Here is a 57,671-nt window from a genome sequence, read left to right on the forward strand (position 1 = left end):
CGCAGCCCAGCGGGGATAAATCCCCTCGCCACAGGGGGCTGTTGTTCTTGAGTGAGCAGTATGATCTCGAAGCCGGCTGTTATTCGACGGCTTGGGGTTGTGCCGCCCGTGCCCAAGGTGCAACCAGGCGTTCGGGTGTACGGCAGGCCTTGTGCTTGAAGACGAAACGACGGCACTTGTCGGCGAAGCCGTGGCGATCGTCCACCATGTCGCGGCGCATTTGTGCGAGTTCGTCATCGCGACAGGCCTGGATCGCCGTCAGGCTGCGTTCGGCCTTGCGCACCCGGATGCTTTCGTAGGCCGGATCGAGCAGTGCGCGGTTGGCCCGTTGCAGCAGCCACAGGCCGAACTCGTCGGGGCAACGCGGGCCGATCTCCTGGACCATGCCGTAGCGCAATGCCTCCAGGGCGCTGATGGGCAGGCAGTCCTGGGTGAGTTTCCAGGCCATGTCCGAACCCACCGCGCGGGGCAGGCTGTAGGTCCAGTATTCGGAGCCGTACAAGCCCATGGTCGCGTAGTGGGGATTGAGTACGATGTCGTGGCGCGCCAGCACGATATCGGCGGCCAGGGCCAGCATCACGCCACCGGCCCCGGCGTTTCCCGTCAGGCCGCTGACCACCAGTTGCCGGGCGCTGAACAACTCCAGGCAGACGTCGTCGATGGCGTGAATGTTGGCCCAGGCTTCCAGGCCGGGTTCGGCGGCGGCCTGGATCACGTTCAGGTGCACGCCGTTGGAAAAGCTGCCGCGTCCACCGCGAATCAACAGCACTTGGGTGTCCCGGGATTTGGCCCAGCGCAGTGCCGCCACCAGGCGCTGGCATTGCTCCGTGCTCATCGCCCCGTTGTAGAACTCGAACGTCAGCTCCCCCACATGGCCGCATTCGCGGAAGCGAATGGGTTGATAAGGCTCGTCGCTGAACGGTTGCCGGGCCAGGGAGCTGTCAAGCACCGGGACGCCTTCGAGGCGGTTCGACAGGACATGGCGCGCCGGGCGTTTGAACGTCTGTTCGCCGGGTTGCGGTTTGCGGCGCAGGGCGCCGATCCACAGGCTCGCGTCCCCTGTTGCCACCAGCACTGCATCGTCACGCACGGCCAACAGTTCGCCGGGCAGGCCATGGCGAACATCCAGATGGGCGTCGTACAGGTAGAATTGTTCGCCGGCCAGGCTGGCGAGCACACCGGGTTGACCGTCCGCGGCGTCGATGCAGCGCTGGATGAAAACGCTGCTGTCGTGCCAGCTGAAGCTGCGATCATCCTGGGTCATGTTCGGTTGCAAGCGCCCGATCACGTCAGGGCGGCCATAGTCCAGCGGCACCGGGGCGAAACCGTCGCGGTGTTTTTTCACCACCTCGCGGATGCAATGAATGGCCGCGTCGCTGACCGGGCCGTTATACAGCTCGGATTTGCGCAGGCCCTTGGGCAGGTCGAATTCGCGAGTGGCCCAGATGGGGCCTGCGTCCATTTCCTCCACCGCCTGCAAGGCGGTGACGCCCCAGCGATCGGGCTGCCGGGTGATCGCCCAGTCCAGGGCACTGGCACCGCGATCACCAACAATGCCCGGATGGATGATCACCACCGGGCGCCGTGGGTTGCGCCACAATTGCTTGGGTACACGGTCCTTGAGAAACGGGCAGATCACCAGGTCGGCGCCGCTTTCTTCGATTTGCCGGCAGACCGAGGCCGCATCGGTGAACAGCACCACGCTGGGGCGATAGCCAGCCTCGCGCAGGTCCAGCCAGGCGCGTTGGGTCAGGCCGTTGAAAGCGCTGGACAGCAGAACGATCTTCAGTGGAGGCATGAATCTCTCTTCCTTGAGATGTGCAGGCGCAGGCTCCCGATGAGCCGTCCCTGGCCTTGATGGAAGCGTTACGTTAGCGGTTGCAGGTGAAGCGGGAACTGACAGGGATCAAGGTTGTATGCGGTGGGAAATCAGGGAGGCAGAAACACGAATCCCGCCACGGGGGCGGGATTCGTTTGCAATCGAAAGGTTCGCGCAGAGGGAGAACTCAATCTCAGGCCGGGAACAGCTCGGACAGTTTCATGGCCAGCATCATGTCGCCTTCGGTGCGCAGCTTGCCGCCCATGAACGCTTGCATGCCGTCGGTGCTGCCGTCGACGATGCCTTCCAGGGTTTCGGCGTCCATCACCAGGGTCACCTGGGCGTCCGGGTTTTCACCTTCCAACAGTTCGCAGGTGCTGTCCTTGACGACCAGCGAGAAATGCTTGGTATCGTCGATGCGGAAACCGAATACCAAGTCCAGGCCGGCAGCGGCGGCTGGGTTGAACTTGGCTTTCATGGCTTGTACGGCGTCGGCTACGGAGGTCATGGTTTCGATCCTTATTTGGGTGGTACAGCAAGGGTCTACAGTAATCCGGACTCAGCGAAAGGTGATGAGGTCCGGGGCCTTCAACAGTTGCAGGTGGGCATGGCTGTTGAAGGAAGCCAGGGCCACCTCGCGGCCCCTGAATTTCAGGTGGTTGAGCGAGGTGTTGACGATTTGCCAGTTCAGTTCGAAGGCCTGTCGGGCCGGTATCCGGGTGATCAGGTGGAGCAGGGCGGTGATGGTGCCGCCGGAGGTGAACACGGCGATCTTGTGGGCGTTGTCGGCTTGCTCCAGGATACGCTGCAGGCCCGCCTGGACCCGTTCGACGAAACCCAGCCAGCTTTCCAGGCCTGGCGGGTCATACCGGCCGCTGAGCCAGCGTTCGACGATCAGCGCAAAGATGCGCTGGAACTCGGCGCGGTTCTGCGCAGCGTTGCGCAGGATATGCAGCGCCTCGGGCTCCTCGGGGAGCATGTCTGGCAACAGGGCACGAATGACCGCGTCGGCGTCGAACTCGTTGAACGCGGCGTCGATCTCCAGCTCGGGGACCGGCAGGCCGGCGGCAGAAATCTGGCCCAGCGCGCCGACGGCGGTATCCTGTTGGCGACGCAGGTCACCCGAGAGGCAGCGATCGAATACGACACCAAGCTCGGCGAGGTGGCCGCCGAGCACTTGCGCCTGGCGTACGCCATTGGGCGAGAGGACATCGTAGTCGTCCGCACCAAAGGAGGCCTGGCCATGTCGAATCAGATAGATACTGCCCACGTCCGCGTCATCCCGGTACGTTGAAGGTTTGGCGAGGTTATGGGGATGGCGGTGAGCTGTCAATGAAAAAACATACGCTTGTTTGAAATGCCTGTTGCAGCCTTGCCCTGTCGCGCTCGCGTCAAGGTAACCATAGGTTTCTTGGCTGGTCGCGACGCAGGCGCATGGGTATGCTGGGACCGTTACGCGCCTGCGTTCAGTGGCGCATTGCATCTAAGGAGTTGCTGTGGAGTTTTTCATCGAATACGCCGGTTTCCTGGCCAAGACCGTGACGCTGGTGATCGCCATCCTGGTGGTGCTGGCCAGTTTTGCTGCGCTGCGCAGCAAGGGGCGGCGCAAGTCGGCCGGCCAGTTGCAGGTGAGCAAACTCAACGATTTCTACAAGGGGCTGCGCGAGCGCCTGGAACAGACGCTGCTGGACAAGGATCAGCTCAAGACGCTGCGCAAGGCCGAAGGCAAGGCTGAAAAGGCCGGGAAGAAAAACAAGGACAAGCCGGCGACCAAGCCCCGAGTGTTCGTGCTGGACTTCGACGGTGACATCAAGGCCTCGGCCACCGAGAGCCTGCGTCACGAAATTACCGCATTGCTGACCCTGGCGACGCCGAAGGATGAAGTGGTATTGCGCCTGGAAAGTGGTGGCGGCATGGTCCACAGCTACGGCCTGGCTTCGTCGCAACTGGCGCGGATCCGTCAGGCCGGCGTGCCGCTGACCGTCTGCATCGACAAGGTCGCGGCCAGCGGCGGCTACATGATGGCGTGCATCGGCGAGAAGATCATCAGCGCGCCCTTCGCGATCCTGGGTTCCATCGGCGTCGTCGCGCAATTGCCCAACGTCAACCGTCTGCTGAAGAAACACGACATCGATTTCGAAGTGTTGACGGCAGGCGAATACAAACGCACGTTGACCGTGTTCGGCGAAAATACCGAGAAGGGCCGGGAGAAGTTCCAGGAAGACCTGGACATCACCCATGAGCTGTTCAAGAACTTCGTGTCCAACTATCGTCCGCAATTGGCCATCGATGAAGTGGCGACAGGTGAAGTCTGGCTGGGTGTCGCGGCGCTGGACAAGCGCTTGGTGGACGAGCTGAAAACCAGCGACGAGTACCTGGCCGAACGGGCCAAGGGTGCCGAGCTGTACCACCTGCACTACGCCGAACGCAAAAGCCTGCAGGAACGCATCGGCATGGCCGCCAGCGGTTCGGTGGATCGTGTGCTGCTCAGTTGGTGGAGCCGCCTGACCCAGCAACGGTTCTGGTAATTCGGGGGGGGCGCTGAGCATTCGACTCACCGCCATTCCCTTGTGGGAGCGGGCTTGCTCGCGAAGGCGGTGTGTCTGAATAGAGGGTGTTGAATGTGCCGCCGCTTTCGCGAGCAAGCCCGCTCCCACAGTGGTTCGGGGGGCTGGGCATCGATCATCCATCAACAAAAAAGCCCTGAACCGGCACACCCGGATCAGGGCTTTTTTGTGTATCAGGTTTCAGCGACGACGGAACAGCGGCAGCGGTTCGTCAGTGGCGGCCTGGTAGGTCACCGAGAAGTCCTTGAGGCTTTCGAGGGCTTCATAGGGGTCTTTGTCCGCGCGCAAGGCGAAGGCGTCGAAACCGCAACGGCGCATGTAGAACAACTGGTCGCGCAGTACGTCGCCAATGGCCCGCAGTTCACCCTTGAAACCATAGCGATCACGCAACAGGCGGGCGTTGGAGTAGCTGCGCCCGTCGGTGAAGGCCGGGAAGTTCAGGGCGATGACCTGCAACTGGTTGGCATCATCACCGATCTCCTCGGCTTCCTCGTCGGCATCCAGCCACACACCCAGGCCGCCGTCGCGAGCCTTGAGGGCGTGGGCATGATCGCGCCACAGGGCCAGGGGCACGATCAGGTCGTCACAGTTGGAGATGCCATCGAAACTCGCGTCCTTGGGCAGCAGGTGCCAGGTTTCGTCGATGACCTCGTTGTTCTTAATGATTCGCTGCATAGACGCGTTCCTTGAAGAGGTCGATGCCAATACGTTGGTAAGTGTCGATGAAGCGCTCGTCCGGGGTACGCTGTTCGATGTACACGTCGATCAGCTTCTCGATCACGTCAGGCATGTCGTCCTGGGCAAACGACGGGCCGAGGATCTTGCCCAGGCTGGCGTCGCGGCTACCGCTGCCGCCCAGGGAGACCTGGTAGAACTCTTCGCCTTTCTTGTCCACGCCCAGGATGCCGATGTGGCCGACGTGGTGGTGACCACAGGCGTTCATGCAACCGGAAATGTTCAGGTCCAGCTCGCCGATGTCGAACAGGTAGTCCAGGTCGTCGAAACGACGCTGGATCGATTCGGCGATAGGGATCGACTTGGCGTTGGCCAGGGAGCAGAAATCGCCGCCTGGGCAGCAGATCATGTCGGTCAGCAGGCCGATGTTCGGCGTGGCGAAACCTTGCTCACGCAGCTCGCCCCACAAGGTGAACAACTGGCTCTGTTCAACGTCTGCCAGGATGATGTTCTGCTCGTGGGAAGTGCGCAGTTGGCCGAAGCTGTAGCGCTCGGCCAGGTCGGCGACGGCGTCCAGTTGCTTGTCGGTGATGTCGCCCGGCGCGACGCCGGTCGGTTTCAGGGACAAGGTCACCGCGACATAACCCGGCTTCTTGTGGGCCAGGGTGTTGCGGGTGCGCCAGCGGGCGAAACCCGGGTGTTCCTTGTCGAGGGCAGCCAGTTCGGCGTCCTGATTGGCCAGCGCCTTGTACTGCGGGTCGACGAAGTGCTTGGCGACGCGATGCACTTCGGCTTCGGTCAGGGTGGTCTGGCCGCCACGCAGGTGAGCCATCTCGGCCTCGACCTTCTCGGCGAACACTTCCGGCGTCAGGGCCTTGACCAGGATCTTGATCCGCGCCTTGTACTTGTTGTCGCGACGGCCATAGCGGTTGTACACCCGCAGGATGGCGTCGAGGTAGCTCAGCAGGTCCTGCCACGGCAGGAACTCGTTAATGAACGCGCCGACCACCGGGGTACGTCCCAGGCCGCCGCCCACCAGCACACGGAAGCCCAGCTCGCCGGCGGCGTTGTAGACCGTCTCGAGGCCGATGTCATGGACTTCGATGGCCGCACGGTCCGAGGTCGAGCCGTTGATGGCGATCTTGAACTTGCGCGGCAGGTAGGCGAATTCCGGGTGGAACGTCGTCCACTGGCGGACGATTTCGCACCAAGGGCGCGGGTCGATCAACTCGTCGGCCGCGACACCGGCGAACTGGTCGGTGGTGACGTTGCGCAGGCAGTTGCCGCTGGTCTGGATCGCGTGCATCTGCACGGTGGCCAGTTCGGCCAGGATCTCAGGCACGTCTTCCAGGGCCGGCCAGTTGTACTGGACGTTCTGCCGGGTACTGATGTGGGCATAGCCCTTGTCGTAGTCGCGGGCAATCTGCGCCAGCTTGCGCACCTGGCGCGAGGTCAACTGGCCATAAGGCACAGCCACGCGCAGCATCGGGGCGAAGCGCTGGATATACAGGCCATTCTGCAGGCGCAGAGGGCGGAATTCTTCTTCGCTCAGCTCGCCTGCCAGATAGCGTCGGGTCTGATCACGGAACTGCTTGACGCGGTCCTCGATGATTCGCTGATCGTACTCGTCATATACGTACATATAAGTCTCGGTCTCAGGCTTGGGCCGATCAGAAACAGCTGCATGTTGGCTCGCTGGAATCGGGTTCTGCCTCGGCAATTCTGCGCGCACGGCCGCGCACTCCTAGAGGAGCCGGTGCAAGATACCTGTTTTGAGTTATGCGCAAAAGTGATGTTTGAGTATATGTAAAGAACCAAATCGACTAATGAGACCGATTATTGCCTAACCCACATTTGTCGTACGGGCAATCATCGTCTTAACTGTGGTCGAGTCCCTATGCAATCACCTACAAAACCGACAAGAGGCGATGCAATGAGCAATCCGACCAAAGCAAGGAAAAGCGACAGTACCGTTGATGCCTGGGCCATTTTGTTCCTGATTATCCTGGTGGTGGGCACGGCGGTGTTCTGGGTCAGTCATCAATAATTTGTCGTCAACGCAATAGCCAATGTGGGAGCGGGCTTGCTCGCGAAGACGGTGTGGCAGTCAACATCGACAGTGACTGAACCAACGCTTTCGCGAGCAAGCCCGCTCCCACAAGGTTGTGCGTCCCAGGTAAATAGCGCTACAACCCCGCCAGATGCACCACCAGCTTGACGATGCCAAACAACGTCAAGGCGAAGATCACCGTGAACGTGATCCCCAATATCACGAAGTGGCTCGGCTTGCCGTGGGTGAAATCCCGGGCGCGGTTCTTGCCGCTCTGCACGCCGAAAGCGGCGGCCAGCACGCTGTGCATCATCTGAAGCAGGGTTGGCGGTTTGTTGTCCACTGGATCGTCCATAAATCCCTCGTTGAAAGTCGCGTCGCTCCAAGCATAGTCAAGCCGCGCCTGTGTGGATGAATTCGATTGCTTTTGCCTTTCGTTACACAAGTTTCCAAGGGCCTATAACTATGTACCGCCAGTGCGGTTAGTCGAGCTGGTCTGCTGTCGCTTCATTCAAAGGAGCGATGTATGCCGACGGATCCCACACAGAACCCGGAAAAAGCACAGTCAAAACCGCAAGCCACGGAAAGTCTGCACGCGGACTTCCTGGCAGCTGCCATGCCTGCATGGCTGATAGAGGCTTCGACGCAACGCAGGCAGGCGATAAGGCAAGTCGCAACGCAGATGCCGGCCTGGTATGCGAACGCTTCGCCAGAGCAGCGCAAGGTCGTGGATGCCTGCTTCAAGCAAAGTGTCGTAGCGCAGAATCAACTGGACACAACCCTGTCGTCGTTCCTGGACATCGACACGTTCGCCAGGCCGCTGTTGATCCAGGCACTGAAAGATCAGTTCGAGACAGAGGTGGATGTCGACAAGACTTTGCTGCACCTGACACGGCCCTGGGAAACAACCGTGGTCAAGGTGGAGATTTCTTCGTTCACATTGTTCAGGTTGCCCATGCTGCAAGTTGCGCTGCACAACTTCGAAAGTTGGGAATGCGAGCACGGCGCCTATCATGAAACGTCAGGATTTGTCGTAGCGACGGACACGCCTGGCACTTTTGCGCCCGTGGCGTTGAACGTGTCGGTCGGTCAATTCCTCACCCTGTGCCGCACCCTGGATATTGGCGCGAAATACCAAGCCTACCTCAAGTCATTTTTCTACCCGGCTGACGCGGCGACCGAAACGGCGCTTCGCCAGCGCTTCATTGCCAGTCAGAAAGCTGCGATGAGGGCCGCAGCCGAGCAAGCAGTGTTGGCAGGGGATATCGAGCCAGGGGATCACGCGATGATCCTTTCGGTCATCGAGGGTGAAAATGACCCTTGGATCGGCGGGAAGCCGGTCTGGTTCGAAGACCTGTCCCTGATGAAACAGAGACTGGTGGGTTGTGTTGCGTTTTCGATTTGTGAACTTCATCGCTACAGCGATGAAGTGATCCTCTACGTGCCCCATGACCCTGAGCATCCGCTGAAGCGTTACGATGGCGACCAGCTTGAAACACGCTTCAAGCAATTGCTCACCACGCCCGATACCGGGCAATCGCAGAATATTGCCCCGACACCTTATCAGCGTTTTTTCAGTCGATTCGTGCCCTACGGCAAACAGCCTTATTACTTCAGCCAATTCATCCAGGAAGCGGACGGCCTGCCCAGCCTCCAATTGCCTGCGCCATGGATGGGTATTTTCGAACCCTTGATGCCCTCTTCGCTGATGATTCACCTCCCGGGTATCCCTCCCGATCCCTCAAAGGCAACGCGCGAGCCAGATCCCTACATCGCCCCTTCGACGTGGCCGCAGAAAGGCCGAACGTTGTGGGCCGATAACCTTGATCCGTGGCAGTACCTCTATGAGCAACACCGTGAAAAGGTGCTGGCCGATGCGCGCAGTCATGCGGTCCCCACGGAGGATGTCGACGCCAAGACCAGGCAAGAGAAACTGGCCAGCCTATTGCAAATAGGGCTCAGCACCGTGAACGTTTTGTCCATGTTCATTCCGGTGTTGGGCGAGGCCATGATGGTGGTCATGGCGGGACAGCTGTTATACGAAACTCTTGAAGGCGCAGTCGAGTGGGGTGAGGGCGACAAACGGGCAGCCAGGGCTCACTTGATCGATCTCGCGGAAAATCTGGCGTTGATGGGCGTAATGGCCGGTGTGGGCGCCGCGGTCGGCAAGCTCGCCGCAATCAAGCCCGAACCCGTGATCGAGCACCTTGAGTCCGTGACCTTGCCCAATGGCGAAACCCGCCTGTGGAAGCCGGACCTGAGGCGCTATGAAAGCCAAGTAACGCTCTCCGACACGAACGCTCCGAACGCTCAGGGACAATACGTAGTGGGTGGGATGACCTGCATCCGTCTGCAGGGAAAGGTCTACGAGCAGTTTTTCGATGAGTCGATCCACAAATGGCGCATCAAGCATCCGACGGACGCTGCGGCGTATCAACCCATCCTCGAGCATAACGGCACCGGAGCCTGGCGGCATTCATTGGAGCGGCCAATGACATGGGATCGCCTGACGTTGCTCAGGCGCATGGGCCATGAGACCGCCGCGTTTTCGGATGAGATGCTGCTCAGGCTCGCCGATGTCAGCGGCGTCAGCGACAACGCGCTGCGTAAAATGCACATGGACAATGCAATGCCACCTCCTGAGTTGAGGGATGCGATGCGCCTGTTCAAGGCGGACGCCGAGGCAGGTAAGGTGATTGCCCCGTCACAAGATCCAGCAGGATTGGGAACGTTCTCCCGGCAGCAGATTTTCGAAAGCCTCTACAAGGGCACGGAACCTGTCGACGGTCGCGTCAGGATTTTGCAGCGTGAGTGTCCCGGCCTCAGCGAGGCCGCCGCCCAGGAGGTTATCGCCCACGGTAGCGTTGCGGATCTTGCCCGTCTCGATGCAAGGCGACGTGCGCCGCTGAACATGCTGGAAGAGGCTCGCTGGTACGCACGGCAAGGACGCCAGGTTCGTGCGTATGCGGGATTGCACAGCGACAACATCGTTTCGGCTGACAGTCGACGCCTGGCATTGCACGCCCTGGAAAGACTACCAGGCTGGCCGAGTACGCTGCGTTTGGAAGTGCGCGAGGGAAGCGACACGGGTGCGTTGCTTGAAAGCATCGGCGACAAGAGTGCGCCTGAGAAAACGTACCTGATCAAAAACGGACCTCGCTACTACGCATTCAACGAGCTTGGGGAAGTCTTTGATAGTGTGTCCTGGCGGGGCGGCAGCTTCTACGACGCGATCCTGCATGCTTTGCCCGATGGCGCGAGTTCCGCACTGGGGCTTCCAGATGCTCAAGGCCCCGAGCTGCAACGCATGATCATCGATTACGCCTACTTGCATCGTGGGGATATGACACGGCTGCTTGAAACCCCCGCCAAGCGCTTCAAGCCACCGGTTCGCGTGAGCGCAACGCTCAAGGGGTATTACGCGAGCGGCCGGGGCAGGGGAATGCACCCTTCCATTGAAGCGCGGGTGGAGGCGCTTTATCCCAGCGAACAGCAAGCCGAGGCGTTTATCAGGCAACAACGGGGCAAGACAGAACGGCAGATCTATTTGGAACTGCAAACGCGCCAGCGCGAATGGGAGTTGCTCGATGGCACGCTTGAACGATGGCTGGACGAGACGGTGGGCAGCCCGGCCGAGGTTCACAGATATCGATTTGCCCAGGCGCTCAGGGACTGTTGGCGCAATCGCCCGTTAGCGGAAGAATCCCCCGAAGGCGCGCGGCTGGCGCTTTCCTGTGAGGTGCCGCTGCCCCCAATAGCCACCCATTTTGCGCATGTACGGGAATTGTCGGTGTTCGGCGGCGGCATGACAGACGCCAATGCGGATGCCTTCCTGGCACTTTTCCCAGGGATCACGAAATTGGAGATTGGCCTCAGGGAATCCGGATTCCTCGATCTGTCCTTCGGGCACCCACCGTTGACCACCCTGCCGCACGCGGTGAGCCAGATGCCAGGACTCACCCACTTGCGGTTCTCCAGCGCCGCTGTCTCGCTGGCCGAGAGTTTTCCACAAAGGCTCTCTTCCCTGACTTCGCTGGAGGTGCTGCACATCGATTACTCAGGTTTCGATCAGACCGCCATGCACAACCTTGACCTGACACCATTGAGCCGTTTGCGTACGTTGAAAATCGAGGCGCCTCAAACGTTATCGCAATGGCCTGAATACGTGCAGCGTCTTCCCCGGCTCGAACGTCTGGACTTGGCGCGCACATCGATACGTACGTTGCCGGATGCACTATTCGAAGGGCACGAAAAGTTGTGGGCCGGGCTATCGCTGAATTGGTCAGAGCTGACTCCGCAAGCGTTCTCGCGCGCCTACCGGTACGTCAGCGAATACTCGGGAGCATTCGGCCATTTGGTGGACGTGGATCAAATGGTGGACGGCTACTGTCGCGGGCAATTGCGCTCGCTGGTCGGGGAGGCCGAGTTTTTCGGGCGCCTGCCCGTGACGTTTGACAGTGCCTCCAATACTCCTCAGGAACGATTTGCTGCGGTAGAAGCACTCAGGGCGGAACACGATGGAATCTTTGCGCAGTTTTTTGAGCCGACGGGAGCGGAAGATTTGTCATACGCCATACTTTCCCCAGTGTGGTGGGAGAGCGGAGGTCTGTTGTTTCGAGCGTTGCGAGACAGCTGGCGCAGCGGTGTACGCCAACGCCTGGGTTTGCCGACCGCAGGCGGCTCTTTGTTTGAGCTGTCCATCTCCGGGTCTGCTCTTCCCAGCAAGAAGTTTGCGGCGCTTCCAGCGTTGCCGCCCGCAAGCTTTTCCCACGTAGAAACGCTGCGCTTGGGATCGCTGGATGTTTCCTCCCAGCAGGCGCGCAACTTTTTCAGGGCATTCAGCGGTACGCGAACATTGGAAATAAGCGGCAACGGCTTCACCGAGCTGCCTTTCGACGCCGAAGACTTGCCAGCCTTGACGCAACTCGATATGCGCAACAACAACCTGCTCGTCACTCCCACTGTTCAGGCGCAGTTCAATGGGTTGACGATGCTTGAGCAACTGAATCTGGAAAACAACCCGCTCGAGAGTCTTGATGTCAGTGCCTTGACCCGGCTCAAGGCAATGGGCCTCAAAGCCACCCGGTTGCGGGCTTGGCCAACCGGTGCCGAGAACCTGACGCAGCTTTCCTGGCTTGACTTGCGGGATAACCAACTGCAGTCATTCCCGCCAACCGTGCTGTCCAATGATGAAGTCCTGTTAAAGACCCATTTGGACGGTAACCTCTCCAGCCCTGATGGCGAGGCAGCCTTGAGTGCGGCACATCAGCGAGTCGAAGACGCAAGAGGGCTTCCCCATGGGGCATTGGCCCGATTTGCCAAGGAGTCTGTACCGGATCAATTCCCGCCGACGGAAACAAGCTGGTCGATCGCTCAACTTCTATTACCGCCGCCCGAGGCGTTGGCCGTGGTCGAGGGGGATGCGGGGCGCGAACTGCGCCTGCAGCGGCTGGATCCGATCCTGACCCGGGAACAGGCAGCCCTGAAGCTCGGGCAATGGCGTGAAAACGGGATGACCGAGACGCAGATCGACGACCAGGTCAGCCAGTGGCACCAATCGTGTGTCTCGCTGATTCTTCGGTTGAATGACTGGCTCTTCACCAGAGAAGTCCGAGTCGCAGGGGGCACCGTTTCCGCGCAAAGCCGCGCGCTGGCGGCCAAGAGCATCCGTGAGGTTTGGCAAGAGGGACTGATACGCCACAGTGGGGCAGGACAAACACTCAGTCTGCATGGCCTGCAACTGGGCGACTTGCCTGAACTGATTGAGCCATTTCCTGGCGTGACGACGCTGGACCTGTCAGGAGTCCTGTTGACTGAACAAGGTTCAAACGGTTTCCTGGGCGCTTTTCCCCATCTGAACCGATTGGACCTGGGCGGCAATGGACTGAGCGCCGTACCGAATGCTGTCTTGCAAATGGAGCAATTGGAGCACCTGGGGCTCGGTTATAACGACTTGCCCCCCGCAGCGGCTTACCCGTTATTGACTCACGGCCGCCTGCGTTCGCTTAACCTTTCCATGAATAGACTGGATACGTTCGATCCTCCCGATTTTGGCCAGATCGAAGCGCTGGATCTCAGCTATAACGAAATCGGAAACTGGCCCAGCCATCTATTGGATGCCCAGGCGCTGGAGAATCTGAACTTGAGCGGCAACGAGTTTACGGATCTTCCGGCGGGGCTGCTGGAGGTCACTCACCAGAGACTGCTGGACGGAATGGATCTCAACGATAACGAATACCTTTCCCCCGAAGTGTTCTATGAGCTCAGGGATTACCTTGAACGGAGCGACCGCGAGGAAGTCTTGGGTTTTTCCCGAGACGAAATCGATGGCCTGATTGCCCTGTCAGAGGCGCCGCAAGGCGACATGTCCGATTTTGATGACGACTCCGATGGCGGCGCAGGCGGCAATGTCCGTAACGATATCCATGCCGCAGTCGCTCCGGTCGAACCCCTTCTCGATCCTTCGGGCGATGCGTCGACCGAGGCGTTGGCACCCTGGCTGGTGGGGGCTGACGGTGAGCAGGTCACGGTTCGGCAAAGAATCTGGACGCAGTTGGCCGAAGAAAATGATCACGAGCGCTTCTTCCAATTGTTGGGTCTGTTGGCAGACACGTTCGATTTCAGATTTAACCGGGCAGAACTGACGCGACGGGTATGGAACGTCATGGAAGCTGCCAGCGAAAACAGCGAGCTGCGCCAGTTGCTGTTTCGGGAAGCCGAAACCCACGGGACCTGCATCGATGGCCGCATCTTGACGTTCAGCGAGCTGGAAGTCCGAGTGTTTGTCTTTCAATGCTTGCGTGATATTCCATTGGACCGCCCGATGCTCAGGGGCCAGGCATTGCTGCGCTTGTCGCGGCAGTTGTTCCGACTGGAGCGGGTCGAGACGTTGGCCGAAGCGGCTGGTCAAGGCAGGGATCGGGCGGAGATGCGCCTTCGCTATCGCATTGGCCTGACGAGCGGATGGGGCGACGGTATCGATTTGCCGGGGCAGCCTACGCACATGGCTTTTGGCGCACCGATCTCTGGAGAACTGGCGGCGCGCACGCGCAACTCGATTCTTGAGGCAGAGCGCAGCGATGCGCTATTGGTGAGCATGACGTCGCGTGACTACTGGACGAGCTACCTGCAGGAGCGGCATCCAGAACAAATGAGCGACATCGCTAATGCTGTCGACACCAGGCGCCACGAACTCCTGGACGCATTGGAGGATCGCCGGGCTGACGGCGGAATCGATACGCAGCAGTACAACTTGGAACTCAACGCGTTGGGAAGAACGATCGATGCCCTGCGCACGGACAAACTGGTTGAGCTGACGCGAAGAGAATTGAACGATTTGCGAAGCATCGTGCCTGGAGCGGATCAGTTCGGTACTCGATCACCCCAACCCGGACCGTCCCACCGCAACTGATGCGCTGCTGGGGATACAAAGGCCGATCTGTCGATGCCTGTGTCGTCGACAGACCGGTCCGCAGTCTTTCCGCTTAGTTGTCGTAACCCAAATTCGGCGCCAACCAGCGCTCCGTCACACTCAGATCCTGGCCCTTGCGCGCGGTATAGCTCTGGACCTGATCCTTATCGATCTTGCCCACCGCGAAGTACTGCGCCTGGGGATGGGCGAAATACCAGCCGCTGACCGCCGCCGCCGGGAACATGGCGTAGTGTTCGGTGAGGAACACGCCGCTGCGTCCGGCTTTCATTTCACTGGCCTCGGGATCGAGCAGGCGGAACAGCGTGGCCTTCTCGGTGTGGTCCGGGCAGGCCGGGTAGCCGGGGGCAGGGCGGATGCCGGTGTATTGCTCCTTGATCAGCGCCTCGTTGTCCAGGCTTTCGTCCTTGGCGTAACCCCAGTGTTCCTTGCGCACCTGCTGGTGCAGCCATTCGGCGCAGGCTTCGGCCAAACGGTCGGCCAGGGCCTTGACCATGATCGAGTTGTAGTCGTCGCCGGCCTCTTGATAAGCCTTGGCGACTTCTTCGGCGCCGATGCCGGCGGTGGTGATGAAGCCACCGACGTAGTCGGTGACGCCGCTGTCCTTCGGCGCGACGAAGTCGGCCAGGGAGAAGTTCGGCTTGCCGTCGGTCTTGATGATCTGCTGGCGCAGGTGATGCAGGCGCGCCAGTGGCTTGCCGTCGTCGCCATAGACCTCCAGATCGTCGTCATGCACCTGATTGGCCGGCCAGAAGCCGAACACGGCGCGGGCGCTGATGAGTTTTTCGTCGATCAGCTTGCGCAGCATCGCCCGGGCGTCGGCGTACAGCGCCGTGGCCGCTTCGCCGACCACTTCGTCGGTGAGGATGCGTGGGTACTTGCCGGCCAGGTCCCAGGAGATGAAGAACGGTGTCCAATCGATGTATTCGGCGAGGACGTTCAGGTCGATGTTGTCCAACACCTTGGCACCGGTGAAGGTCGGCTTGACCGGCTGGTAGCTGCTCCAGTCGAACTGCGGCTTCTTCGCCACGGCCGCCGGGTAGCTCAGGCGCTCGGTGCGGGCGCTGCGGTTGGAGGTGCGCTCGCGCACGTCGATGTAGTCCTGGCGGGTTTTCTCGACGAACGCCGGCTTGAGCTCCTTGGACAGCAACTGGGTCGCCACGCCCACGGCGCGGGAGGCGTCGGTGACATAGATCACCGCGTCGTTGCTGTACTTGGGCTCGATCTTCACTGCTGTGTGGGCCTTGGAGGTCGTAGCACCACCAATCATCAGCGGCAGGTGGAAGTCCTGGCGCTGCATCTCCCGCGCCACGTGCACCATCTCATCCAGGGACGGGGTGATCAGGCCGGACAGGCCGATGATGTCGCACTTCTGCTCCTTGGCCACCTGCAGGATCTTCTCCGCCGGCACCATCACGCCCAGGTCGACGATGTCATAGCCGTTGCACCCCAACACGACGCCGACGATGTTCTTGCCGATGTCATGCACGTCGCCCTTGACCGTCGCCATGAGGATCTTGCCCTTGGCCTCCGGCTTGTCGCCTTTTTCCGCTTCGATGAACGGGATCAGGTGCGCCACCGCCTGCTTCATGACGCGGGCGGACTTGACCACTTGGGGCAGGAACATTTTGCCGGCGCCAAACAGGTCGCCGACGATGTTCATGCCGGCCATCAGCGGGCCTTCGATCACCTCGATCGGCCGGGCGAACGACAGCCGCGACTCCTCGGTGTCTTCGACGATGTGGGTGGTGATGCCCTTGACCAGCGCGTGCTCCAGGCGCTTGTTCACTTCCCAGCCGCGCCATTCTTCGGTTTCCGCTTCCTTGACGCTGCCGTCGCCCTTGTACTTGTCGGCGATGGCGAGCAGGGCGTCGGTGCCCTCGGGGGTGCGGTTGAGGATCACGTCTTCCACGGCGTCGCGCAGCTCCACCGGGATCTGGTCGTAGATCTCCAGTTGGCCGGCGTTGACGATGCCCATGGTCAGGCCCGCGCGGATCGCATAGAGCAGGAACACCGAGTGAATCGCTTCGCGTACCGGGTTGTTGCCGCGGAACGAGAACGACACGTTGGACACGCCGCCGGAGGTCAGTGCGTAGGGCAGTTCGTCGCGGATGTAGGCGCAGGCGTTGATGAAGTCCACGGCATAGTTGTTGTGCTCTTCAATGCCGGTGGCAACGGCGAAGATGTTCGGGTCGAAGATGATGTCTTCCGGCGGGAAGCCGACTTCATTGACCAGAATGTCGTAGGAGCGCTTGCAGATTTCCTTCTTGCGCGCCTCGGTGTCGGCCTGGCCGGCTTCGTCGAAGGCCATCACCACCACCGCGGCGCCGTAGCGCTTGCACAGCTTGGCGTGGTGGATGAACTGCTCGACGCCTTCCTTCATGCTGATGGAATTGACGATGCCCTTGCCCTGGATGCACTTGAGGCCCGCTTCGATCACTTCCCACTTGGAGGAGTCGATCATGATCGGCACCCGGGAAATGTCCGGTTCGCCGGCAATCAGATTGAGGAAGGTCACCATGGCCTTCTTCGAATCGAGCATGCCCTCGTCCATGTTGATGTCGATCACCTGGGCGCCGGCCTCGACCTGTTGCAGGGCCACTTCCAGGGCTTCGGTGTAGTTGTCCTCGCGGATCAGCCGGGCGAACTTGGCGGAACCGGTGATGTTGGTCCGCTCGCCGACGTTGACGAACAGCGAGCTGCGGTCGATGGTGAACGGCTCCAGGCCCGACAGGCGGCAGGCCCGGGGAATCTCCGGAATCTGACGCGGCGCATAGCCGGCCACGGCCTTGGCGATGGCTTCGATGTGCGCCGGGGTGGTGCCGCAGCAGCCGCCGACGATATTCAGGAAACCGCTCTGGGCAAACTCCTCGATGACCTTGGCCGTCTCGGCCGGCAGTTCGTCGTATTCACCGAATTCGTTGGGCAGGCCGGCGTTGGGGTGGGCCGAGACGTGGGTGCTGGCCTTGTTCGACAGCTCTTCCAGGTACGGGCGCAGTTCGCTGGCGCCGAGGGCGCAGTTCAGGCCGACGGAAATGGGCTTGGCGTGGGCCACCGAGTTCCAGAAGGCTTCGGTGGTCTGGCCGGAGAGGGTGCGGCCAGAGGCGTCGGTGATGGTGCCGGAGATCATGATCGGCAGTTCGACGCCCAGTTCTTCGTAGACCCCTTGTACGGCAAAGATCGCCGCCTTGGCGTTCAGCGTGTCGAAGATCGTCTCGATGAGGATCAGGTCGGCGCCGCCTTCGATCAGGCCCTTGGTGGCCTCGGTGTAGTTTTCCACCAGTTCATCGAAGGTCACGTTGCGGTAGCCAGGGTTGTTCACGTCCGGCGACAGCGAGCAGGTGCGGCTGGTCGGGCCGAGCACGCCGGCGACGAAGCGCGGCTTGTCCGGGGTTTCCAGGGTCTTGGCATCGGCCACTTTACGCGCCAGGCGCGCGCCTTCCAGGTTCAGCTCGTAGGCCAGGCCTTGCATGCCGTAGTCGGCCTGGGACACCTGGGTGGCGTTGAATGTGTTGGTTTCCAGGATGTCGGCACCGGCATCCAGGTAGGCTTTTTCAATGGCGCCGATCACGTCGGGGCGGCTCAGCACGAGCAAATCGTTGTTGCCCTTGACGTCGCTCGGCCAGTCGGCAAAACGCTTGCCGCGGTAGTCCTGTTCTTCCAGCTTGTAGCTCTGGATCATCGTGCCCATGCCGCCGTCGAGGATCAGGATGCGTTCCTTGAGGGCTTGCTGGAGAAGATAAAGGCGAGCGCTGCGATCAGACATAGGACTACCTGGAAAAAAGACCATTACGAAGGCCGGGATAATAGCAAACCTGTGCAGGATTTGATCATGACGGCTTTTGCATGAATATCGCTCATGTTTGCAAGGCGATGCTGGCCCGGTAGAATCGCCGGATTATCTCTTAGGGACCCGAGACATGCCGTACCGCGTCTTATTCGGCAGTCTGTTGCTGCTGTTGTCTTTTACCGCAGCCGCCGGGAATCCCGCTTCCGCGATCTCCTACACCCGCGATATCCAGCCGATTTTCACGGAAAAATGCGTGGCCTGCCATGCCTGCTACGACTCCGCCTGCCAGTTGAACCTGGGCAGCGGCGAGGGCGCGGCGCGGGGGGCGAGCAAGCTGTCGGTGTATGACGGCGAGCGGCGCCAGGCGGCCGACCCGACCCGCTTGTTCTATGACGCCTCCGGCCCGCGCGCCTGGCAACGCAAGGGCTTCTATTCAGTGCTCGACGCCCAGGGCAGCCAGGCTGCGTTGATGGCGCGCATGCTGGAGTTGGGCCATCGCACGCCGTTGCAGCCTAACGCCAAGCTGCCGGAAGAGATCGTCCTGGGCCTTAACCGCGACAACAGTTGCGCGATGCCGGGTCAATTCGACGAATATGCCGGCGCCCATCCCAAGGAAGGCATGCCCCTGGCCGTCACCGGCCTGACTGACCAGCAATACCAGACCCTGCAGCGCTGGCTGGCGGCCGGTGCGCCCATCGATCAGCAGGCCCTGGCCCCAAGCGCCGCCGAAGCCTTGCAGGTGGTGCAATGGGAAAACCTGCTCAATGCCCCGGGCGCCCGGGAAAGCCTGGTGGGCCGCTGGTTGTTCGAACACTGGTTCCTGGCGCACATCTATTTCAAGGGCGGCGAGCCGGGGCATTTCTTCCAGTGGGTGCGTTCGCGCACACCCACGGGCCAGCCGATCGACCTGATCAACACCCGCCGTCCCAACGACGACCCTGGTACCCGCATTTATTATCGGCTCTGGCCGGTGCAGGGGGTGATCGTGCACAAGACCCACATCACCTACGGCTTGAGCGCGGCGAAAATGGCGCGCATCAAGAGCCTGTTCTACAGCGGCAACTGGCAGGTCAGCGCGCTGCCGGGTTATGGGCCGGAGCGCCGGGCCAATCCGTTTTCCACCTTCGAAGCGATCCCGGCCCAGGCCCGCTACCAGTTCATGCTCGATAACGCCGAATACTTCGTGCGCACGTTCATTCGCGGGCCGGTGTGCCGTGGCCAGATCGCCACGGATGTGATCCGCGACAATTTCTGGGCGCTGTTCCAGGCCCCCGAGCACGACCTGTACATCACCGATCCGAACTACCGCGGCCAGGCCACGCCGCTGTTGGCGATGCCGGGGCAGAACGATGACGTGGGCAGTGTCGTCAGCCTGTGGCTCGACTATCGGGACAAACGTAACGAATACGAAGCCTTGCGCCGCGACAACTATGCCGAGCTGCCGGCACCGAGCTGGTCGACGCTGTGGGCCGGCAACGACAACGCGCTGCTGAGCATTTTCCGGCATTTCGACAGTGCTTCGGTCACCAAGGGGCTGATCGGCGAGGTACCGCAGACAATGTGGCTGTTCGACTTCCCGTTGCTGGAGCGTACCTATTATCAGCTGGCGGTGAATTTCGACGTGTTCGGCAACGTGTCCCACCAGGCCCAGACCCGGTTGTATTTCGACTTGATCCGCAACGGCGCGGAACAGAACTTCCTGCGCTTGATGCCCGCTGACTCCCGCGAAGACTACTTGGACGACTGGTATCAGGACGGTGGCAAAGTCAAGATGTGGCTCGATTACGAGGCCATCGACAATGACAAGCCGACGGCCCTCAAGCTTGACGAGCACGACCCCAAGCGCGATTTCACCCAGCAATTGCTAGCCCGCTATGGCGAGCTGAACGCGCGCCCCGATCCGCTCAACCGCTGCGACGGAGCCTACTGCTCACGCCCGAACATCGACCCGACGCTGCAAAACGCCGAGCAGGCCCTCAGTCGGCTGGTGTCGCGCCCGGCGGCGGGGCTCAAGGTGATCGATCAACTGCCGGAAGCGACGATGCTGCGCGTCGAAACCGTTGGCGGTCGTCGTGAGGTCTACAGCCTGCTGCGCAACCGCGCCCACAGCAACGTGGCGTTCCTGCTGGGCGAGGAACGGCGCTACCAACCGGGGCTGGACACGCTGACGGTCTACCCGGGCGTGCTCAGCAGCTATCCGAACTTCCTGTTCAACATTCCGGCCGGGCAAGTGCCGGCTTTCGTCGAAGCCATGCAAGGCGCCCAGGACGCGCCGGCGTTCGAGCGGATTGTCGAGCGCTGGGGGATTCGCCGCAGCCACCCGCAGTTCTGGTACTACTTTCATGACCTGAGCCAGTACATCCAGGAGACGGAGCCCGTGGAAAGCGGTGTGCTGGACATGAATCGCTACCACAACCTCTGATCGACAGGTCCGGTGGCAAACCCCGTGCCGCCGGATGCTTTCCCGACAAAAATACTAGGACTTTGTCCGGCGCGATGATTGGCGTAAACTGCCGGCAAGCCTGCGAGGAGTTTCCATGACCGCCATAACCATTACCGATGCCGCCCACGATTACCTGGCCGACCTGCTGTCCAAGCAGAACACCCCAGGTATCGGGATCCGCATCTTCATCACCCAGCCCGGCACCCAGTACGCAGAGACGTGCATCGCCTACTGCAAGCCGGGGGAAGAAAAACCCGAAGACACCGCGTTGGGGCTCAAGAGCTTCACCGCGTACATCGACTCGTTCAGCGAAGCTTTCCTGGACGATGCGGTCGTCGACTACGCCACCGACCGCATGGGCGGACAGCTGACCATCAAGGCGCCGAACGCCAAGGTGCCGATGGTCAATGCCGACAGCCCGGTCAACGAGCGCATCAATTATTACCTGCAAACCGAAATCAACCCGGGGCTGGCCAGCCACGGCGGCCAGGTGTCGCTGATCGACGTGGTGGAGGACGGCATCGCCGTGCTCCAGTTCGGCGGCGGCTGCCAGGGCTGCGGCCAGGCCGACGTGACCTTGAAGGAAGGCATCGAGCGCACCTTGCTCGAGCGCATCCCGGAGCTCAAGGGCGTACGCGACGTGACCGACCATACGCAGAAAGAAAACGCCTACTACTGATAGGTGTTCGCTGCGCGCAAAACGCTGTGGCGAGGGAGCTTGCTCCCGCTCGATTGCGAAGCAATCGCCAGGTAATCGATGCATTCTCGTGATGATGCAGGGGTTGCCAGGGGACCGCTTCGCGGTCCAGCGGGAGCAAGCTCCCTCGCCACAAAAGCTTCGGTGATCGGCGCGTAAACCTGTGGGCACCTGCCGAACCCTGTGGGAGCTGCGGTGACCGTCACTTTTCTTGTCGCTGCAAATCCCTGTGGGAGCGAGCTTGCTCGCGAAGGCGTCGGCACATTCGACAGCGTCGTCAACTGACCCGCCGCTATCGCGAGCAAGCTCGCTCCCACAGGGGAATCTGGGTTAGCTCTTGCTGAGGGAGTCAGGGCCGGTAGAGATGCGCATGCCCGGCGCGGTACAGCGAGGACTCGCTGAACACATCGTTGCCCAACACCCGTCCCACCAGAATCAGCGCCGTGCGGCGAAAGCCCTTGGCTTGTACCTTTGTCGCGATATCGTCCAACGTCCCCATCACCCAATCCTGATCTGGCCAGGTCGCCCGGTGGATCACCGCGATCGGGCAATCGCCGCCATAGTGGGGCCGCAGTTCGTCGACGATCTTTTCCAGATGATTGACCCCCAGGTGAATCGCCATGGTCGCCCCGTGCTGCGCCAGGCTGCCCAGTTCTTCCCCAGCGGGCATCGGGGACTTGTCGGCGTAACGGGTGAGGATCAGGCTCTGGGAGATGTCCGGCAAGGTCAGTTCGGCGCCCAGCAGCGCGGCGCAGGCTGAGGTCGCGGTTACTCCCGGGATGATCTCGAACGGGATGCCCAGTTCCCGCAAGCGGCGAATCTGCTCGCCGATGGCGCCGTACAAACTCGGATCGCCAGAGTGTACCCGGGCCACATCCTGGCCCTTGAAATGGGCGCTCTTGATCAATTCGATGATTTGTTCCAGATGCAGCTCGGCGCTGTTGATCACCTGTTCGGCACAATGGCCTTCGAGGACGGCGGTCGGCACCAGCGAGCCGGCGTAGATGATCACCGCGCACTGGCGGATCAGTCGTTGGCCTTTGACCGTGATGAGGTCCGGGTCGCCGGGGCCGGCGCCGATGAAGTACACGGTCATTGACCGGCTCCTGAGAAAGGTGGGTGAGCGTCGCCCAGATGAATATCGCTCATGATCCTGGACGCCGATTATCGGGTTTTACACCACGACCGCCAATGCCAACGTGCATTGGGGGCCTTTCTGTCGGGGGATCAGCAGTGTTGACGGCGTGGTGCCCAACGGGTCGGCCAAGGCCAGGGCGGCGCTTTCGGCAATGCCGTAGCAACCGGTTCGCTCGAAAGCGATCTCGGAACGGTGACTGAGCCGCGGCTCGTACTCGGCCAATTGATCGGCACTGAAGCAGGTCAGCGGCAAGCCCAATTGCCCGGCCAGTTCCAACAACCCGGGCTCGTCACGCTTGAGGTCGATACTGGCCAGGGCCCGTACCTGGTGAAGCTCGATGCCGTGGGCCAGCAACGTCTGTTCGAGCAAGGCCCGCAGCATGCTGGCCGGGCAACCGCGCTGGCAGCCCAGGCCGACCACCAGGATCGGCGCGGCGCTCATGCGTCGTGGTGAGCTTGGTCGCCACGGCGAAACAGCCAGGCGCTGATCAGGCCCAGGGCCAGCCAGAACGCGACGTTGGTCACCTGCGAGGCGATTTTGAACTGGCTCTCAAGCGCTTCGGGTGCCAGCATCGAATGGACTTCCGGTTGCGGTGCGCCGATGACGTGGGGCACCAGCAACGTCGCCGCGCCCAGCACCTTGAGCAGCCAATGCTGGCCGAAGGCGATCAAGGCAATGCCCACCGCCGTGGACGCCGCGGTGCCAATCCACCACATTTGTCGCTGGGCCAGGTCGGCCGCCGCGGTGCCGGGCAACTCCGGGGGCAGGCCGAGGGTCGGCGCCAGGACGAACGTGGCATAACCGGCCAGGCCCCAGAGCAGGCCTTGGGACGTGCGAGTTGGTGCGCGCAAGGTGTACAGGCCCGCCAGCATCAGGGCAAACCCCACGGCGACCACCAGGTTGCCGCCCGTGGTGGACAATACCCGCTGCCAGCCGTCTTCCGGCTCCCAGGCTTCGGCGTCATGGGTATGGGCGGCCCCGTCGGCGTGTTCGTGAACCTCGGTCGCCGGAGCCTTCTCGAAGGTTTCCGCCTGGAGAATCAGCGGCGATACCCAGAAACTCTGCAACAGGGTCAACAGCAGGGCGGCCAGCAAACCGCTGAAACCGGCGGTCTGGGCGATACGCTTGATCATGTCGTCGGTTCTCAATGGCAGGGGAAGGCGGCGCTGTGGCGGGTATCGTGGGCGGCGTTGTGTACTGCTTCGATGTGGGAGAACCCGGCGAAATAGACCAGCCCCGCCCCCAGGATCGAAGCCAGGATCGCGGCGCTCAGGCGTTGGCTCAGGGTGGTGGTGCTGCTGGTGGAGCGGGCGGTGCTGCTGATGGTCGACATGGCGCTTCCCTCTGTTTTTGTTCCGTGGGGGATGCGAGCGCGATGAGACCCCGGGCGAAAGCCCGCCAAGGTTCGAACAGCGCCCGCCCACCGCGGGTTTGTTGATGCATGAGTCATGGGCCGGTCTCCGGGCTCGCGAGGGGCCAGAACCTGGCCTGCAAGCGTCACCTTCCCATGCCCTGGGGCACAGTGGTTCAGACGCTTCGCTCGCTTACCGTTGCGGGGGCAGCACCGGACTGACGTGGCTTTGGAGTAAAGCACACGATTCACCGGTTTCCCGTTTCACCCTGTGAAGGGCACCCGTAACTAGGCGCACAGGAGAGCATGGGTGGGGCTGGGCCGTCAATGCACAGGGGGCGGCGTGCGGGCTGTTGTGGCGAGGGAGCTTGCTCCCGCTGGGCAGCGCAGCGGCCCCCGGCTCTTTACGGTCGCTGCGCAACCGAGCGCGAGCAAGCTCCCTCGCCACACAGCGTCCTGCATATTACTTGCGGAGATTGACCCGCCCCCACACCCTGCGTAGCCTTGCGCCTTCGAGGTTCTTCGGCATGCGCCGGAGCTAAGAAGGGAACGCGGTCCAAGCCGCGGCTGCCCCCGCAACTGTGAACGGTGAGGTTTCTGCAAGGCCACTGTGCATGCCCTTTTACCAAAGGCGCACGGGAAGGCGCAGCAATTGCCAGTCGAAAGATCGGCCCGCCGTCAGCCAGGAGACCTGCCTCGAGACAGATTCTCACTACAACCGGGCGGGGTGATCCGGTGGCGAAATCTTCCGCACGCCTGTGCCAGCGGTTGTCGTCCCGTTTGCCCGCCACCTTGCCAAAGGGCATCCGATGAAAACACTGGCCAAACTCCCCGTCACCATCGTCACCGGTTTCCTCGGCTCGGGTAAGACCACCTTGCTGCGGCACATGCTCGACAACGCCCAGGGCCGGCGCATCGCCGTGATCGTCAACGAGTTCGGCGAGCTGGGCATCGACGGCGAGATCCTCAAGCAGTGCACCATCGGTTGCACCGAAGAAGAAGCCAACGGCCGCGTCTACGAACTGGCCAACGGTTGCCTGTGCTGCACGGTGCAGGAAGAATTTTTCCCGGTGATGCGTGAATTGGTGGCCCGGCGTGGCGACCTCGACCACATCCTCATTGAAACCTCCGGCCTGGCTCTGCCCAAGCCACTGGTCCAAGCCTTCCAATGGCCGGAAATCCGCAGCGCCTGCACCGTCGATGCGGTGATCACCGTCGTGGACAGCCCGGCCGTGGCCGCGGGTACCTTTGCCGCCTTCCCCGACCAGGTCGACGCCCAGCGCAAACTCGACCCGAACCTGGATCACGAATCGCCGCTGCACGAATTGTTCGCCGACCAACTGGCCAGCGCCGACCTGGTGATCCTCAACAAGGCCGACCTGATCAGCCCTGAAGACCTGGCCAGGGTGCGCCTGGAAGTCGCCGAAGAACTGCCGCCAGCGGTCAAGGTCATCGAAGCCAGCAGCGGTCGCCTGCCACTGGACGTGCTGATCGGCCTGGGCGCCGGTTCCGAAGAACACATCGACGGCCGCCACAGCCATCACGACCATCACCATGACGGCGACGACGATGACCACGATCATGACGCCTTCGATTCCATTTCCATCGAACTGCCCCAGGCCGACGAAAGCCTGCTGCTGGATGCACTGACGCAACTGGTGGTCCAGCACGGCGTGCTGCGGGTCAAGGGTTTCGCGGCGATCCCGAACAAGCCGATGCGCCTGTTGATCCAGGGCGTCGGTACGCGCTTCGACAAGCATTTCGACCGTCAGTGGGGCGCCGAGGAAGCGCGGGTCACCCGTCTGGTGCTGATCGGCCAGGCGCTGGATGCCGCGCTGCTCGAAGCGCAGTTGCGCGCCGCCCTCAGCGCCTAAGCCATGCACCTGCTCAGGACCCAGCCCGGCGGTTTCGTGTCGGATGACAACATTGCCGACCTGGGGCAAACCCCCGCCGAACTGGTGATCCTGTGCAGCGGCGATTCCAGCCTGGCGCTATTGGCCGAAGCAGCGCGGCAGTTGCCGGACGACTACCCGCAGTTTCGCCTCGCCAACCCGATGCAGGTGCAGAACCACGCCTCGGTGGACCTGTATTTCGAAGACGTGCTGCAACACGCCAAGGTCATACTGTTGTCGCTGCACGGCGGCATCGGCTATTGGCGTTACGGCATCGAGCGCCTGATGGAACTGGCTGGACGCGGGGTGAAGCTGATCCTGGTGCCGGGGGATGACCGTCCGGACCCGGAGCTCAGTGACCTGAGCAACGTGGCCGTCGAGGACCGCGACCGGCTCTGGCAGTTCTTGCGCCAGGGTGGCCTGGGCAATGCCCTGGACCTGTTTCACAACCTCGGCAGCCAATGGTTCGGCCGCGATTACCCCTGGGCCGAGCCGCAGGCCTTGCCACGCACGGCCATCTATCACCCGGCGAAAACCAGCGTCAGCCTCGGCGATTGGCAAGCCGACTGGCAGGTCGGGCAACCGGTGGCGGCGGTGCTGTTTTATCGCTCCCACCTGCAAGCGGCGAACACCGCGTTCATCGATGTGTTTTGCCAGCGCCTGCAAGCGGCAGGGCTCAATCCGCTGCCGATTGCCGTGGCCAGCCTGAAGGAGCCGGCTTGCCTTGCGCGGGTCGAGGACTGGCTGGATGAGGTGGCAGCGGGGGTGATCCTCAACACCACCGGCTTCGCTCAATCCAGCCCCGAAGCCCCACATCTGCGACCGTTTCGCCGCAATATCCCGGTGATCCAGGCCATTTGTGCCCAGGACAACGAACCCGGCTGGCGCGCCAACGAGCAGGGCTTGGGACCACGGGACCTGGCGATGCACATTGCCTTGCCGGAACTGGACGGACGAATCATCAGCCGCCCCATCAGTTTCAAGGACTTGGCCTGGCGCAGCGAACGCAGCCAGAGCGACGTGGTCTGCTACCGCGCCGCGCCCGAGCGCATGGATTTTGTCGCCGCACTGGCCCAGCGCTGGACCACCCTGGCGCGCCTGCCCAATGGGCAAAAGCGAGTGGCGTTGATCCTTGCCAACTACCCGACCCGGGATGGGCGCATCGGCAACGGTGTCGGCCTGGACACCCCGGCGGCGGCGCTGAATATCCTGCGGGCCTTGCAGGCCGAGGGCTATCCATTGCCGGCCGAACTGCCGGCGAGCGGCACTGCGTTGATCCAGCAATTGCTCGGCGGTGTCAGTAACGACCTGGACAGCCTCGACCTGCGCCCCTGCCACCAGAGCCTGGCCCTCGATGCCTACCAATCCCTGTTCGACGCGCTGCCCGAGGCCAATCGCCAAGCGGTGCTGGCGCGCTGGGGCTCGCCCGAGCAGGACCCGATGTTCCGCGACGGGCGCCTGATGGTCGCCGGCCTGCGCCTGGGCCTGACGTTTGTCGGCATCCAGCCGGCGCGGGGTTATCAGGTCGATCCGAGCGCGGTTTACCACGATCCGGACCTGGTACCGCCCCACGGTTACCTGGCGTTTTATTTCTGGTTGCGCCACGCCTACGGCGTCCACGCAGTGATCCACGTCGGCAAGCACGGCAACCTCGAATGGCTGCCGGGCAAGGGCGTCGGGCTCTCGGAAAACTGCTGGCCGGACGTGCTGCTGGGGCCGCTGCCGAATATCTATCCATTCATCGTCAACGACCCGGGCGAGGGCGCCCAGGCCAAGCGACGGACCCAGGCGGTGATCATCGACCACTTGATGCCGCCGCTGACCCGGGCCGAAACCTATGGGCCGCTGCGTAACCTCGAGCTGCTGGCCGACGAATACTACGAGGCGCAATTGCTCGATCCGCGCCGCGCCCGGGAACTGCAACGGGACATCCTCAACCTGGTGCGCGAGACGCACATCGACCGTGAGCTGCAACTGGATGCCGCCCTGGACAGCGATGCCGACGCGGCGATCTGGCTGCCACGCCTGGACACCTATCTGTGCGACTTGAAGGAGTCGCAGATCCGCGACGGCCTGCACGTTTTTGGCGAGTCGCCCAGCGGGCGGCTGCGCATCGATACGTTGCTGGCGTTGCTGCGCATTCCCCGGGGCGATGGCAAAGGCGCCCAGTCGAGCCTGCTGCGAGCGTTGGCGAAGGCGTTCGGGCTGGGCTTCGATCCGCTGGATTGTGCCTTGGCCGAGCCCTGGACGGGGGAGCGCCCCGACGCGTTGCGTCAGGTCAGTACCGAGCCTTGGCGCACCGCCGGTGATACTCGCGAGCGCCTGGAGCTGTTCGCGGCGCAGTTGATCGAGCGGGCGCTGGACGGTGTCGTCGAGCCACTGGAGGGGGTGGGCTGGGAGATGGTTTTCGACATTATTGAAAACCTGCGATCCATCGTGGCCCCGCGCCTGGACGCCTGCGGCCCGGCGGAAATGCGTGGCCTGCTCGATGCCCTGGGCGGGCGCTTCGTACCGGCCGGCCCCAGCGGCGCGCCGAGCCGCGGGCGTCTGGACGTGTTGCCCACCGGGCGTAACTTTTTCTCGGTGGACGTGCGCAACCTGCCCACCACCACGGCGTGGCGCATCGGTTTCCAGTCGGCGAACCTGATCCTTGAACGGCACTTGCAGGACCACGGCGATCACCTGCGCCAACTCGGCCTGTCGGTATGGGGCACCGCCACGATGCGCACCGGCGGTGACGATATTGCCCAGGCCATGGCGTTGATGGGCGTGCGTCCGGTGTGGGCCACCGGCAGCCAGCGGGTCGATGACTTCGAGATCCTGCCGTTGAGCCTGCTGGACCGGCCCCGGGTCGATGTCACGTTGCGGGTGTCCGGGTTCTTCCGGGATGCCTTTGCCAACCTGATCCGCTTGTTCGACGCCGCCGTGCAGGCCGTCGCCGCCCTTGATGAGCCGGACGACATGAACCCCTTGGCGGCCAAGGTGCGCAGCGAGCGCGAAGCCTTGCAGGCGTCGGGTCTTGAGCCGGAAGCCGCGGCGCGCCAGGCCGGCTGGCGGATTTTCGGGGCCAAGCCCGGTGCCTATGGCGCGGGCGTGCAGGGTGCGATTGACGGTCGTTTGTGGCAGAGCCGCGAGGACCTGGCCGAGGTGTACCTGAACTGGGGTGGTTACGCCTATGGTGCCAGTGATGAAGGCACCACCGCCCGGGAGCAGTTCTCCCGGCGCTTGAGCCAGGTGCAGGCGGTGTTGCAGAACCAGGACAACCGCGAGCACGACCTGCTCGACTCCAATGATTACTACCAATTCCAAGGCGGCATGCTGGCGGCGGTCGAGACCCTCAGTGGCGATGCGGCGGCCAGTTACCATGGCGATCACAGCCAGCCGGACTTGCCCAGGATTCGTACCCTGAAGGAAGAGCTCAACCGGGTCATCCGCTCCCGCGCGGCCAATCCGAAGTGGATCGACGGCGTGAAGCGGCACGGCTACAAAGGCGCGTTCGAACTGGCGGCGACGGTGGACAACCTGTTTGCCTTCGATGCCACAACGCAGTTGATCGATGACCATCAGTACGCCTTGCTGGCCGATGCCTACCTGCTCGACCCGGACACCCGGGAGTTCGTTCGCCAGCACAACCCCGACGCCCTGCGGGACATGACCGAGCGCATGCTCGAAGCGCAGCAGCGAGGGATGTGGCAGGATCCAGGCGAGTATCGCGAGGCGTTGGAAAATTTGTTGTTGGACATTGAAGAAGATGGCTGAAGTACCTTTGTGGCGAGGGAGCTTGCTCCCGCTGGGTTGCGCAGCAGCCCCCGGAACCTGAAGTCCCAGTGCCCTTTCAGAATGACGACTGCTGCGCAGCCGAGCGGGAGCAAGCTCCCTCGCCACAGGGACTCTCTCACACTCATGAGACATTCAACATGACCCACACCCCCCATTTCCCACTCTCCGCCGTGGTCGGCGCCGATGACCTGAAACTGGCCCTGTGCCTGGCCGCCATCGACCCGAAAATCGGCGGTGTGCTGATCGAAGGTCCGCGGGGCATGGCCAAGTCCACATTGGCCCGGGGCCTGGCGGACCTGCTGGCCAGCGGTCAGTTCGTCACCTTGCCCCTCGGTGCGACCGAAGAGCGGCTGGTGGGCACCCTGGACCTGGACGCGGCGTTGGGGGAAGGGCGCGCGCAGTTTTCTCCCGGCGTATTGGCCAAGGCCGACGGTGGCGTACTGTATGTCGATGAAGTGAACCTGCTGCCCGACCACCTGGTGGATCTGCTGCTTGATGTGGCCGCCAGCGGCACCAACCTGGTCGAGCGTGACGGCATTTCCCATCGGCACTCGGCGCGCTTTGTGCTGATCGGTACCATGAACCCGGAAGAGGGCGAGCTGCGTCCGCAGTTGCTCGACCGTTTCGGCCTGAACGTCGCCCTCGATGGTCACACCGCACCGGCCGAGCGCGGCCAGATCATTCGGCGGCGGTTGGATTTCGACAGCGATCCGTTGACGTTCTGCACCGAGTGGGAGACGGCCCAGCAGCAGTTGCGCGAACGCTGCCAACAGGCGCGTGAGCGCTTGGCCGGGATCGCCCTCGATGATGCGGCGCTGGCGCAGATCACCGAGCGTTGTTTTGCCGCTGGGGTCGATGGCTTGCGCGCCGACCTGGTCTGGCTGCGGGCGGCCCGGGCCCATGCCGCCTGGCGCGGCGCCGCGGCGATTACCGACGAAGATATCGATGCGGTCGCCGAGTTTGCCTTGCGGCACCGGCGGCGCGGGCATTCGGCACCGGCGCCGTCCCAGACGCCGGCGGGGGCGGGGACGGAAAAAACCGCTGAACCCAACGAAGGCCAGGGCCAGTGGGGCGACCTGCCAGCGCGGGCATTGCCGACCGGGGCCCGGCGCGACGTGCCGAGCTGGCCAAAAAAGCCCTAGGCATTCGCCCCCGTTCGCCGGCGGGGGCGAATGCCAGACCCCGCGCCGGAAGTCTCGACCAGGGTCGCCAGGGCCGGAGCAAAGCGGCGGCCAGCGGTGCGGTGAACTGGCCGGGGACGTTGCTCAACGGCCGACCACGCCGACATGAAGATTTGCGTTGGCACGATCGCCATCGGTCTCCCCATGAGCTGTGGCTGGTCATCGTCGATGCGTCGGCCTCGACCCGGCGTCACCGCGCCTTGAGTGACGGCAAAGGCCTGTTGGCGCAATTGTTCGACGACGCCTACCGACAACGCGCCCGCTTGGCGCTGCTGACAGCCAGCGGCACGCAACCGAACTGGCAGGTGCAGGGGCTAAAGGCCTCGGCCGGTCTGCGCGACTGGCTCGATGGCTTGGGTGCAGGGGGCGGAACGCCGTTGCTGGCGGCGTTGAACGAGGCCGGTCGTTGGCTGGTGGCGCGGCGCAAGCGCTACCCGGCGGAGCAGCAACGGGTGCTGGTAATGACCGACGGACGCGTCAAGGAAGGGCTTTCGCCGCCGGTCCTCGATTGCCCGTGCCTGTTGATCGACATCGAAAGAGGCCCGATTCGCCTGGGCCGGGCCAGGCAGTTGGCGGGGCTGTTGGGGGCTGAGTATCGGCATATTGATCAAATGTGATGACTTGAATGTGAGGAGTCTGGTCGGACGCTTTCGCGAGCAAGCCCGCTCCCACATTTGATCTCTGTGAACAGATCATGCGTGAACGCCGCAGAACCCATGTGGGAGCGGGCTTGCTCGCGAAGGCATCAACTCGGTCCTGGATCTACTCATAAACCCGCATCCCTGCACTATGCTCAGCCAGCCCCTCACAGGAGTGAACCATGCGCGTACTCGTCACCAATCCCCAGGACGACTTTCGGGTCAAGGCCTATGCTGGCACCAATGGCGTGCTGCTCGCCATGGACCTGGCTGAACACCGGCGCCAGGGCTTGCTGGGCTTTGCCATCGAGAAGCAGCAGGGCAACAAGCCCTGGCTGTTCCTGTTCAACAGCCTGACCTTCCCCGACAAGGCCCATACCTTTCCCCAATTCCATGCCACCCCCAGTGACAAGGCGCCCCTGCAGAAATTTCGCTGGGCCGACTACGCCGTCAACCCCGGCGTGACGATCCATTACCGTGTGCACCTGGCCTATGGCAGCCCCGAGGCACCGCAGTTGGGCGAATCCCTGGAAGTCACCGTTACCAGCGACGACGGGCAACCGACCAACCAGCGCGTGATTTTCAACCGTGCCGTGGCCGCCAGCCAGGCGTTCCAGCGCAAGTTTCCCGAACTGGACGCGTTGATCGACGCCAACAAGCACCTGTCCATCGACGACTGGCCCGACGCCCCGCGTCGCTGGCTGGAAAACGGTTTGCTGGGGCGCTTGATCGGTTTCATCGACCGGGCGCTGGATGCCAGCTGGGCCTTGGACGTCGCTATCTATGAATACGAATTGCCAGTGATCGTCGACGCGGTGACCGCCGCTCACGCTCGCGGCGCCCGGGTGCGAGTGCTGTACCACGCCGAGCCGGGAGACGACACCACCGCGCGCAACGAAGCCAGTCTCGAGAGCATGCCGGCGGCCAACAAACGTGGGCGGGTCACCCACAACATTTTCCACAACAAGTTCATTGTGCTGAGCAAGGTGCAGGGCAGCGGTTCATTGCAACCCGAGGCCGTGCTGTGCGGCAGCACCAATTTCACCGCCAATGGCGTCTACCGCCAGGCCAATGTCGTGCATGTGCTGGACGATCCTCGGATCAGCAGCAGCTATCTCAAGGTGTTCGAGCAAATCTGGGCGACACCCCAAGATGTCGATGCCACTCGCCAGTGGTTGAACCTGAACAACGCCATGGCGCCCCAAGAGGCATTGTTCGCCGGGTTCTCGCCACGCACCGGGGAGGGCGACCTGGATCGTTTCGTCGACATCATCAAGGGGGCGCGAAAGGACCTGTTGTTCGTCACCGCCTTTGTATTGCCCGACCGCATCCTCGACGCCTTGCTCGGCGCGCCCAATGACGATGTGCTGCGCTATGGCCTGCAAAACACCCGGAGCCGCATCACCGGCTTCCATGCCGACCGCACCGCCGAGTTCGCCGCCACCGCGTTGCTCAACACCGGCCTGGAAGGCTGGCTGCGGGAAAATATGAAAGGCCAGAAGGGCAATCTGCTGGTGCACACCAAGGCCATCGTCACCGACTTCACCAGCGACACGCCGACCATCCTCAGCGGCAGCCACAACCTGAGCGCCGCGGCCAGCAGTGGCAACGACGAGAATTACCTGATCATCCAGGGCGACACCGACCTGGCCGACCGCTATGGCCTGGAACTGCTGCGTTTCTATGAGCATTACCGCTTTCGCTACTTTGCGAAAAAACTCGCCCTCAAGCAGGTCAAGCCGTTGGCGGTGAATGACAGCTGGAGCGATGACTATTACCGCGTGGGGGATTTGCGGATGTTGTCCAGGGTGAGGTTTTGCGGGCGTTAAGCAGTGGCAAGAGATGTTTTAGGGTGCTATTTTTAGCGCCATTAAGAGTACTCAAGGACTCGCGTCATGACACACATCGTGCTTTCTCAAGTGGTAGCCAGCATTTCCGAACTCAAGAAGAATCCGATGGGCACCGTTGCCGCTGGTGGGGGATTGTCCGTAGCGATCCTCAACCGCAACGAGCCGGCTTTTTATTGTGTCCCCGCTCGGGAATATGAAGCCATGATGGACCGGCTTGAAGACATGGAGTTGGTCGCTCTTTGCCGCGAGCGTGAAAATGATCCAACAATCAAGGTTTCTCTTGATGACCTATGAGTTGGAGTTTTCTGATAAAGCATGGAAGGAATGGCAAAAGCTTGGAGCAACGCTCAAGGAGCAATTCAAGAAAAAGCTTGAGGAGCGACTGGTAAATCCACACGTCCAGGCTGACCGACTGCACGGGTTGGGCAACGCTTATAAAATCAAGCTGCGCAATGCAGGCTATCGATTGGTTTACCGGGTAGTAGATGATTTGCTGGTCGTTACGGTGATCGCGGTAGGTAAGCGCGAGCGCGGCCAGGTATATGACGAGGCCGCCAGGCGCCAATAGGTGATGTTTGTCTTTCCAAGAACGCCGCAAAACCATTGTGGGAGCGGGCTTGCTCGCGATGGCGTCAGGTCAGTTGGCATCAACCTTGGCTGATCCACCGCTATCGCGAGCAAGCTCGCTCCCACAGGGTAATCATTCACACATTCCAGAATGGCTCCGTTTGGGGGCGCCGAGTACTCGGCGCAGCTCCGGTTTGGGGCCTTGTTACCCGTGCGTCGTGGCTAACGGTAGCAACAGTGTTTGCAGGCAGACGTTACCGTCCGCCCACCTCTTTTTCCCATCTCCCTGATTTCCCTCAATTTCTATTTTTCTCTCCCAGGGTCGTCGAGCCTGTGGCACACTTTCTGCTGTCTATTCCGTTGTTACATACCATGTTCCGGTATAGCGGAATAAACTCACTCTGGAGTGCTTGCCATGCAACGCCGACCTTCCTTGTTCAAAGCGTGTGTTTTTCTCTTCGTGGCCACGACGGCTGCCATGGGGGTCGCTCAGGCGGCCGACAGCAAGCTGGACAGCGTGCTGCAGCGGGGGAAATTGATCGTGGGCACGGGCAGTACCAATGCGCCGTGGCACTTCCAGGGAGCGGATGGCAAGTTGCAGGGCTTCGATATCGACATCGCGCGCATGGTCGCCAAGGGCCTGTTCAATGACCCGGAGAAAGTCGAGTTCGTGGTGCAGTCGTCCGATGCGCGGATTCCCAACCTGCTGACCGACAAGGTCGACATGAGCTGCCAGTTCATCACCGTTACCGCCAGTCGCGCCCAGCAAGTGGCATTCACCCTGCCGTACTACCGCGAAGGCGTGGGCCTGCTGCTGCCGGCCAACAGCAAGTACAAGGAAATCGAAGACCTCAACGCGGCGGATGACGACGTCACCGTGGCGGTGCTGCAGAACGTCTACGCCGAAGAACTGGTGCACCAGGCGTTGCCCAAGGCCAAGGTCGACCAGTACGACAGCGTCGACCTGATGTACCAGGCGGTGAACTCCGGCCGTGCCGATGCCGCCGCCACCGACCAGTCCTCGGTCAAATACCTGATGGTGCAGAACCCTGGGCGCTACCGCAGCCCGGCCTACGCCTGGAGCCCACAAACCTACGCCTGCGCGGTCAAGCGCGGCGACCAGGACTGGCTGAACTTCGTCAACACCACCTTGCATGAGGCTATGACCGGTGTGGAATTCCCCACCTACGCTGCGTCGTTCAAGCAGTGGTTCGGCGTCGAGCTGCCGTCGCCGGCGATCGGTTTCCCCGTTGAATTCAAATGACCCTGTGAGCCCGGGGCGCCCTTTGTGGGCGCACCGTCGAAGGTACTGCCGACCATGAATTATCAGTTGAACTTTGCCGCCGTCTGGCGCGATTTCGACACCTTGCTGGCGGGGCTCGGCCTGGGGCTTTCCCTGGCGCTGGTGTCGATCGCCATCGGTTGCGTGATCGGCCTGGCGATGGCGTTCGCGCTGCTCAGCAAGCATCGCGTGTTGCGGGTGCTGGCGTCGGTGTATGTCACGGTGATCCGCAATACGCCGATCCTGGTGCTGATCCTGTTGATCTACTTCGCCCTGCCAAGCCTGGGCATTCGCCTGGACAAGCTGCCGTCGTTCGTCATCACGCTCTCGCTGTACGCCGGGGCCTACCTGACCGAAGTGTTTCGCGGCGGGCTGTTGAGCATTCACAAGGGACAGCGTGAAGCGGGATTGGCCATCGGCCTGGGCGAGTGGCAGGTGAAGGCCTACGTCACCGTGCCGGTGATGCTGCGCAACGTATTGCCGGCCTTGTCGAACAACTTCATCTCGCTGTTCAAGGACACCTCCCTGGCGGCGGCGATTGCCGTGCCGGAGCTGACTTACTACGCCCGCAAGATCAACGTGGAGAGCTACCGGGTGATCGAAACCTGGCTGGTGACCACGGCCCTGTATGTCGCGGCCTGTTACCTCATTGCCATGCTGCTGCGGTATTTCGAGCAGCGCCTGGCGATCCGCCGTTAGGAGTCTGCCATGTACGAATCCCCCAGTTGGTTGCATGAGTTGTGGGTCGCCCGGGACACCCTGTGGGCCGGTTTCCTGACCAGCGTGCAGTGTTCGCTGTTGGCGATTGTGTTGGGCACCTTGATCGGTGTCGTCGCCGGGTTGGCGTTGACGTACGGCCGTGTCTGGATGCGTGCGCCGTTTCGTTTCTACGTCGACCTGATTCGCGGCACGCCAGTGTTCGTGCTGGTGCTGGCCTGCTTCTACATGGCCCCGGCCCTGGGCTGGCAGATCGGCGCGTTCCAGGCCGGCGTGCTGGGCTTGACGCTGTTCTGCGGCTCCCACGTGGCCGAGATCGTGCGCGGTGCCTTGCAGGCATTGCCCCGTGGACAGATGGAAGCGAGCCAGGCCATCGGCCTGACGTTCTACCAGGCGCTGGGTTACGTGCTGTTGCCCCAGGCGTTGCGGCAGATCTTGCCGACCTGGGTCAATTCCTCCACGGAGATCGTCAAGGCCTCGACCTTGCTGTCGGTGATCGGCGTCGCCGAGTTGCTGCTCAGCACCCAGCAGATCATCGCCCGGACCTTCATGACGTTGGAATTTTACCTGTTCGCCGGGTTTCTCTTTTTCATCATCAATTACGCCATTGAATTGCTCGGGCGGCACATTGAAAAGCGGGTGGCGTTGCCATGACTGACGTTTCGAAACTCTCCAGTACAAAGCTCTCAAACGCCCAACCGCTGCTGGACATTCGCGGCCTGCGCAAACAATACGGCCCGCTGGAAGTGCTCAAGGGCGTGGACCTGAGCATGCAGCGCGGCAATGTGGTCACGCTGATCGGCTCCAGCGGTTCGGGCAAGACCACATTGCTGCGTTGCGTGAACATGCTGGAAGAATTCCAGGGCGGCCGGATCGTGCTCGACGGCGAGTCCATCGGTTATGACGAGGTGGCTGGCAAGCGCGTGCGCCACCCCGAGAAAGTCATCGCCCGCCATCGGGCCATGACCGGCATGGCCTTCCAGCAGTTCAACCTGTTCCCGCATCTGAGCGCGTTGCAGAACGTCACCCTGGGCCTGCTCAAGGTGAAAAAACTGCACAAGGACGAAGCGGTGGCCCTGGCCGAAAAATGGCTGGAGCGGGTCGGTCTGTTGGAGCGGCGCGACCACTTTCCCGGCCAGTTGTCCGGCGGCCAGCAGCAACGCGTGGCGATTGCCCGGGCGATTGCGATGAACCCCAGCCTGATGCTGTTCGACGAAGTCACTTCGGCCCTGGATCCGGAGCTGGTCGGTGAGGTGCTGAACGTGATCAAGGGCTTGGCCGAAGACGGCATGACCATGCTGCTGGTGACTCACGAAATGCGCTTCGCCTTTGAGGTCTCCGACAAGATCGTGTTCATGAACCAGGGCCGCATCGAAGAACAAGGGCCACCCAAGGAACTGTTCGAGCGGCCGCAATCGCCGCGTCTGGCGGAATTCCTCAAGAACACGCGTTTTTAATCCATTCAGCTATCAATCAATTCAACAAGGAGATACCCATGAGCATTACGCGTTACGGCACCGGCAGCACCGCAGGCGGCGGCCAGCCACGGCCCTTCGCCCGCGCCGTGGAGGCTGATGGCTGGCTGCACGTGTCTGGCCAGGTGCCGGCGGTGAACGGCGAGATCATTGTCGGCGGAATCGTCGAGCAGACCCACCAGACCATGAAGAATCTGGTGGCCATTCTCGAAGAGGCCGGCTACGGCCTGGAAGATGTGGTGCGCTGCGGCGTATGGCTGGAGGACCCGCGGGACTTCTGGAGTTTCAACAAAGTGTTCGGCGAATACTTCAACCCGGAACACGCCCCGGCCAGGGCCTGCGTGCAGGCGAGCATGATGGTCGATTGCAAGGTCGAGATCGATTGCATTGCCTACAAGAAAAAAGGCTGAACACGATATTCTGGAAAATTCGCGTCTGTGGCGAGGGAGCTTGCTCCCGCTCGGCTGCGCAGCAGTCGCGAGAAACTGGACCTGCTGCGCAGGCCAGCGGGAGCAAGCTCCCTCGCCACAGTAAAGATACATGCGACTATGGGTGAAATTTCAGGAACCGAAAACATGACCGAAGACACCATCAAACGCCGGGCCCGGGGATTGGATCGGGCGTTCGATATCCTCGATTTTCTCAAGGAAATCGGCCAACCGCTGCGCCCGAACGATATTGCCAGCGGCATCGGCAGCCCCAAGTCCACGGTCTATGAACTGGTGGCGTCGCTGTTGGAGCGACGCATCCTCGAGCCGGTGGGCAAGGACGGTCACGTCTACCTGGGCCGCCAGTTGTATTTCCTCGGCCAGGCGCACTTGCGGCATTTCGACCTGAGCCGCGAGGCCGACCAGGCCTTGCAGGAGATCGTGCGCCAGACCCGGGAAACGGCGCAGATGTGCCTGCTCAACGGGCGCAAATACACCGTCGCGCTGATGAAAGAAGGCGAGCGGCATTTCCGCATCTCCTCGGACATCGGTGAAAACGCGCCGATCCCATGGACCGCGTCCGGGCGCCTGCTACTGGCGCATCTGAGCGACCAGCAGATCGTCGACCTGATCGACCCCGACGATTTCATCCTGCCGGACGGCGAGCGCCTGCCCCTGGAGCAATTTCTCAAGGAAATCCGCCAGGCCGGCCTCGATGGTTTTTTCTCTTTCGACAGCGTCGCCGATACCTTCACCCATTGCTTCGCCGCACCGGTCAAAGACCCCGGCGGCGTGGCCATCGCCACCCTGTGCATCGTCGCCCCACGGGCCGACGCCAAGAACAATTACGCCGACTACCGCCGGGTGCTGATCGAAAGCGCCAACAACCTGGCCCGTCGCATCAATGAATAGACAGCAACGGCACTAGCGGCCGTGCGCGAGGAGTTCGAACATGTCATCTGCCATCCTTAATGTCGGCGTCGAGAAGGGCGCTGCCACCGTCGGCGCCCACCTGCTGCGGGACGTCAGCCTGCCAGCGCTGGTGCTGCACCGCGCGGCCCTGGAGCACAATATCCGCTGGATGCAGGATTTCGTCACCCGCAGCGGTGCCGAACTGGCGCCCCACGGCAAGACCAGCATGACCCCCGCGTTGTTTCGCCGACAGTTGGAGGCCGGCGCCTGGGGCCTGACCCTCGCCACCGCCGTGCAGACCCGTGCCGCCTACGCCCACGGCGTGCGTCGAGTGTTGATGGCCAACCAATTGGTGGGCACGCCAAACATGGCGCTGATTGCCGATCTGCTCGCCGACCCGGCGTTCGAATTCCATTGCCTGGTGGATCATCCAGACAACGTCGCTGACCTGGGCGCTTACTTCGCTTCTCGCGGCGTGCGGCTCAATGTGATGATCGAGTACGGTGTGGTCGGTGGTCGGTGTGGCTGCCGGACCGAAGCCGAGGTGTTGGCCCTGGCCGAGGCGATCCGCAGTCAACCGGCGCTGGCGTTGATCGGTATCGAAGGCTACGAAGGGGTGATCCACGGCGACCACGCCATCAGCGGCATCCGCGCGTTCGCAGCCTCCTTGGTACGGCTGGCGGTGCAGTTACAGGACGGCGGTGCCTTTGCCATCGACAAACCAATCATCACCGCCTCGGGGTCGGCCTGGTACGACCTGATCGCCGAATCCTTCGAAGCCCAGAATGCCCACGGGCGGTTCCTCAGCGTGCTGCGACCCGGCAGCTACGTGGCCCATGACCATGGCATCTACAAAGAGGCCCAGTGCTGCGTGCTGGAGCGCCGCAGCGACCTGCACGAAGGCCTGCACCCGGCCCTGGAGGTCTGGGCCCATGTGCAATCGCTGCCGGAGCCGGGCTTCGCGGTGATCGCCCTGGGCAAGCGCGACGTCGCCTACGACGCCGGGTTACCGGTGCCGCTCAAGCGCTACACGCCCGGATCGGACGCGGTGGTGGGGGACGATGTCAGCGCTTGCAAGGTGACGGCGGTAATGGACCAGCATGCGTTCATGAGCGTGGCGTCGGGGGTTGAGCTGCGTGTGGGCGACATCATTTCGTTTGGGACTTCCCACCCGTGCCTGACGTTCGATAAGTGGCGAGTGGGATGCCTGGTGGATGAGCAACTGAGGGTGGTCGAGGCTATGGAGACTTGTTTCTGAGGCTTGAGACCGAGTCGCGCCCTTCGCGAGCAGGCTCGCTCCCACAGGGGACCTTTGGTGTCACAAATTTTGTGTTCACAACCCCCTAAGTGTGGGAGCGAGCCTGCTCGCGAAGACGGCCTGTAAAACACCGCTGAAATATCAGGAACATCCATGAGCAACCCCACACCCCGCATCGCCCTGATCGGCGAATGCATGATCGAACTGCAACAACGCGCCGACGGCAGCTTGCTGCAAAGCTTCGGCGGCGACACCCTGAACACCGCCGTGTACCTGTCCCGCGCCTTGGGCGACAGGGGGGCGGTGGATTACGTCACCGCCCTGGGCGACGACAGTTTCAGCGATGCCATGTGTGAGCGCTGGGCCGAAGAAAACATCGGGTTGCAAAGGGTTCAACGCTTGCCTGGACGCCTGCCGGGTCTGTATTGCATCCAGACCGATGCGGCGGGTGAGCGGCGATTCCTCTACTGGCGCAACGAAGCGGCGGTGCGCGAGTGTTTTACCACCCCGGCCGCCGCCCCGATCCTGGCCGCGTTGCCGGATTACGATGTGCTGTATTTCAGCGGCGTCACCCTGGCGGTGCTCGGGGAGCAGGGGCGGCGCAAACTCATTGAGGCCCTGATCGAGGCACGGCGCCGCGGCGCCCAGGTGGTGTTCGATAACAACTACCGACCACGGCTCTGGGCCTCGGTCGAGGCGGCGCGCCTGGCGTATCGCAGCGTACTGCCTTACGTGGAGCTGGCGCTGTTGACCGTGGATGACGAACAGGCGCTGTTCGGCCATGTCGATGACGAGGCGGTATTCGCTGCGTATGCGCAATTGGGCACGCCGGAAGTGGTGCTCAAGCGCGGTGCGGAGGCCTGTTTGATTCGTTGCGATGGGCAATCTTATGAAGTGCCTGCCGTGCGGGTAGAGCGTGTTGTCGACACCACGGCGGCGGGAGATTCCTTCAGCGCCGCCTACCTGGCGAACCGCTTGCTGGGCGGCAGCCCGGTGGAAGCGGCCGAGGCGGGGCATCGGTTGGCGAGCCGGGTGATCCAGGTGCCGGGGGCGTTGATTCCCAAGGACTGACATCTCCTTGGAATCAGGTTATGCCTTTGTGGCGAGGGAGCTTGCTCCCGCTCGGCTGCGCAGCAGTCGCAAAAACGGGCCTGCTGCGCAGGCCAGCGGGAGCAAGCTCCCTCGCCACAAAGGCCGGTTCGCAGCCCTGAATCACTTTAATCCCGGTAGAACACCTGCACCAGGTGATACCCGAACTTGCTCTTGATCGGCCCGTGCACCACCCGCAGTGGCTTCTTGAAAATCACCGCATCGATCACCCCGACCATCTGCCCCGGACGTACTTCGCCCAGGTCACCGCCGCGCTTGCCCGAGGGACAGGTGGAGTATTTCTTGGCCAGCACATCGAAAGCTTCGCCCTTGGCGATGCGTTGCTTGAGCTGTTCGGCTTCTTCGGCGGTTTTCACCAGGATATGGCGGGCTTGGGCTTTCATTGCAGCGGTGACCTGAAGGGTGCGACGGGGCGGCGATTATGCCTCAAGTCAGCCGCCATGGTTGATCATCGTCCGAATCTTGTTGGCCAACAGATCGAGGGTGAAGGGCTTGGCGACCATGTCCATGCCCTGTTCGAGGAACCCTTGGCGTTCGGCGGCTTTCTGCGCGTAGCCGGTCATGAACAGCACTTTTAGCCCCGGGCGGTGCTGGCGGGCGATTTCCGCCAGTTGCCGGCCATTCATGCCCGGCAGCCCGACGTCGGTCACCAACAGGTCGATGCGTTGCTCCGATTCCAGCAGGGGCAGTGCCATCATGGCGTCCTGGGCCTCGAGTGCGGTGTAGCCCAAGGTCTTCAACAGGTCGAGCACCAGCATGCGCACGGCGGGTTCGTCTTCCACCAGCAGTACGGTTTCCCCAGCGATGGCCGGTGGTGCCTCGACCGCCTCCGGCGTGGCGGGTTGTTGGGGCGGCGCAACGTGCAGGCGCGGCAGGTACAACTGCACTCGCGTGCCTTGGCCCGGCACGCTGTCCAGGTTGAGGTGGCCACCGGACTGTTGGGCAAACCCGTAGATCATCGACAAGCCCAGGCCGGTGCCCTGGCCGATGGGCTTGGTGGTGAAGAACGGGTCGAAGGCCTTGGCCAGCACGGCGGGGGTCATGCCGCTGCCGTTGTCGCTGACGGCGATCATCACGTAGTCGCCGGCCTTGACCGGCTCCAGGGTATTGATGTCCGTGCCGTCGAGATAGACATTGGCGGTTTCGACGATCAATTCGCCGCCCTCGGGCATCGCATCGCGGGCGTTGATCACCAGGTTGAGCAGGGCGTTTTCCAGCTGGCTGGCGTCGGTGCTGACCGGCCACAGCTCATTGGCCAGTTGCAGGCGCAGCACGATGTGATCGCCGGTGGTCCGGCTCAGCAGGTCTTCGAGCGAGCGCACCAGCTCGTTGGCGTCCAGCGGCTTGCGGTCCAGGGATTGGCGACGGGAAAACGCCAGCAACCGATGGGTCAGGGCCGCGGCGCGGTTGGCCGAGGACACCGCCGCTTCGGTGAAGCGGCCGATCTCGGCGGCACGGCCAGCGGCGATGTAGCGTTGCATCAGGTCGAGGCTGCCGAGAATGCCGGTCAGCATGTTGTTGAAGTCATGGGCAATGCCGCCAGTGAGCTGGCCCACGGCTTCCATTTTCTGCGCATGGCGCAAGGCTTCTTCGGCGCGCTCGCGTTCGAACATCTCGCTCTGCAGCCGGTGGTTGGCCTCGGCCAGTTGCTGGGTTCGAGCGATGACCCGTTCCTCCAGCGTTTCGTTGAGGTTGCGCAGGGCTTCCTCGGTTTTCCGACTCTCGGTTTCGTCGATCACAAAGATGTAGAAGCCGTTCACCGCACCGTCCGCGCCGTGGCGCGGCAGGTAGTTGATCAAGGAATGGCGCGGGCGACCGTCGCGATGATCCGACTGCACGGCAAAGCTGCACGGCTTGCCGGCCAGGGCGTCGGCAATCTGTTGGGCGCGGGCGGCATAGGCCTCATCGCCGAGCACTTCGCGGATGGTCTTGCCGTAGAGCTCCTGCGGAGTCATGCCGTACCAGTCCAGGTAGGCGCTGTTGTTCAGCCGGAAACGCTCCTCGCGGTCCACGTAGCTGATGAGGATCGGCATGGCGTTGATGATCAGTTGCAGCTCGGTCTGGCTCTGGCGCAAGGCCTGCTCGGTGCGCTTGCGTTCGGTCAGGTCCAGGGCCGCGCCCAGGAAACGCTTGGGCCGGCCGTGGCGGTCCTTGTAGCAGCGGCCGCGCACATACACCCAGCGCAACTCATTATCGGGCTGCAGCAGCCGGTACTCCTCGGCGTATTCGGTGCCGTGGGTGATGCAGTGCTTGATGCTGCGGGCAACCATCGCCCGGTCTTCGGGATGCACGCCTTCAAGATAGGCGCTGATGGGCAATTGTCGCGACAGGTCCGGATCGACGCCATGCAACAGGGCGAAATGCGCGTCGGCAATAAAGCGGTCCTCGCTGATGTCCCAATCCCAGGTGCCCAGCGCATCGGCGGCGGCCAGGGCCAGTTGCAGGCGCTCTTCGCTTTCGTGCTGGGCCTTGAGGCTGGCCTCGGAACGCCGCTCGAACTCCATGGCCAGGCGGCGTCGCTCGCTGGTCTCGATGGCGGTGACCAGAATGCCGGCGACACTGCCGCGTTCGTCACGCACCGGGCTGTAGGTCAGGTCCAGCCAGACATCGCAGAGACGGCCGGCGAAGGGCACGCGCCATCGCTGATCCCGGCAAGTGTGGGTCTGGCCTTGTAACACCCGCTGATAAATTCCTTCGGTCGTGCCTTTGAGTTCGGGCCAGGCTGCATGGGTTGGCTGGCCAAATGCCCGAGGGTGTTTGTCACCAGCCAGTCGGCCGAAGGCGTCGTTGTAGAGGTGGGACAGCTGCGCGCCCCACAGCAAGGCCATGGGCATAGGCGAATGGAGCACGATGTCCACGGCGGTGCGCAGGCTCTGCGGCCAGTCCCGGGCGGTGCCCAACGGGGTCTGGGCCCAGTCCACCTGGCTGACCAGGCGTTGTGTATCGCTGCCGGCGGGTGTCGCGTTCATCACGCACTCCCTGCCTGTCGTGTCTGTACCACGGCGTCTACTATCCTTTGAGGAAGGTAAGTGCGAGTGGGGCTGAAAGATTTCATGTTCGGCTCAGCTTGTTTCATTGATGTCTCGCGGAAGTTTCAGTCCATGGAAATCGATCCGTTGTTGCGAATCCTGGCGAGCCAGAATGGTTCCGACCTTTACATGTCCACGGGTGCGCCGCCATGCGCGCGTTTCGAAGGGGTGCTCAAGCCCTTGGCTAACGAGGCCTTCAAGGTCGGCGACATTGCCCGTCTCGCCGAGTCTTTGATGGACGCCGAACAGCGCCTTGAGTTCGATCGGGAACTGGAAATGAACCTGGCGATCTCCCTGGCGGGCGTCGGGCGGTTCCGGGTCAATATCTTCAAGCAGCGCAACGACGTGTCCATGGTGATCCGCAACGTCAAGCTGGATATCCCGCGCTTCGAAGACCTGAAACTGCCCCGGGTGTTGTTGGACACCATCATGCAGAAACAGGGCTTGATGCTGTTCGTCGGTGCGACAGGCTCGGGCAAGTCGACCTCCCTCGCGGCGCTGATCGATTACCGCAATCGCAACAGCAGCGGTCACATCATCACCATCGAGGATCCGGTGGAGTACATCCATCGGCACAAGAAATCCATCATCAACCAACGGGAAGTCGGTGTCGACACCCGCAGTTTTCATGCCGCCCTGAAGAACACGTTGCGCCAGGCACCGGATGTTGTGCTGATCGGCGAGATCCGCGATCGGGAAACCATGGAGCATGCCCTGGCTTTCGCCGACACCGGGCACCTGGTGATTTCCACCTTGCATGCCCATAACGCCAACCAGGCCTTGGACCGGGTGATCAATTTCTTCCCGGAAGAACGCCGGCCGCAGTTGCTGCATGATCTGGGCAACAACCTCAAGGCTTTTGTTTCCCAGCGTCTGGTGCGCACCCGCACCGGCCAGCGGCGGGCGGCGGTGGAGGTGATGCTGGGTTCACCGACGGTGGCCGACCTGATCCGGCGCAACGAACTTGGTGAGCTCAAGGGGATCATGGAGAAGTCAGAGGAACTGGGCATGCAGACTTTTGACCAGGCGCTGTTCAACCTGGTAGTCGAAGGGGCCATCGATGAGGAAGAAGCGCTGAAAAATGCCGACTCGGCGAACAACCTGCGATTGCGTTTGAAGCTGCACAGCGAGTCGGGCGCGGCTGCGCCACCGGCCGATCCGTCGGCGGGTGAGTGGGGGTTGATGGATTGATCAGGTGATTGTGCACCGCGGGCAATCTCGCTTTTCTGATGCTCAGAGACTGACTATTCCAGGCAAACACTCACCTTGTGGCGAGGGAGCTTGCTCCCGCTCGGCGGCGCAGCCGTCGTAAAACGGCTTGCGCGGTCTATTGGAGTGATCGAGGCGACCCAATGGGGGCCGCTTCGCAGCCCAGCGGGAGCAAGCTCCCTCGCCACAGTGGCCCGCGTTTCACCGGAGATCCATTGTGGGAGCGAGCTTGCTCGCGATGAGGCCCTGACGGTCAGCTCGCCAGCTCAGGCCGACCGCGAAACTGCTCCAGCGCCCCGGGATTGGCCAAGGCATCGGTGTTCTTTACCGCCTCCCCATGCACCACGTTGCGCACCGCCAACTCCACTACCTTGCCGCTGATGGTCCGCGGAATATCAGTGACGGCGAGGATCTTCGCCGGCACATGCCGTGGTGTGGTGTTGGCCCGGATGACCTGGCGAATCCGTTGTTCCAAGGCCTCATCCAGCATCACGCCATCACGCAGGCGCACGAACAGGACCACCCGGACATCACCCTGCCATTGTTGGCCGATGGCGACGCTGTCCAGCACCTGCTCGACCTTTTCCACCTGCCGGTAGATTTCCGCCGTGCCGATGCGCACACCGCCCGGGTTGAGCACGGCGTCGGAGCGTCCATGGATCAACAGGCCGCCGTGGGGCAGTTCCTCGGCGTAGTCACCTTGGGCCCATACCCCGGGGAACTGGGCGAAGTAGGACGCGCGAAGTTTTTCCTGCCGAGGGTCGTTCCACAAACCAATGGGCATCGCCGGGAAATGCCGGGTGCACACCAACTCACCTTTTTCACCGATGACCGGCGTGCCGGCCTCGTTCCAGACCTGCACGGCCATGCCCAGGCTCTTGCCCTGCATCTCGCCCCGGCGGACCGCTGACAGCGGGTTGCCGTTGACGAAGCACGACACAATGTCGGTGCCGCCGGACATCGAGGCCAGGCAGATGTCGGGCTTGAGGTCCCGGTACACGTAGTCGTAGCTATGGGGCGCCAGTGCCGAGCCGGTGGACAGGAGGGTTTTCAGGCTGTCCAAGCGGTGCGTCTGCCGTGGCTTGAGGCCCTCGCTTTCCAGGGTCGCGAGGAATTTGGGGCTGGTGCCGAACACGCTGATGCGCTGCTGATCGATCAGGTCCAGCAAGCGCGCGGGGCCGGGGTGGAACGGCGAACCATCGTAGAGCACCACTGCGCTGCCCACGGCGAGGGCCGACACCAGCCAGTTCCACATCATCCAGCCGCAGGTCGTGTAGTAGAACAGCCGATCCTCGGGGCCGAGGCCGACGTGCAGGCCATGTTCCTTGACGTGTTGCAGCAGCACGCCGCCGGTGCCATGGACGATGCACTTCGGCACGCCGGTGGTGCCGCTGGAATACAGGATGTACAGCGGGTGGTCGAACGGGACGCTGACGAACTCCGGTTCGCCGCCGCTTTGGTAAAAGTCGTTCCACAACGCGACGGCAGCCGAGGTCTTGAAGTCTTCGACGCGGGCGTCAGGCTGGGCATAAGGCAACACGATCAATTGCTGCAATGATGGCAATCGTTCAAGGATCTCGTTGATCTTGGGCCGTTGGTCGATGGTTTTCCCGGCATAGCGATAACCCGCGCACGTGATCAACACCTTGGGCTCGATCTGGCCGAAGCGGTCGATGACGCCCTGGGTGCCAAAATCCGGCGATGAGCACGACCAGATGGCGCCCAGGCTGGTGCTGGCGAGCATTCCCACCAACGTCTGCCAAGTGTTGGGCATGCAGGCGGCGACCCTGTCGCCCCGGGTCACGCCGGCCGCTTGCAGGCTTTTTTGCAGGCCGGCGACCTGGGCGGCGAGTTCGGCCCAGGTCAGGTATTCCTCGTCGCCGTTTTCGGCCAGCGCTACCACGGCGAGGGCGTCATCGCGGCGGCGCAGCAGGTGTTCGGCGAAGTTCAGCGTGGCGCCCGGGAACCACTGGGCGCTGGGCATTTGCACGCCCTCCACCAGTACCGCGTCGGGGGCTTGGTGAAAGCGAATCTCGAAGAAATCGACGATGGCCTGCCAGAAGGCCTCGCGCTGGTCGATGCTCCAGGCGTGCAGGGCAGGGTAGTCGTTCAGTTGCAACTGATGCCGCGCGTTGGCGAACCGGCGAAAGGCGTCCATGCGTGACTGGGCGATGCGTTCGGGGCTGGGTTGCCAGAGGATGTCGGACATGGGGTGCCTCTTGTTTTTTCGGGCTTATAAGCATTGCAGCACAAGGCGCACTTTGTGGCGAGGGAGCAAGCGGTGAAACGGTGCTTCCTGTAGCCAGGTTGCTTCTGTGGCGAGGGAGCTTGCTCCCGCTGGGCTGCGAAGCAGACCCAATAAGCGGCCGCTGCGCAGCCGAGCGGGAGCAAGCTCCCTCGCCACAAAGAGCGCTTTCACCACACAAGGTTGCGTATCTATTGCGCCAACCACCCACCATCGATATTCCACGCCGCGCCCCGCACCTGGCTGCCGGCTTCACTGCACAGGAACAACACCAGTTCCCCCAGTTGCGGCGGGGTGACGAATTCCAGGGACGGCTGTTTCTCGGCCAGCAGGTCATGCTGTGCCTGTTGCGGGTCGACGCCCGTGGCAATGCGATCATCGATCTGTTTTTGCACCAGCGGCGTCAGCACCCAGCCCGGGCAAATGGCGTTGCAGGTCACGTTGCTGGTGGCGGTTTCCAGGCCGACCACCTTGGTCAGGCCGATCACCCCGTGCTTGGCCGCGACATACGCCGCCTTGCCCACCGAACCGACCTGGCCATGTACCGAAGCGATATTGACGATCCGTCCCCAGCCCTTGGCCCGCATGCCCGGCAGGCTCAGGCGGGTGGCGTGGAACACCGAGGACAGGTTGATGGCGATGATCGAATCCCAGCGCTCCACGGGGAAATCCTCCACGGCGGCCACGTGCTGGATCCCGGCGTTGTTCACCAGGATGTCGACGCCACCGAACTCACGCTCGGCGTAGGCGAGCATGTCGGCGATCTGTGCCGGGTCGCTGACGTCGGCCGGGTGATGGCCGACCTTGCCGCCGAACTGTTTCACCTCGGCGATCACCGTCGAGGCATCGCCGAAGCCGTTGAGGATCAGGTTGGCGCCGGCCTTGGCCAGGCTCAGGGCGATGCCCTGGCCGATGCCGCTGGTGGAGCCGGTGACCAGGGCGGTCTTGCCCGAAAGAGGGGTTGTCATGGGGAACCTCACACAATGCCAGTGGCGTAGAACACACCGATCACGAAGAACACCGCGAGGGTCTTGATCAGCGTAATGCAGAAAATGTCTTTATAGGCTTCGCGATGGGTCAGCCCGGTCACTGCCAGCAGGGTTATCACCGCGCCGTTGTGGGGCAGGGTGTCCATGCCGCCGCTGGCCATGGCGGCCACCCGGTGCAGCACTTCCAGAGGGATGTTGGCGGCGTGGGCGGCGCTGATGAAGGTCTCGGACATCGCCGCCAAGGCGATGCTCATGCCGCCCGAGGCGGAGCCGGTGATGCCCGCCAGCAGCGTGACGGTCACCGCTTCGTTGACCAATGGGTTGGGAATGCTCTTGAGCCAGTCGGCCAGTACCAGGAAGCCGGGCAAGGACGCGATGACGGCGCCGAAGCCGTATTCCGACGCGGTGTTCATCGCCGCCAGCAACGCACCGCCCACCGCGCTCTTGCTGCCTTCGGCCAGTTTGCTGCGAATGGCCCGGAAGCCGAACAGCAGGACCATGATAATGCCCACCAGCAACGCCGCCTGCACCGCCCAGATCGCGGTGAGCTTGGCGATGTCGCTGGTCACCGGGGCGCTCATGCCCGGCAGCGCCAGGCTGTGGGTCTTGCCATACCATTGGGGAATCCACTGGGTGAACAGCAGGTTCATGACCCCCACCGCCAGCAGCGGTGAAACGGCAATCCACGGGTTCGGCAGCTGGATGTCTTCGGCGGTTTCCGGCTCGTTGCGCAGCTCGGTGCCGTAGCCTTCGCCCTCGCGTTGGGCCTTGTTGCGTTGGCGTTGCAAGAACAGCATGCCAAGGCTGAACACGAAGATCGTACCGATCACCCCCAGCCACGGTGCGGCCCAGGCGGTGGTGTTGAAGAACGTGCTGGGGATGATGTTCTGGATCTGCGGCGTGCCGGGCAGGGCGTCCATGGTGAACGAGAACGCGCCGAGGGCGATGGTGGCCGGGATGAGCCGCTTGGGAATGTTGCTCTGGCGGAACATCTCGGCGGCGAACGGGTACACCGCGAACACCACGACGAACAGCGACACGCCGCCGTAGGTCAGCACGGCGCAGACCAGCACGATCACCAGCATGGCTTGGCGCGTCCCCAGCAAGCGAATCGCCGCGGCGACGATGGAACGGGAGAACCCCGACAACTCAATCAGCTTGCCGAATACCGCACCGAGCAGGAACACCGGGAAGTAGAGCTTGATGAAGCCGACCATTTTCTCCATGAACACCCCGGTGAAGGCAGGGGCGACGGCGGACGGGTCGGTGAGCAGGACGGCACCGAGGGCGGCGATGGGGGCGAAGAGGATAACGCTGTAGCCACGGTAGGCGGCGACCATCAGCAGCGTGAGAGCTGCCAAGGCAATGATCACACTCATGGTGTGTCTCCTGGATTGTTATTGTTGTGGTGAAGCGGTGGCGGGGCTATAGCGAGTTTTGTGCCAGATGCGTAACCGGCTGAAATATAAGGAAATTGTTTGATTTTGTGGAGGTGGTCTGGAGATTTAGTCTCTGTTTTGAGATTTTCGGAGCTGTGCGGGCCTCATCGCGAGCAGGCTCGCTCCCACAGTTGACCGCGTTGAACAGGAGAAACGCTGTCCCCATGTGGGAGCGAGCCTGCTCGCGATGAGCGCGAAGCGCTCCAAAACAGGAGTCTAAATATAGAGATATGAGTCTCTTTATTGAGACTCGGCAATCCCCAACGCCACCATCTTCTTGTACAGCGTCGACCTTCCCAGCCCCAACCGCTCGGCCGCTTCGACCACCTTGCCCCCGCATTGCGCGAGGGTGGTTTCGATCAATTGCCGGTCGAAGCGCGCCCGGGCCTGACTGAAGGTTTCATGGGGCAGGGGTTCAATGCTCACGTCCGCTGGCCGCGCCACCGGCGTGAAAGTTCCGATGGCCGCGCGGATGTCCGTTGCCGTGAGTACCAGGTCATCGCTGAGCAGTGCGGCCCGTTCCAGCACATTGCGCAGCTCGCGGATGTTGCCCGGCCAGGCGTGTTGCCGCAGCAGGTCGAGGGCGGCGGGGTTCAGTTCGTGCTGGCTGCGCAGCTCTTCCAGGATCGCTTCGCTCAAGGCCGGCAAGTCATCCAGGCGCTCGCGCAGCGGCGGCACCTGGATCGGCAGCACGTTGAGGCGGTAATACAGGTCGGCGCGAAACTCTCCACGCTTGATCGCCGCTTCCAGGTCCATAGAGGTGGCGGCGATCACCCGCACGTCGCTTTGCAGCACCTCGTTGGAGCCCACCGGCTCGTATTCCTTTTCCTGGAGCACCCGCAGCAGTTTGCTTTGCAGCGGCAACGGCATGTCGCCGATTTCGTCGAGGAACAGCGTGCCGCCTTGGGCAATCTGCAGCTTGCCGGCGCGGCCCTTGCGGTCGGCCCCGGTAAAGGCCCCCGGCGCGGTGCCGAAGAACTCGGCTTCCAGCAGCGATTCAGGAATCGCTGCACTGTTGATGCTGACGAACGGCTTGTGTGCCCGCGGCGAAGCGCTGTGGATGGCCTGGGCCAGCAGCTCTTTGCCGGTGCCGGTTTCGCCGAGCAGCAGCACCGGCGAATCGGCGCTGGCGCTGCGCCGGGCACGACGCTTGACCTCAAGGCCGGCGCTGCTGGTGCCAATGAAATGGGCAAAGTTGTACTTGGTTTGCCGCGCCCGCAGCAGCGAACGGGTGGAGGCCAGCTCTTCTTGCATGCTCAGGTAACGCTTGAGCATCGGCGACAGGCTGCGCAATTCATCGAACAAGGCAAAACCGATGGCGCCGATCACCGCACCCGCGCTGTCGTGGATCGGCAGGCGCATCACCACCAGCGGCTCCTTGGGGGTGTCCTGCATGTCCAGCAGGATCGGCCGCCCGGTGCGCACCACTTCCCGCAACAGGCTGCTGGGGATCACGCTCTCACACGCCCGGCCAATCGCTTCCTGCGCCGAGTTCAGGCCGAAACGACGGGCGTAGCGCTCGTTCATCCAGACGATATTCGCGTCACGGTCGACAATCACCGTGCCTTCGCTGGACTGCTCGATGATCTCGAACAACGAACGGATCGCCAGCGTGCGCACGCGCTTGTAATCCTTGAGGCTTTCGGTGGGGTTCATGCTAGTTCCAGAATGTGTGGGTTCTGTTCGGGCCTCTTCGCGAGCAGGCTCGCTCCCACATTGGATCTTCGGTGTGCTGAAGATCCAATGTGGGAGCGAGCCTGCTCGCGAAGGCCGCGACGCGGTCCAACGGCATGACGCCGATTATGCCCACCCCGGATGCGCCGCCGCCAACAACTCCTTGGTATAGGGATGCTGGGGCGAGTCGAACACGTCATGGCTGGCGCCTTGCTCGACCACCTTGCCATCCTTGATCACGATCATGTCGTGGGCCAGGGCGCGGACCACCGCCAGGTCATGGCTGATGAACAGGTAGGTCAGGCCGTGCTTTTCCTGGAGCTGGCGCAGCAGGGCGACCACTTGTTTCTGCACGGTGCGGTCCAGGGCCGAGGTCGGTTCGTCCAGCAGGATCAGGGCCGGCTTGAGCACCAGGGCCCGGGCGATGGCGATGCGTTGGCGCTGGCCACCGGAAAACTCATGGGGGTAGCGGTGGCGGCTCTGTGGGTCGAGTCCGACTTCCTTGAGGGCCTGGATCACCTGCGCCTCACACGCCTCGGCGCTGGACGGGCTGTGGACTTCGAGGCCTTCGCTGATGATCTGTTGCACCGACATGCGCGGGCTGAGGCTGCCGAACGGGTCCTGGAACACCACCTGCATCTTTTTGCGCCACGGCCGCAGGGCCTTGTGGGATAACTGTTCAAGGGCATGGCCCTGAAAGTGGATGCTGCCTTCGGATTCGATCAGCCGCAGGATCGCCTGGCCCAGGGTGGACTTGCCGGAACCGGATTCGCCGACGATGCCCAGGGTCTTGCCGCGCTGGATGCTCAGGCTGATGCCGTCCACGGCGCGCAAGTATTCCTTGCGTCGGAACAGCCCACCGCCCAAGGCAAAACTCACCCGCAGGTCCCGCACCTGCAACACGTCTTCGCGTTCGTCCCGGGGCAGGGCCTCGCCTTCCGGTTCGGCGTGCAGCAGCTCGCAGCTGTAGGGATGTTTCGGTGCGCTGAACAGGGTTTCGCAGGGTGCCTGCTCGACGATTTCCCCGGCCTTCATCACGCACACCCGCTGGGCGATGCTGCGCACCAGGTTGAGGTCGTGGCTGATCAGCAGCAAGGACATGCCGAGCCGTTGCTGCAAGGACTTGAGCAGCAGCAGGATCTTGCGCTGCACGGTCACGTCCAGCGCCGTGGTCGGTTCGTCGGCAATCAACAGCTCCGGCTCGCAGGCCAGGGCCATGGCGATCATCACCCGTTGCCGCTGGCCGCCGGACAGTTGATGAGGGTAGGCCTTGAGCCGCTCGGCGGGTTTCTGGATGCCCACCAGGGCCAGCAGTTCGAGGATGCGCTGGCGCGCCGCCTTGCCGCCCAGGCCCCGGTGCAGCATCAGGGTTTCACCGATCTGCTTTTCGACGCTGTGCAGTGGGTTCAGCGAGGTCATCGGTTCCTGGAAGATCATGGCGATGCGGTTGCCGCGCAACTCCCGCAGGGTCTTGGCCTCGGCCCCCAGCAGTTCCTGGCCACGGTAGCGAATGCTGCCGGTGGTGCGAGTGCCGGTCTCGGGCAGCAATTGCAGAATCGAATGGGCCGTCACCGACTTGCCGGAGCCTGATTCGCCCACCAGGGCCAGGCATTCGCCGGGGCGGATGCCCAGGCACAGGTTGCGCACCACCGTCTGGTCGTTGAAGGCCACGCTCAGGTCGCGGATTTCGATCAGGTTGTCGCTCATCTCAAGGTTCCGCTTCATGGCTGTTTCAAGATCGTGGATCAAAGGCGTCGCGCAACGCCTCGCCGATAAATACCAGCAGGGAAAGAATCAGCGCCAGGGTGAAAAATGCCGTCAACCCCAGCCACGGCGCTTGCAGGTTCTGCTTGCCCTGGGCGATCAACTCGCCCAGCGATGCGCTGCCGGCTGGCATGCCGAAGCCGAGGAAATCCAGGGCGGTGAGGGTGGAGATCGCCCCGGTGAGGATAAAGGGCAGGTAGCTCAGGGTGGCGTTCATCGCATTGGGCAGGATATGCCGCACGATCACCTTGCGGTCGGACAGGCCCAGGGCCCTGGCGGCCTTGACGTACTCAAGGTTGCGCCCACGCAGGAACTCGGCGCGGACCACGTCCACCAGCGCCAGCCAGGAAAACAGCGCCATGATTCCCAACAGCCACCAGAAATTCGGCTCGACGAAGCCGGACAGGATGATCAACAAGTAGAGCACCGGCAGCCCGGACCAGACTTCCAGCAAGCGCTGTCCGAGCAGATCCACCCAGCCGCCGTAATAGCCCTGCAACGCACCGGCGGCGATGCCGATCAACGCGCTGATGGTGGTCAGGGCCAGGGCGAACAGGATCGACACCCGCGCGCCGAAGATCACCCGGGCCAGCACGTCCCGGGACTGGTCATCGGTGCCCAGCCAGTTCACCGCCGAGGGCGGGCTCGGAGCCGGCTGGTTGAGGTCGTAATTGGGCGTGTCGTCGCTGAACGGGATCGGTGGAAACCACAGCCAGCCGCCGTTCTTGTGGATCAGGTTCTGCACATAGCTGCTGCGGTAGTCGGCCTGGAACGGCAGCTGCCCACCAAACTCCTGTTCGGTATGGCGCTTGAACACCGGGAAATACAGCGAGCCCTGGTAGCTGACCACCAGCGGTTTGTCATTGGCGATCAACTCGCCGCCCAGGCTCAGGATGAACAGGCCGATGAACAGCCACAATGACCACCAGCCCCGGCGGTTTTTCTTGAAACGTTCGAAACGTCGGCGGCCCAAGGGGGAAAGCTTGAACATCAGGCGTTCCTCGCGGCGAAGTCGATGCGCGGATCCACCAAGGTGTAGCAGAGGTCGCCGATGAGTTTGATCAGCAGGCCGAACAGCGTAAAGATGAACAGCGAGCCGAACACCACCGGATAATCCCGCGACACGGCGGCCTCGTAGCTCATGCGTCCCAGGCCGTCGAGGGAAAAGATCACTTCGATCAGCAAGGAACCGGCGAAGAACACGCTGATAAAGGCTTGGGGAATGCCCGAGACTACCAACAGCATCGCATTGCGAAACACGTGGCCGTACAGCACCCGGCGTTCGCTCATGCCCTTGGCTCGCGCGGTGACCACGTACTGGCGGGTGATTTCATTGAGGAACGAGTTCTTGGTCAGGATCGTCAGCGTGGCGAAGCCGCCGATCACCAGGGAGGTGACCGGCAGCACCAGGTGCCAGAAGTAATCGGCGATCTTGCCCAGCGTCGACAGCGACTCGAAGTTGTCCGACACCAGCCCGCGCACCGGAAACCAGTTCAATGAGGTGCCGCCGGCAAACATCACGATCAGGAACATCGCGAAAAGAAACGCCGGCATGGCGTAGCCGATGATGATCGCCGTGCTGCTCCACACATCGAATGCCGAGCCGTGGCGCACGGCCTTGCGAATGCCCAGGGGGATCGACACCAGGTAGGTGATCAAGGTCGCCCAGAGCCCAAGGGAGATGGTCACCGGCATTTTTTCCAGGATCAGGTCGGTGACCGTGGCGCCGCGGAAGAAGCTCTTGCCGAAGTCGAGGCGGGCGTAGCTGCCGAGCATCAGCCACAGGCGCTCATGGGCCGGCTTATCGAAGCCGTATTGTTTTTCGATGTCCTTGATCAACTGCGGGTCGAGGCCGCGACTGGCTCGGGAGCTGCCGGTCATCTCACCGCCCGAGCTGCCGACGCTGCCGCCGCCGATGCCTTGCAGGTGGGCGATGGCCTGTTCCACCGGGCCGCCGGGCGCGGCCTGCACGATGACGAAGTTCACCAGCAGGATGATCACCAGGGTGGGAATGATCAGCAGCATGCGCCGCGCGATATAAGCCCACATCAATGCGGCCCTCCGGGTGTGCCGCGCCTGAGGCGTTCGGCGCGCATCTGCTCGTTGGTCAGCGGTGTGGTGCTCACTTCCCACCAGCTTTCGATGGCTTCGTCATTGCTGGCCTGGACCTTTGGCATGCCGAAGCGGTTCCACCACACGGTGGAGCTGCCCGGCGGGTAATAGTTGGGGATCCAGTAGTAATTCCATTGCAACACCCGGTCCAGGGCGTGGGCATGGTGCAGCATGTCGGCTTTGGTCGTGGCCTTGACCAGGCCGTCGATCAGGGCATCCACCGCCGGGTTCTGCAGGGCCATGTAGTTGTTGGCCCCCGGGTCGTTGGCCGCCGCCGAGCCAAAGTAGTTGTAGAGTTCCAGACCCGGCGAGGTGCTGACCGGGTAGCCGGTGATGATCATGTCGTAGTCACGGCTCATCAGGCGATTGACGTATTGGGACGCGTCGATGCGCCGGATGCTCATGTCGATGCCAATCTGCGCCAGGGTTCGTTTATAGGGCAGCAACAGACGATCCAGACCGTTCTGGCTGTTCAGGAACGTGAAGCTCAGCGGTTTACCCTCGGCGTTCACCAGGCGGTCGCCCTCGGGTTTCCAGCCGGCCTGTTCCAACAAGGCCAGGGCTTGCAGTTGTTTGTCGCGGATCACGCCGCTGCCATCGGTTTTCGGGGCCTGGAAGACCTGGGTGAAGACTTCGTCGGGAATCTGCCCGCGCAACGGCTCGAGAATCGCCAGCTCGCCGGCGTCCGGCAGTTTGCGGGCGGCGAGGTCGGTGTTGGAGAAAAAACTCTGCTGACGCACATAAAGGTTGCGCATCATCTGGCGGTTGCTCCATTCGAAATCCCAGAGCATCGCCAAGGCTTGGCGCACGCGGCGATCCTGGAATTGCGGTTTTTGCAGGTTGAAGACAAAACCCTGGGCGGTCTGGGGCGCCTCTTTGGCCAGGTGGGCCTTTTGCAGGCGCCCGTCCTGCAGGGCCGGGCCGTCATAGCCGATGGAATAGCCGGTGGCGGAAAATTCGCGGTTGTAGTCATAGGCGCCGCCGCGCAGCACCTGGCGGGCGACGTCGGTGTCGCCGAAATATTCGATGCTGAAATGGTCGAAATTGTAGAGCCCGCGACTGACCGGCAAGTCCTTGCCCCACCAATCGGCGTTGCGTTCGAAGGTAATGCTGCGCCCGGAATCGACCTTGCTCACCCGGTACGGGCCACTGCCCAGTGGGGCCTCGTAGCCGCCGCCGTTGGCGAAATCGCGGGTCTTCCACCAGTGTTCGGGAAAGACCGGCAGGGTGGCGACGTCCAGGGGCAGCGTGCGGCTTTCGTTGTTCTTGAAGTTGAAGCGCACGGTGCGCGCGTCCTCGACCACGACGTCCTTGACCGCCGCGAACTGGGTGCGATAGCGCAGGCTGCCTTGGGTCATCAGCAGCTCGAAGCTATAGCGCACATCCTCGGCTGTGATGGGCTTGCCATCGGCGAAGCGGGCCTTGGGGTTCAGGTAGAAGCGCAGGGACAGGCCATCGTCGGCACGCTCCATCTTCTGCGCCACCAGGCCATAAACGGTATAGGGCTCGTCCAGCGAGCGCTGGGCCAGTGGTGAATACAGCATCCCGTCGATCTGGCTGACGCCGATGCCTTTGTCGATGTAGGGCAGGATGTGGTCGAAGTGGCCGATCTCGATGGCCGAGCGGCGCATGGTCCCACCTTTGGGGGCCTGGGGATTGGCGTAGGCGAAGTGGCCGAAGCCTTCGGCATATTTGGCGGGTTCGCCATAGACGGTCAGGGCATGTTGCGGTGCTGCATCGACGCCTGGGGCGCCTGTGAGCAGGACTGCGGCAGTCAATAGCAGTGAAGAAAACGCCAGTCGCATTGTCAGCCTTAAAGCCGGGTGAACGTTGACATGATTTGTACGCGAGCAGCGGCTGAATCGCCAGCCCTTGTGGCGAGGGAGCTTGCTCCCGCTCGGGTGCGCAGCAGCCGCCAATGGTTGGGCCCGCTTCGCAGTCCAGCGGGAGCAAGCTCCCTCGCCACAATGAATCACATCACCCTTGAGTGAAGGGGCTCTGTACCGGAATCAATCCTGGCGGCTGGTGACTTCCAGCAAGTGGTAGCCGAACTGGGTCTTGACCGGGCCCTGGACCGTATTGATCGGCGCGCTGAACACCACGGTGTCGAATTCCTTGACCATCTGGCCCGGGCCGAACGAACCCAGGTCGCCGCCCTGAC

Annotated in this window: 42 protein-coding genes, 1 pseudogene and 2 riboswitches (1 of these 45 running past the window's edge); of the genes and pseudogenes, 21 read left to right on the forward strand and 22 right to left on the reverse strand. The window is 62.5% G+C overall.

What is annotated here, in order from left to right; all coding sequences use genetic code 11:
* Nucleotides 1–79: 79 nt before the first annotated feature.
* The 3 genes from HU767_RS07110 to HU767_RS07120 form a co-directional block, all read right to left on the reverse strand.
* Nucleotides 80–1,798 carry a hydrogenase maturation protein gene (locus HU767_RS07110; RefSeq protein WP_186728989.1) on the reverse strand — a complete coding sequence of 573 codons (1,719 nt, stop codon included), beginning with the start codon at nt 1,796–1,798 and terminating at the stop codon, nt 80–82.
* Between the two features lie 214 nt (nt 1,799–2,012).
* The gene (locus HU767_RS07115; RefSeq protein WP_186706671.1) at nt 2,013–2,327 is read right to left on the reverse strand and encodes an SCP2 sterol-binding domain-containing protein; all 315 of its coding nucleotides are present in this window, start codon (nt 2,325–2,327) and stop codon (nt 2,013–2,015) included.
* A 51-nt stretch (nt 2,328–2,378) separates the two neighbouring features.
* Nucleotides 2,379–3,089 (reverse strand): histidine phosphatase family protein, encoded by a 711-nt coding sequence (locus tag HU767_RS07120; RefSeq protein ID WP_186706672.1) that lies wholly within the window; start codon nt 3,087–3,089, stop codon nt 2,379–2,381.
* Nucleotides 3,090–3,315: 226 nt separating this feature from the next.
* On the opposite strand from HU767_RS07120, the gene sohB reads away from it, so the two are divergent.
* Nucleotides 3,316–4,347 (forward strand): protease SohB, encoded by a 1,032-nt coding sequence (gene sohB / locus HU767_RS07125; protein ID WP_186706673.1) that lies wholly within the window; start codon nt 3,316–3,318, stop codon nt 4,345–4,347.
* Between the two features lie 219 nt (nt 4,348–4,566).
* Here the strand turns inward: sohB and HU767_RS07130 are convergent, their stop codons facing one another.
* From HU767_RS07130 to HU767_RS07140, 3 genes are all read right to left on the reverse strand, one after another.
* Complete coding sequence (locus HU767_RS07130) at nt 4,567–5,061, reverse strand: DUF934 domain-containing protein (protein ID WP_123413203.1); 495 nt, start codon at nt 5,059–5,061, stop codon at nt 4,567–4,569.
* A complete protein-coding gene (locus HU767_RS07135) occupies nt 5,045–6,703 on the reverse strand; it encodes a nitrite/sulfite reductase (protein ID WP_186706674.1) in 1,659 nt (552 codons plus the stop codon). Before HU767_RS07135 ends, HU767_RS07130 begins: the two co-directional genes overlap by 17 nt.
* A 544-nt stretch (nt 6,704–7,247) precedes the next feature.
* The gene (locus HU767_RS07140; RefSeq protein ID WP_092255470.1) at nt 7,248–7,466 is read right to left on the reverse strand and encodes a DUF2970 domain-containing protein; all 219 of its coding nucleotides are present in this window, start codon (nt 7,464–7,466) and stop codon (nt 7,248–7,250) included.
* A 171-nt stretch (nt 7,467–7,637) separates the two neighbouring features.
* On the opposite strand from HU767_RS07140, the gene HU767_RS07145 reads away from it, so the two are divergent.
* Complete coding sequence (locus HU767_RS07145) at nt 7,638–14,522, forward strand: NEL-type E3 ubiquitin ligase domain-containing protein (protein WP_186728991.1); 6,885 nt, start codon at nt 7,638–7,640, stop codon at nt 14,520–14,522.
* A 73-nt stretch (nt 14,523–14,595) separates the two neighbouring features.
* Here HU767_RS07145 and metH read toward each other — a convergent pair whose 3' ends face one another.
* Entirely contained in the window at nt 14,596–18,306 is a 3,711-nt protein-coding gene (gene metH, locus HU767_RS07150; RefSeq protein WP_186728998.1) for a methionine synthase, read from the reverse strand.
* Nucleotides 18,307–18,460: 154 nt separating this feature from the next.
* On the opposite strand from metH, the gene HU767_RS07155 reads away from it, so the two are divergent.
* From HU767_RS07155 to HU767_RS28745, 3 genes and pseudogenes are all read left to right on the forward strand, one after another.
* Nucleotides 18,461–20,752 carry a fatty acid cis/trans isomerase gene (locus HU767_RS07155; RefSeq protein ID WP_186729000.1) on the forward strand — a complete coding sequence of 764 codons (2,292 nt, stop codon included), beginning with the start codon at nt 18,461–18,463 and terminating at the stop codon, nt 20,750–20,752.
* A gap of 115 nt (nt 20,753–20,867) precedes the next feature.
* Nucleotides 20,868–21,452, forward strand: coding sequence for a Fe-S biogenesis protein NfuA (nfuA, locus tag HU767_RS07160; protein ID WP_003182850.1), 585 nt, complete (start codon nt 20,868–20,870; stop codon nt 21,450–21,452).
* A gap of 229 nt (nt 21,453–21,681) precedes the next feature.
* Nucleotides 21,682–21,789 (forward strand): annotated as a pseudogene (locus HU767_RS28745) (metal ABC transporter ATP-binding protein); the annotation flags it as partial.
* A 30-nt stretch (nt 21,790–21,819) separates the two neighbouring features.
* On the opposite strand, the gene cobM reads toward HU767_RS28745, so the two are convergent.
* From cobM to HU767_RS07180, 4 genes are all read right to left on the reverse strand, one after another.
* Nucleotides 21,820–22,566: a precorrin-4 C(11)-methyltransferase gene (cobM, locus tag HU767_RS07165; protein ID WP_186729002.1), complete on the reverse strand. Its 747-nt coding sequence runs from the start codon at nt 22,564–22,566 to the stop codon at nt 21,820–21,822.
* 78 nt (nt 22,567–22,644) lie between these two features.
* A complete protein-coding gene (locus HU767_RS07170; protein WP_186729004.1) occupies nt 22,645–23,049 on the reverse strand; it encodes a cobalamin biosynthesis protein in 405 nt (134 codons plus the stop codon).
* Nucleotides 23,046–23,741 carry a CbtA family protein gene (locus tag HU767_RS07175; RefSeq protein WP_186729006.1) on the reverse strand — a complete coding sequence of 232 codons (696 nt, stop codon included), beginning with the start codon at nt 23,739–23,741 and terminating at the stop codon, nt 23,046–23,048. Before HU767_RS07175 ends, HU767_RS07170 begins: the two co-directional genes overlap by 4 nt.
* 11 nt (nt 23,742–23,752) lie before the next feature.
* Nucleotides 23,753–23,941, reverse strand: coding sequence for a CbtB-domain containing protein (locus tag HU767_RS07180; protein ID WP_186729008.1), 189 nt, complete (start codon nt 23,939–23,941; stop codon nt 23,753–23,755).
* A 100-nt stretch (nt 23,942–24,041) separates the two neighbouring features.
* A riboswitch (cobalamin riboswitch) is annotated at nt 24,042–24,260 on the reverse strand.
* A gap of 197 nt (nt 24,261–24,457) precedes the next feature.
* Nucleotides 24,458–24,673, forward strand: a riboswitch (cobalamin riboswitch).
* Nucleotides 24,674–24,768: 95 nt separating this feature from the next.
* On the opposite strand from HU767_RS07180, the gene cobW reads away from it, so the two are divergent.
* From cobW to HU767_RS07255, 15 genes are all read left to right on the forward strand, one after another.
* A complete protein-coding gene (gene cobW, locus HU767_RS07185) occupies nt 24,769–25,833 on the forward strand; it encodes a cobalamin biosynthesis protein CobW (protein WP_186706683.1) in 1,065 nt (354 codons plus the stop codon).
* Between the two features lie 3 nt (nt 25,834–25,836).
* Nucleotides 25,837–29,610 carry a cobaltochelatase subunit CobN gene (gene cobN / locus HU767_RS07190; RefSeq protein ID WP_186729010.1) on the forward strand — a complete coding sequence of 1,258 codons (3,774 nt, stop codon included), beginning with the start codon at nt 25,837–25,839 and terminating at the stop codon, nt 29,608–29,610.
* A gap of 158 nt (nt 29,611–29,768) precedes the next feature.
* Nucleotides 29,769–30,773, forward strand: coding sequence for an AAA family ATPase (locus HU767_RS07195; RefSeq protein WP_186729012.1), 1,005 nt, complete (start codon nt 29,769–29,771; stop codon nt 30,771–30,773).
* Nucleotides 30,774–30,874: 101 nt separating this feature from the next.
* Entirely contained in the window at nt 30,875–31,429 is a 555-nt protein-coding gene (locus HU767_RS07200) for a VWA domain-containing protein (protein WP_186729131.1), read from the forward strand.
* Between the two features lie 203 nt (nt 31,430–31,632).
* Nucleotides 31,633–33,279 (forward strand): phospholipase D-like domain-containing protein, encoded by a 1,647-nt coding sequence (locus tag HU767_RS07205; protein WP_186729014.1) that lies wholly within the window; start codon nt 31,633–31,635, stop codon nt 33,277–33,279.
* A gap of 66 nt (nt 33,280–33,345) precedes the next feature.
* Nucleotides 33,346–33,594, forward strand: coding sequence for a type II toxin-antitoxin system Phd/YefM family antitoxin (locus HU767_RS07210; protein WP_024616638.1), 249 nt, complete (start codon nt 33,346–33,348; stop codon nt 33,592–33,594).
* Nucleotides 33,584–33,868 (forward strand): type II toxin-antitoxin system RelE/ParE family toxin, encoded by a 285-nt coding sequence (locus tag HU767_RS07215; RefSeq protein WP_186729016.1) that lies wholly within the window; start codon nt 33,584–33,586, stop codon nt 33,866–33,868. Before HU767_RS07210 ends, HU767_RS07215 begins: the two co-directional genes overlap by 11 nt.
* 414 nt (nt 33,869–34,282) lie before the next feature.
* Nucleotides 34,283–35,131, forward strand: coding sequence for a transporter substrate-binding domain-containing protein (locus HU767_RS07220; RefSeq protein ID WP_186706688.1), 849 nt, complete (start codon nt 34,283–34,285; stop codon nt 35,129–35,131).
* A gap of 54 nt (nt 35,132–35,185) precedes the next feature.
* Entirely contained in the window at nt 35,186–35,848 is a 663-nt protein-coding gene (locus HU767_RS07225) for an amino acid ABC transporter permease (RefSeq protein WP_014338685.1), read from the forward strand.
* Nucleotides 35,849–35,857: 9 nt separating this feature from the next.
* Complete coding sequence (locus HU767_RS07230) at nt 35,858–36,520, forward strand: amino acid ABC transporter permease (RefSeq protein WP_053121514.1); 663 nt, start codon at nt 35,858–35,860, stop codon at nt 36,518–36,520.
* Nucleotides 36,517–37,323, forward strand: a complete 807-nt coding sequence (locus HU767_RS07235; protein WP_186729018.1) for an amino acid ABC transporter ATP-binding protein — start codon at nt 36,517–36,519, stop codon at nt 37,321–37,323. Before HU767_RS07230 ends, HU767_RS07235 begins: the two co-directional genes overlap by 4 nt.
* Before the next feature lie 38 nt (nt 37,324–37,361).
* Nucleotides 37,362–37,751 (forward strand): RidA family protein, encoded by a 390-nt coding sequence (locus tag HU767_RS07240; RefSeq protein ID WP_186706691.1) that lies wholly within the window; start codon nt 37,362–37,364, stop codon nt 37,749–37,751.
* A gap of 165 nt (nt 37,752–37,916) precedes the next feature.
* Nucleotides 37,917–38,681, forward strand: coding sequence for an IclR family transcriptional regulator (locus HU767_RS07245; RefSeq protein ID WP_058543922.1), 765 nt, complete (start codon nt 37,917–37,919; stop codon nt 38,679–38,681).
* Between the two features lie 40 nt (nt 38,682–38,721).
* Nucleotides 38,722–39,939, forward strand: coding sequence for an amino acid deaminase (locus tag HU767_RS07250; protein ID WP_186729020.1), 1,218 nt, complete (start codon nt 38,722–38,724; stop codon nt 39,937–39,939).
* 153 nt (nt 39,940–40,092) lie between these two features.
* Nucleotides 40,093–41,010 (forward strand): sugar kinase, encoded by a 918-nt coding sequence (locus HU767_RS07255; RefSeq protein ID WP_186706693.1) that lies wholly within the window; start codon nt 40,093–40,095, stop codon nt 41,008–41,010.
* A gap of 146 nt (nt 41,011–41,156) precedes the next feature.
* On the opposite strand, the gene HU767_RS07260 is transcribed toward HU767_RS07255, so the two are convergent.
* Complete coding sequence (locus HU767_RS07260; RefSeq protein WP_003182808.1) at nt 41,157–41,432, reverse strand: peptidylprolyl isomerase; 276 nt, start codon at nt 41,430–41,432, stop codon at nt 41,157–41,159.
* Between the two features lie 48 nt (nt 41,433–41,480).
* Nucleotides 41,481–44,018 (reverse strand): PAS domain-containing protein, encoded by a 2,538-nt coding sequence (locus tag HU767_RS07265; RefSeq protein WP_186729029.1) that lies wholly within the window; start codon nt 44,016–44,018, stop codon nt 41,481–41,483.
* A 132-nt stretch (nt 44,019–44,150) separates the two neighbouring features.
* On the opposite strand from HU767_RS07265, the gene HU767_RS07270 reads away from it, so the two are divergent.
* Entirely contained in the window at nt 44,151–45,269 is a 1,119-nt protein-coding gene (locus tag HU767_RS07270) for a PilT/PilU family type 4a pilus ATPase (RefSeq protein ID WP_186706695.1), read from the forward strand.
* A 271-nt stretch (nt 45,270–45,540) separates the two neighbouring features.
* On the opposite strand, the gene HU767_RS07275 is transcribed toward HU767_RS07270, so the two are convergent.
* From HU767_RS07275 to HU767_RS07315, 9 genes are all read right to left on the reverse strand, one after another.
* Nucleotides 45,541–47,496, reverse strand: a complete 1,956-nt coding sequence (locus HU767_RS07275; RefSeq protein WP_186729031.1) for an acetoacetate--CoA ligase — start codon at nt 47,494–47,496, stop codon at nt 45,541–45,543.
* A gap of 227 nt (nt 47,497–47,723) precedes the next feature.
* Nucleotides 47,724–48,500, reverse strand: coding sequence for a 3-hydroxybutyrate dehydrogenase (locus tag HU767_RS07280; protein WP_186729033.1), 777 nt, complete (start codon nt 48,498–48,500; stop codon nt 47,724–47,726).
* Nucleotides 48,501–48,508: 8 nt separating this feature from the next.
* A complete protein-coding gene (locus HU767_RS07285) occupies nt 48,509–49,900 on the reverse strand; it encodes a GntP family permease (RefSeq protein WP_186706698.1) in 1,392 nt (463 codons plus the stop codon).
* Nucleotides 49,901–50,200: 300 nt separating this feature from the next.
* On the reverse strand, nt 50,201–51,616 hold the full coding sequence (locus tag HU767_RS07290; protein ID WP_186729035.1) for a sigma 54-interacting transcriptional regulator: 1,416 nt from the start codon (nt 51,614–51,616) through the stop codon (nt 50,201–50,203).
* A gap of 144 nt (nt 51,617–51,760) precedes the next feature.
* Nucleotides 51,761–53,341, reverse strand: a complete 1,581-nt coding sequence (locus HU767_RS07295) for an ABC transporter ATP-binding protein (RefSeq protein ID WP_186729133.1) — start codon at nt 53,339–53,341, stop codon at nt 51,761–51,763.
* 25 nt (nt 53,342–53,366) lie between these two features.
* The gene (locus HU767_RS07300) at nt 53,367–54,389 is read right to left on the reverse strand and encodes an ABC transporter permease (protein ID WP_186729037.1); all 1,023 of its coding nucleotides are present in this window, start codon (nt 54,387–54,389) and stop codon (nt 53,367–53,369) included.
* On the reverse strand, nt 54,389–55,447 hold the full coding sequence (locus HU767_RS07305; RefSeq protein WP_186729046.1) for a microcin C ABC transporter permease YejB: 1,059 nt from the start codon (nt 55,445–55,447) through the stop codon (nt 54,389–54,391). The genes HU767_RS07300 and HU767_RS07305 overlap by 1 nt, the downstream gene beginning before the upstream one ends.
* Nucleotides 55,447–57,315: an extracellular solute-binding protein gene (locus HU767_RS07310; protein ID WP_186710433.1), complete on the reverse strand. Its 1,869-nt coding sequence runs from the start codon at nt 57,313–57,315 to the stop codon at nt 55,447–55,449. Before HU767_RS07310 ends, HU767_RS07305 begins: the two co-directional genes overlap by 1 nt.
* Nucleotides 57,316–57,519: 204 nt before the next feature.
* A protein-coding gene (locus HU767_RS07315; RefSeq protein WP_186710432.1) for a peptidylprolyl isomerase crosses the window boundary here: on the reverse strand, nt 57,520–57,671 show its 3' portion. 130 nt of this gene lie beyond the right edge of the window; 152 of the gene's 282 nt are visible here — the last part of the coding sequence; its start codon lies beyond the right edge, outside the window; its stop codon occupies nt 57,520–57,522.

Source organism: Pseudomonas sp. SWRI179 (genome assembly GCF_014268705.1).
Classification (GTDB): Bacteria; Pseudomonadota; Gammaproteobacteria; order Pseudomonadales; family Pseudomonadaceae; genus Aquipseudomonas; species Aquipseudomonas zanjanensis.

Excerpts from the sequence above, each read along its gene's own strand:
- HU767_RS07225 (WP_014338685.1), top strand. The coding sequence starts at position 35,186 with ATGAATTATCAGTTGAACTTTGCCGCCGTCTGGCGCGATTTCGACACC.
- HU767_RS07280 (WP_186729033.1), bottom strand. The coding sequence starts at position 48,500 with ATGACAACCCCTCTTTCGGGCAAGACCGCCCTGGTCACCGGCTCCACC.
- HU767_RS07285 (WP_186706698.1), bottom strand. The coding sequence starts at position 49,900 with ATGAGTGTGATCATTGCCTTGGCAGCTCTCACGCTGCTGATGGTCGCC.
- metH (WP_186728998.1), bottom strand. The coding sequence starts at position 18,306 with ATGTCTGATCGCAGCGCTCGCCTTTATCTTCTCCAGCAAGCCCTCAAG.
- HU767_RS07305 (WP_186729046.1), bottom strand. The coding sequence starts at position 55,447 with ATGTGGGCTTATATCGCGCGGCGCATGCTGCTGATCATTCCCACCCTG.
- HU767_RS07220 (WP_186706688.1), top strand. The coding sequence starts at position 34,283 with ATGCAACGCCGACCTTCCTTGTTCAAAGCGTGTGTTTTTCTCTTCGTG.
- HU767_RS07265 (WP_186729029.1), bottom strand. The coding sequence starts at position 44,018 with ATGAACGCGACACCCGCCGGCAGCGATACACAACGCCTGGTCAGCCAG.
- HU767_RS07250 (WP_186729020.1), top strand. The coding sequence starts at position 38,722 with ATGTCATCTGCCATCCTTAATGTCGGCGTCGAGAAGGGCGCTGCCACC.
- cobN (WP_186729010.1), top strand. The coding sequence starts at position 25,837 with ATGCACCTGCTCAGGACCCAGCCCGGCGGTTTCGTGTCGGATGACAAC.
- cobW (WP_186706683.1), top strand. The coding sequence starts at position 24,769 with ATGAAAACACTGGCCAAACTCCCCGTCACCATCGTCACCGGTTTCCTC.
- HU767_RS07295 (WP_186729133.1), bottom strand. The coding sequence starts at position 53,341 with ATGAGCGACAACCTGATCGAAATCCGCGACCTGAGCGTGGCCTTCAAC.
- HU767_RS07230 (WP_053121514.1), top strand. The coding sequence starts at position 35,858 with ATGTACGAATCCCCCAGTTGGTTGCATGAGTTGTGGGTCGCCCGGGAC.
- HU767_RS07195 (WP_186729012.1), top strand. The coding sequence starts at position 29,769 with ATGACCCACACCCCCCATTTCCCACTCTCCGCCGTGGTCGGCGCCGAT.
- HU767_RS07110 (WP_186728989.1), bottom strand. The coding sequence starts at position 1,798 with ATGCCTCCACTGAAGATCGTTCTGCTGTCCAGCGCTTTCAACGGCCTG.
- HU767_RS07205 (WP_186729014.1), top strand. The coding sequence starts at position 31,633 with ATGCGCGTACTCGTCACCAATCCCCAGGACGACTTTCGGGTCAAGGCC.
- HU767_RS07140 (WP_092255470.1), bottom strand. The coding sequence starts at position 7,466 with ATGGACGATCCAGTGGACAACAAACCGCCAACCCTGCTTCAGATGATG.
- HU767_RS07240 (WP_186706691.1), top strand. The coding sequence starts at position 37,362 with ATGAGCATTACGCGTTACGGCACCGGCAGCACCGCAGGCGGCGGCCAG.
- HU767_RS07170 (WP_186729004.1), bottom strand. The coding sequence starts at position 23,049 with ATGAGCGCCGCGCCGATCCTGGTGGTCGGCCTGGGCTGCCAGCGCGGT.
- HU767_RS07135 (WP_186706674.1), bottom strand. The coding sequence starts at position 6,703 with ATGTACGTATATGACGAGTACGATCAGCGAATCATCGAGGACCGCGTC.
- HU767_RS07300 (WP_186729037.1), bottom strand. The coding sequence starts at position 54,389 with ATGTTCAAGCTTTCCCCCTTGGGCCGCCGACGTTTCGAACGTTTCAAG.
- HU767_RS07215 (WP_186729016.1), top strand. The coding sequence starts at position 33,584 with ATGACCTATGAGTTGGAGTTTTCTGATAAAGCATGGAAGGAATGGCAA.
- HU767_RS07270 (WP_186706695.1), top strand. The coding sequence starts at position 44,151 with ATGGAAATCGATCCGTTGTTGCGAATCCTGGCGAGCCAGAATGGTTCC.
- cobM (WP_186729002.1), bottom strand. The coding sequence starts at position 22,566 with ATGACCGTGTACTTCATCGGCGCCGGCCCCGGCGACCCGGACCTCATC.
- HU767_RS07255 (WP_186706693.1), top strand. The coding sequence starts at position 40,093 with ATGAGCAACCCCACACCCCGCATCGCCCTGATCGGCGAATGCATGATC.
- HU767_RS07245 (WP_058543922.1), top strand. The coding sequence starts at position 37,917 with ATGACCGAAGACACCATCAAACGCCGGGCCCGGGGATTGGATCGGGCG.
- nfuA (WP_003182850.1), top strand. The coding sequence starts at position 20,868 with ATGACCGCCATAACCATTACCGATGCCGCCCACGATTACCTGGCCGAC.
- HU767_RS07180 (WP_186729008.1), bottom strand. The coding sequence starts at position 23,941 with ATGTCGACCATCAGCAGCACCGCCCGCTCCACCAGCAGCACCACCACC.
- HU767_RS07175 (WP_186729006.1), bottom strand. The coding sequence starts at position 23,741 with ATGATCAAGCGTATCGCCCAGACCGCCGGTTTCAGCGGTTTGCTGGCC.
- HU767_RS07210 (WP_024616638.1), top strand. The coding sequence starts at position 33,346 with ATGACACACATCGTGCTTTCTCAAGTGGTAGCCAGCATTTCCGAACTC.
- HU767_RS07155 (WP_186729000.1), top strand. The coding sequence starts at position 18,461 with ATGCCGTACCGCGTCTTATTCGGCAGTCTGTTGCTGCTGTTGTCTTTT.
- HU767_RS07130 (WP_123413203.1), bottom strand. The coding sequence starts at position 5,061 with ATGCAGCGAATCATTAAGAACAACGAGGTCATCGACGAAACCTGGCAC.
- HU767_RS07290 (WP_186729035.1), bottom strand. The coding sequence starts at position 51,616 with ATGAACCCCACCGAAAGCCTCAAGGATTACAAGCGCGTGCGCACGCTG.
- HU767_RS07145 (WP_186728991.1), top strand. The coding sequence starts at position 7,638 with ATGCCGACGGATCCCACACAGAACCCGGAAAAAGCACAGTCAAAACCG.
- HU767_RS07115 (WP_186706671.1), bottom strand. The coding sequence starts at position 2,327 with ATGACCTCCGTAGCCGACGCCGTACAAGCCATGAAAGCCAAGTTCAAC.
- HU767_RS07275 (WP_186729031.1), bottom strand. The coding sequence starts at position 47,496 with ATGTCCGACATCCTCTGGCAACCCAGCCCCGAACGCATCGCCCAGTCA.
- HU767_RS07235 (WP_186729018.1), top strand. The coding sequence starts at position 36,517 with ATGACTGACGTTTCGAAACTCTCCAGTACAAAGCTCTCAAACGCCCAA.
- HU767_RS07260 (WP_003182808.1), bottom strand. The coding sequence starts at position 41,432 with ATGAAAGCCCAAGCCCGCCATATCCTGGTGAAAACCGCCGAAGAAGCC.
- HU767_RS07310 (WP_186710433.1), bottom strand. The coding sequence starts at position 57,315 with ATGCGACTGGCGTTTTCTTCACTGCTATTGACTGCCGCAGTCCTGCTC.